The 56465-nt window shown below is 61.6% G+C and carries 48 protein-coding genes, 2 tRNA genes and 1 other annotated feature (2 of these 51 only partly in view); of the genes, 25 read left to right on the top strand and 25 right to left on the bottom strand.

What is annotated here, in order from left to right; all coding sequences use genetic code 11:
- Both gabT and AB5Y80_RS14035 read right to left on the bottom strand, forming a co-directional pair.
- Positions 1–447: the start of a 4-aminobutyrate--2-oxoglutarate transaminase gene (gabT, locus tag AB5Y80_RS14040; protein WP_010673550.1), read on the bottom strand. Its footprint begins 843 nt before the window's first position; 447 of the gene's 1290 nt are visible here — the first part of the coding sequence; the start codon lies at positions 445–447; the stop codon falls past the left edge of the window.
- 231 nt (positions 448–678) lie between these two features.
- Entirely contained in the window at positions 679–2142 is a 1464-nt protein-coding gene (locus AB5Y80_RS14035) for an NAD-dependent succinate-semialdehyde dehydrogenase (protein WP_010673552.1), read from the bottom strand.
- A gap of 309 nt (positions 2143–2451) precedes the next feature.
- Between AB5Y80_RS14035 and puuR the strand changes: the two genes are divergently transcribed.
- Positions 2452–3060 carry an HTH-type transcriptional regulator PuuR gene (gene puuR, locus AB5Y80_RS14030; RefSeq protein WP_029314011.1) on the top strand — a complete coding sequence of 203 codons (609 nt, stop codon included), beginning with the start codon at positions 2452–2454 and terminating at the stop codon, positions 3058–3060.
- 49 nt (positions 3061–3109) lie between these two features.
- Positions 3110–4387, top strand: a complete 1278-nt coding sequence (locus AB5Y80_RS14025) for an FAD-binding oxidoreductase (protein ID WP_103244474.1) — start codon at positions 3110–3112, stop codon at positions 4385–4387.
- Positions 4388–4488: 101 nt separating this feature from the next.
- Here the strand turns inward: AB5Y80_RS14025 and AB5Y80_RS14020 are convergent, their stop codons facing one another.
- The 5 genes from AB5Y80_RS14020 to AB5Y80_RS14000 form a co-directional block, all read right to left on the bottom strand.
- On the bottom strand, positions 4489–5682 hold the full coding sequence (locus AB5Y80_RS14020; RefSeq protein WP_042864210.1) for a transporter: 1194 nt from the start codon (positions 5680–5682) through the stop codon (positions 4489–4491).
- A 63-nt stretch (positions 5683–5745) separates the two neighbouring features.
- Positions 5746–6405, bottom strand: a complete 660-nt coding sequence (locus AB5Y80_RS14015) for a hypothetical protein (RefSeq protein ID WP_048208095.1) — start codon at positions 6403–6405, stop codon at positions 5746–5748.
- Between the two features lie 7 nt (positions 6406–6412).
- Positions 6413–7090, bottom strand: coding sequence for a C39 family peptidase (locus AB5Y80_RS14010; RefSeq protein ID WP_039039335.1), 678 nt, complete (start codon positions 7088–7090; stop codon positions 6413–6415).
- Positions 7091–7142: 52 nt separating this feature from the next.
- Positions 7143–8102 carry a hypothetical protein gene (locus tag AB5Y80_RS14005; protein WP_010673558.1) on the bottom strand — a complete coding sequence of 320 codons (960 nt, stop codon included), beginning with the start codon at positions 8100–8102 and terminating at the stop codon, positions 7143–7145.
- 187 nt (positions 8103–8289) lie between these two features.
- Positions 8290–8868 (bottom strand): hypothetical protein, encoded by a 579-nt coding sequence (locus AB5Y80_RS14000; protein WP_223302574.1) that lies wholly within the window; start codon positions 8866–8868, stop codon positions 8290–8292.
- Between the two features lie 352 nt (positions 8869–9220).
- Between AB5Y80_RS14000 and AB5Y80_RS13995 the strand changes: the two genes are divergently transcribed.
- Positions 9221–10522 (top strand): sigma-54 dependent transcriptional regulator, encoded by a 1302-nt coding sequence (locus AB5Y80_RS13995; protein WP_041213309.1) that lies wholly within the window; start codon positions 9221–9223, stop codon positions 10520–10522.
- Between the two features lie 98 nt (positions 10523–10620).
- Here AB5Y80_RS13995 and ybaL read toward each other — a convergent pair whose 3' ends face one another.
- Together ybaL and ggt are read right to left on the bottom strand one after the other, a co-directional pair.
- The gene (ybaL, locus tag AB5Y80_RS13990; RefSeq protein WP_039039338.1) at positions 10621–12252 is read right to left on the bottom strand and encodes a YbaL family putative K(+) efflux transporter; all 1632 of its coding nucleotides are present in this window, start codon (positions 12250–12252) and stop codon (positions 10621–10623) included.
- A 374-nt stretch (positions 12253–12626) separates the two neighbouring features.
- Positions 12627–14408, bottom strand: a complete 1782-nt coding sequence (ggt, locus tag AB5Y80_RS13985) for a gamma-glutamyltransferase (RefSeq protein ID WP_368173085.1) — start codon at positions 14406–14408, stop codon at positions 12627–12629.
- A gap of 112 nt (positions 14409–14520) precedes the next feature.
- On the opposite strand from ggt, the gene AB5Y80_RS13980 reads away from it, so the two are divergent.
- Positions 14521–15138 (top strand): GDSL-type esterase/lipase family protein, encoded by a 618-nt coding sequence (locus AB5Y80_RS13980; protein WP_368173084.1) that lies wholly within the window; start codon positions 14521–14523, stop codon positions 15136–15138.
- 168 nt (positions 15139–15306) lie between these two features.
- On the opposite strand, the gene rdgC is transcribed toward AB5Y80_RS13980, so the two are convergent.
- On the bottom strand, positions 15307–16218 hold the full coding sequence (gene rdgC / locus AB5Y80_RS13975) for a recombination-associated protein RdgC (RefSeq protein ID WP_010673564.1): 912 nt from the start codon (positions 16216–16218) through the stop codon (positions 15307–15309).
- Positions 16219–16397: 179 nt separating this feature from the next.
- Here rdgC and AB5Y80_RS13970 point away from each other — a divergent pair, with 179 nt between their 5' ends.
- From AB5Y80_RS13970 to AB5Y80_RS13960, 3 genes are all read left to right on the top strand, one after another.
- Positions 16398–16826, top strand: a complete 429-nt coding sequence (locus tag AB5Y80_RS13970) for a GNAT family N-acetyltransferase (RefSeq protein WP_010673565.1) — start codon at positions 16398–16400, stop codon at positions 16824–16826.
- 110 nt (positions 16827–16936) lie between these two features.
- Positions 16937–18163, top strand: a complete 1227-nt coding sequence (locus AB5Y80_RS13965) for an exonuclease SbcCD subunit D C-terminal domain-containing protein (protein WP_368173083.1) — start codon at positions 16937–16939, stop codon at positions 18161–18163.
- Complete coding sequence (locus AB5Y80_RS13960) at positions 18160–21915, top strand: AAA family ATPase (RefSeq protein ID WP_368173082.1); 3756 nt, start codon at positions 18160–18162, stop codon at positions 21913–21915. The genes AB5Y80_RS13965 and AB5Y80_RS13960 overlap by 4 nt, the downstream gene beginning before the upstream one ends.
- An 81-nt stretch (positions 21916–21996) precedes the next feature.
- On the opposite strand, the gene AB5Y80_RS13955 is transcribed toward AB5Y80_RS13960, so the two are convergent.
- From AB5Y80_RS13955 to cysK, 5 genes are all read right to left on the bottom strand, one after another.
- The gene (locus tag AB5Y80_RS13955; protein ID WP_368173081.1) at positions 21997–22542 is read right to left on the bottom strand and encodes a cytochrome b; all 546 of its coding nucleotides are present in this window, start codon (positions 22540–22542) and stop codon (positions 21997–21999) included.
- 255 nt (positions 22543–22797) lie between these two features.
- Positions 22798–23307 (bottom strand): PTS glucose transporter subunit IIA, encoded by a 510-nt coding sequence (crr, locus tag AB5Y80_RS13950; RefSeq protein ID WP_010673569.1) that lies wholly within the window; start codon positions 23305–23307, stop codon positions 22798–22800.
- 43 nt (positions 23308–23350) lie between these two features.
- Complete coding sequence (ptsI, locus tag AB5Y80_RS13945; protein ID WP_041213301.1) at positions 23351–25078, bottom strand: phosphoenolpyruvate-protein phosphotransferase PtsI; 1728 nt, start codon at positions 25076–25078, stop codon at positions 23351–23353.
- A 44-nt stretch (positions 25079–25122) separates the two neighbouring features.
- Positions 25123–25380, bottom strand: coding sequence for an HPr family phosphocarrier protein (locus tag AB5Y80_RS13940; RefSeq protein ID WP_005303128.1), 258 nt, complete (start codon positions 25378–25380; stop codon positions 25123–25125).
- 443 nt (positions 25381–25823) lie between these two features.
- Complete coding sequence (cysK, locus tag AB5Y80_RS13935; RefSeq protein ID WP_041213300.1) at positions 25824–26792, bottom strand: cysteine synthase A; 969 nt, start codon at positions 26790–26792, stop codon at positions 25824–25826.
- 163 nt (positions 26793–26955) lie between these two features.
- On the opposite strand from cysK, the gene AB5Y80_RS13930 reads away from it, so the two are divergent.
- From AB5Y80_RS13930 to AB5Y80_RS13920, 3 genes are read left to right on the top strand one after another with little or no spacing between them, the layout of a single operon-like run.
- On the top strand, positions 26956–27798 hold the full coding sequence (locus AB5Y80_RS13930; protein ID WP_201901391.1) for a MoxR family ATPase: 843 nt from the start codon (positions 26956–26958) through the stop codon (positions 27796–27798).
- Positions 27799–28962, top strand: a complete 1164-nt coding sequence (locus AB5Y80_RS13925; protein ID WP_042878901.1) for a VWA domain-containing protein — start codon at positions 27799–27801, stop codon at positions 28960–28962.
- Between the two features lie 55 nt (positions 28963–29017).
- Positions 29018–30139 carry a beta-ketoacyl-ACP synthase III gene (locus AB5Y80_RS13920; protein WP_039039348.1) on the top strand — a complete coding sequence of 374 codons (1122 nt, stop codon included), beginning with the start codon at positions 29018–29020 and terminating at the stop codon, positions 30137–30139.
- 70 nt (positions 30140–30209) lie between these two features.
- Here the strand turns inward: AB5Y80_RS13920 and tsaA are convergent, their stop codons facing one another.
- Positions 30210–30914, bottom strand: coding sequence for a tRNA (N6-threonylcarbamoyladenosine(37)-N6)-methyltransferase TrmO (gene tsaA / locus AB5Y80_RS13915; protein WP_041214760.1), 705 nt, complete (start codon positions 30912–30914; stop codon positions 30210–30212).
- Positions 30915–31230: 316 nt separating this feature from the next.
- On the opposite strand from tsaA, the gene AB5Y80_RS13910 reads away from it, so the two are divergent.
- Positions 31231–32226 (top strand): NAD-dependent epimerase/dehydratase family protein, encoded by a 996-nt coding sequence (locus AB5Y80_RS13910; protein ID WP_368173080.1) that lies wholly within the window; start codon positions 31231–31233, stop codon positions 32224–32226.
- Between the two features lie 34 nt (positions 32227–32260).
- Here AB5Y80_RS13910 and AB5Y80_RS13905 read toward each other — a convergent pair whose 3' ends face one another.
- The 4 genes from AB5Y80_RS13905 to cydD form a co-directional block, all read right to left on the bottom strand.
- Positions 32261–32647, bottom strand: coding sequence for a DUF488 domain-containing protein (locus AB5Y80_RS13905; RefSeq protein WP_039039351.1), 387 nt, complete (start codon positions 32645–32647; stop codon positions 32261–32263).
- A gap of 8 nt (positions 32648–32655) precedes the next feature.
- On the bottom strand, positions 32656–33027 hold the full coding sequence (rcsF, locus tag AB5Y80_RS13900; protein WP_010673578.1) for an Rcs stress response system protein RcsF: 372 nt from the start codon (positions 33025–33027) through the stop codon (positions 32656–32658).
- Positions 33028–33134: 107 nt separating this feature from the next.
- Positions 33135–34880: a cysteine/glutathione ABC transporter ATP-binding protein/permease CydC gene (gene cydC, locus AB5Y80_RS13895; protein ID WP_042864201.1), complete on the bottom strand. Its 1746-nt coding sequence runs from the start codon at positions 34878–34880 to the stop codon at positions 33135–33137.
- Entirely contained in the window at positions 34873–36648 is a 1776-nt protein-coding gene (gene cydD / locus AB5Y80_RS13890) for a cysteine/glutathione ABC transporter permease/ATP-binding protein CydD (RefSeq protein WP_368173079.1), read from the bottom strand. The genes cydC and cydD overlap by 8 nt, the downstream gene beginning before the upstream one ends.
- Positions 36649–36849: 201 nt before the next feature.
- Here cydD and AB5Y80_RS13885 point away from each other — a divergent pair.
- Both AB5Y80_RS13885 and AB5Y80_RS13880 read left to right on the top strand, forming a co-directional pair.
- A tRNA-Gly gene (locus tag AB5Y80_RS13885) sits at positions 36850–36923 on the top strand.
- Positions 36924–37017: 94 nt separating this feature from the next.
- A tRNA-Gly gene (locus tag AB5Y80_RS13880) sits at positions 37018–37092 on the top strand.
- Between the two features lie 147 nt (positions 37093–37239).
- On the opposite strand, the gene arcA is transcribed toward AB5Y80_RS13880, so the two are convergent.
- Entirely contained in the window at positions 37240–37959 is a 720-nt protein-coding gene (gene arcA, locus AB5Y80_RS13875) for a two-component system response regulator ArcA (protein ID WP_368173078.1), read from the bottom strand.
- Positions 37960–38344: 385 nt separating this feature from the next.
- On the opposite strand from arcA, the gene AB5Y80_RS13870 reads away from it, so the two are divergent.
- Positions 38345–38743 (top strand): DUF3293 domain-containing protein, encoded by a 399-nt coding sequence (locus AB5Y80_RS13870; protein ID WP_201901386.1) that lies wholly within the window; start codon positions 38345–38347, stop codon positions 38741–38743.
- A 107-nt stretch (positions 38744–38850) separates the two neighbouring features.
- The gene (locus tag AB5Y80_RS13865) at positions 38851–39330 is read left to right on the top strand and encodes a putative 4-hydroxy-4-methyl-2-oxoglutarate aldolase (RefSeq protein ID WP_042015815.1); all 480 of its coding nucleotides are present in this window, start codon (positions 38851–38853) and stop codon (positions 39328–39330) included.
- Positions 39331–39333: 3 nt separating this feature from the next.
- Here the strand turns inward: AB5Y80_RS13865 and AB5Y80_RS13860 are convergent, their stop codons facing one another.
- On the bottom strand, positions 39334–39810 hold the full coding sequence (locus AB5Y80_RS13860; RefSeq protein WP_039039355.1) for a hypothetical protein: 477 nt from the start codon (positions 39808–39810) through the stop codon (positions 39334–39336).
- A 166-nt stretch (positions 39811–39976) separates the two neighbouring features.
- Between AB5Y80_RS13860 and AB5Y80_RS13855 the strand changes: the two genes are divergently transcribed.
- Positions 39977–40366, top strand: coding sequence for an META domain-containing protein (locus tag AB5Y80_RS13855; protein ID WP_039039356.1), 390 nt, complete (start codon positions 39977–39979; stop codon positions 40364–40366).
- Between the two features lie 102 nt (positions 40367–40468).
- On the opposite strand, the gene aceK is transcribed toward AB5Y80_RS13855, so the two are convergent.
- Entirely contained in the window at positions 40469–42196 is a 1728-nt protein-coding gene (gene aceK, locus AB5Y80_RS13850; protein WP_041214766.1) for a bifunctional isocitrate dehydrogenase kinase/phosphatase, read from the bottom strand.
- Between the two features lie 195 nt (positions 42197–42391).
- Here aceK and AB5Y80_RS13845 point away from each other — a divergent pair, with 195 nt between their 5' ends.
- From AB5Y80_RS13845 to AB5Y80_RS13820, 6 genes are all read left to right on the top strand, one after another.
- Positions 42392–43099 (top strand): tRNA/rRNA methyltransferase, encoded by a 708-nt coding sequence (locus tag AB5Y80_RS13845; protein ID WP_202016640.1) that lies wholly within the window; start codon positions 42392–42394, stop codon positions 43097–43099.
- Between the two features lie 72 nt (positions 43100–43171).
- Positions 43172–43305 (top strand) — a sequence feature (Thr leader region).
- A 57-nt stretch (positions 43306–43362) separates the two neighbouring features.
- Positions 43363–45822: a bifunctional aspartate kinase/homoserine dehydrogenase I gene (gene thrA / locus AB5Y80_RS13840; protein ID WP_042878884.1), complete on the top strand. Its 2460-nt coding sequence runs from the start codon at positions 43363–43365 to the stop codon at positions 45820–45822.
- 1 nt (position 45823) lies between these two features.
- Positions 45824–46816, top strand: coding sequence for a homoserine kinase (gene thrB / locus AB5Y80_RS13835; RefSeq protein ID WP_029314022.1), 993 nt, complete (start codon positions 45824–45826; stop codon positions 46814–46816).
- A complete protein-coding gene (thrC, locus tag AB5Y80_RS13830; protein ID WP_368173077.1) occupies positions 46813–48087 on the top strand; it encodes a threonine synthase in 1275 nt (424 codons plus the stop codon). The genes thrB and thrC overlap by 4 nt, the downstream gene beginning before the upstream one ends.
- Positions 48088–48212: 125 nt before the next feature.
- A complete protein-coding gene (locus tag AB5Y80_RS13825) occupies positions 48213–48635 on the top strand; it encodes a nuclear transport factor 2 family protein (RefSeq protein WP_368173076.1) in 423 nt (140 codons plus the stop codon).
- A 496-nt stretch (positions 48636–49131) separates the two neighbouring features.
- A complete protein-coding gene (locus AB5Y80_RS13820; protein ID WP_010673592.1) occupies positions 49132–49398 on the top strand; it encodes a hypothetical protein in 267 nt (88 codons plus the stop codon).
- A gap of 357 nt (positions 49399–49755) precedes the next feature.
- On the opposite strand, the gene AB5Y80_RS13815 is transcribed toward AB5Y80_RS13820, so the two are convergent.
- Positions 49756–52257 (bottom strand): SIR2 family protein, encoded by a 2502-nt coding sequence (locus tag AB5Y80_RS13815; RefSeq protein ID WP_266140608.1) that lies wholly within the window; start codon positions 52255–52257, stop codon positions 49756–49758.
- 481 nt (positions 52258–52738) lie between these two features.
- On the opposite strand from AB5Y80_RS13815, the gene AB5Y80_RS13810 reads away from it, so the two are divergent.
- Positions 52739–53119, top strand: coding sequence for a hypothetical protein (locus AB5Y80_RS13810; protein WP_128345253.1), 381 nt, complete (start codon positions 52739–52741; stop codon positions 53117–53119).
- A 159-nt stretch (positions 53120–53278) separates the two neighbouring features.
- Here AB5Y80_RS13810 and AB5Y80_RS13805 read toward each other — a convergent pair whose 3' ends face one another.
- The gene (locus AB5Y80_RS13805; RefSeq protein WP_270822828.1) at positions 53279–55303 is read right to left on the bottom strand and encodes a BCCT family transporter; all 2025 of its coding nucleotides are present in this window, start codon (positions 55301–55303) and stop codon (positions 53279–53281) included.
- 298 nt (positions 55304–55601) lie between these two features.
- On the opposite strand from AB5Y80_RS13805, the gene AB5Y80_RS13800 reads away from it, so the two are divergent.
- Positions 55602–55865, top strand: a complete 264-nt coding sequence (locus tag AB5Y80_RS13800) for a DUF2282 domain-containing protein (RefSeq protein ID WP_010673595.1) — start codon at positions 55602–55604, stop codon at positions 55863–55865.
- A 59-nt stretch (positions 55866–55924) separates the two neighbouring features.
- A protein-coding gene (locus AB5Y80_RS13795; protein ID WP_323882680.1) for a DUF692 domain-containing protein crosses the window boundary here: on the top strand, positions 55925–56465 show its 5' portion. The gene runs 302 nt beyond the window's last position; 541 of the gene's 843 nt are visible here — the first part of the coding sequence; its start codon is at positions 55925–55927; the stop codon falls past the right edge of the window.

Below are 56465 nucleotides of genomic sequence, written 5' to 3'. Positions count from 1 at the left end.
CATGCCCATCATGGTGCGGCCGTGGAAGCCCCCCTTGAAGGCGATGGTGCCGCTGCGACCGGTGTGGGCGCGGGCGATCTTGATGGCGTTCTCCACCGCTTCGGCGCCGGTGGAGAGGAAGAGGGTGCGCTTGGGGGTGGGGCCGGGCACCAGGGCATTCAATTTTTCCGCCAGCTCGATATAGCCGGGGTAGGGGGTGACCTGGAAGCAGGTGTGGCTGAACTTCTCGAGCTGCTCGCGCACCGCCGCCACCACCTTGGGGTGGTTGTGGCCGGTGTTGAGCACGGCGATGCCGGAGGCAAAGTCGATGTAGCGGTTGCCCTCCACGTCCCACAGCTCGGCGTTGTGCGCCCGGTCGATGAAGACCGGCAGCAGGGTGCCGACCCCCTGGACCACGGCCGCTTCGCGGCGGGCCTGCCACTGCTGGTTGTTGCTTGAATGACTCATCTTTCCTCCCTGAGGGGCATGGGCCCCGCTATTCCTGTGCCATCTGGCCATATGTGTGCCGCCAACTGCCCTCGGGCAGGGCGGCCTGTTCGCAAAAGGGGGCCCCGGGCGTGCCCTCAGGGCCCACAAGGCGCTTGGTCGTGACCGGCGACCCCCTCTTTCTATCTGTAAAAACGATGGGCTGCGTCATAACGCATCTGTTTTAACGATGCAATTGCCCCTTCACTCCCCTCAGCGAATGCCGCCAAAGCAGAGGTATTTGGTCTCCAGGTACTCCTCCAGCCCTTCGGCCGCCCCTTCCCGGCCCAGCCCCGACTCCTTGATCCCGCCAAAGGGGGCCAGTTCGGTGGAGATGATCCCCTCGTTGATCCCCACCATGCCGTATTCGAGCCCCTCGGCCACCCGCCACACCCGGGCGATGTCGCGGCCATAGAAGTAGGCGGCCAGGCCATAGGGGGTGTCGTTGGCAAGCGCAATGGCCTCGGCTTCCGTCTCGAAGCGCACCAGGGGGGCGACGGGCCCGAAGATCTCCTCGTCCAGAATGGGGTTGCCCCGGGTGACCCCGGTCAGGATGGTGGGGTGATAGAAGAGGGGACCGGCGGGGTGGGCGTCGCCTCCCACCAGCACCCGGGCACCGGCGGCGACCGATTGCTGCACCAGCTCGGCCACCTTGCTGGCGGCGGCCGGGTTGATGAGGGGCCCGATCTGGACGCCCTCGCCCATGCCGTCCCCCACCTTGAAGGCCTTGACCGCGGCGGCGAGCTTCTCGGCGAAGGCGTCATAGACGCTGGCCTGCACCAGGATGCGGTTGGCGCAGACGCAGGTCTGGCCGGCGTTGCGGTATTTGGACGCCAGGGCCCCGGCCACGGCGGCGTCGAGGTCGGCGTCGTCAAAGACGATGAAGGGGGCGTTGCCGCCCAGCTCCAGGGAGAGGCGCTTCATGGTGTCGGCGCACTGGCGCATCAGCAGTTTGCCGATGCGGGTGGAGCCGGTGAAGGAGAGCTTGCGCACCACGGGGTTGCTGCACAGCTCGTTGCCCACCGCGCTTGCCTGATGGGAGGTGACGATGTTGATGACCCCGGCGGGAATGCCCGCCTGCTCCGCCAGTACCGCCAGCGCCAGGGCGCAGAGGGGCGTTTCGGCGGCGGGCTTGATGACGATGGTGCAACCGGCGGCCAGCGCCGGACCCGCTTTGCGGGTGATCATGGCGATGGGGAAGTTCCAGGGGGTGATGGCGGCCACGACCCCCACCGGCTGCTTGATGGTGGCCAGGCGCCGATCGGCGGAGAAGCCGGGGATGGTGCGGCCATAGGCACGCTTGCCCTCTTCCGCGAACCACTGGATGAAGCTGGCGCCGTAGGCCACCTCTCCTTTGGCTTCCGCCAGCGGCTTGCCCTGCTCGCAGGTCATGATGCGGGCGAGTTCCTCCTGGTTGGCCATGATGCGCTCGAACCAGGCGTAGAGTTTGCTGCTGCGCTCCTTGGCGGTGAGGGCCGCCCAGGCGGGTTGCGCCGCGTGGGCCGCCGCGATGGCGAGGCGGGTGTCCTCCCCGTCCATGTCGGGCACCTGGGTGATGACCTGGCCGGTGGCCGGGTTCAGGACCTCGAACCGGCGCCCGCCCAGGGACTCGCACCAGCGGCCGTCGACATAGGCCAGGGATTTGATCAGGGAGAGAGCAGGTTGTGATGCTGACATATGTAAGGGGCCTCGATAGTGGGTCTGGGTGGCGCGTTTATGTGGGCACCGCCGTATAGAATAATAAGCACGTAACGACCATAAAATGAGCCGAAATGTTTTTCAAGTGTTAAATATATTTGAGTGAACTGGGCGTCACATGCTAGAAATGGGGCTGTTAGCGCGATTGTAGCGGTTTTCATCGCGCAGGGTGTGCAAAATAATGAACGCCCTGGGTTGTGCAGAATAGTGAACGGGGCTGACGTGCCTGACTCACTATATTGACCAGGCTGCACCAGGTATTCGAATGACCATGGAAGGAGATGGGCGATGGAGCAATCCCGTGGCGAGGTCCGGTGGCGGACCATGACGGACAACCCCCTGGCGGAGCACGAGAGAAACATGGGGGAGCGGCTTGCCCGGATCCGCAGGGAGCTCGGGCTCTCCCAGCGCCGGGTGGCGGAGCTGAGCGGCCTGACCCACGGCGCCATCTGCATGATAGAGCAGAACAAGGTGAGCCCCTCGGTGGCCTCCCTGCAAAAGCTGCTGAGCGTCTACGAGCTGCCGTTGTCGCGCTTCTTCGCCGAAGAGGAGGTGGCGAGCACGCCCAGCGTGGTGATCAAGGCGGAGCAGCTCATCGAGCTCGGCAGCCAGGGGGTCTCCATGAAGCTGGTGCACAACGGCAACAATCGGCGCCAGCTCGGCTTCATGCTGGAGACCTATGCCCCCGGCACCGACACCGGCGGCGTGGTGAAGCATCAGGGGGAGGAGGTAGGCACCGTGCTGGAAGGGTCGGTGCTGCTGACCCTGGCCGGCCAGACCTATGAACTGTGCGCTGGGGACAGCTATGTCATCGACACCGGCGAGCCCCACAGTTTCAGCAATCCCTCGGGGCAGGTCTGCCGCATCGTCAGCGCTCACACCCCGGCCAGCTTTTAATGTGAACAACCCGTTGTGTTGGAAACGAACCGGTAAGGAAACAGGGATCATGACCGAACATGTAAAGAGTTACTACGCAGCCAGTGCCAACAAACACGCGCCCTATCCCACGCTCACCGAGCAGCTGGAGTGCGACGTCTGCGTCATCGGGGCGGGGTATACCGGCCTCTCCAGTGCGCTGCATCTGGTGGAGAAGGGGTACAAGGTGGTGGTGCTGGAGGCCGCGCGAGTCGGCTTTGGCGCCAGCGGCCGCAACGGCGGCCAGATCGTCAACTCCTACAGCCGCGACATCGACACCATCGAAGCGAACTGCCCGCCGGATCAGGCCAGGCTGCTCGGCTCCATGCTGTTTGAGGGGGGCCAGATCATCCGCGAGCGGATCAAGCGCTACAACATCCAGTGCGATCTGCAGGAGGGCGGGGTCTTTGCCGCCGAGACCGAGAAGCAGCTGCACGAGCTCAAGGCGCAGAAGGCGCGCTGGGAGAAGTGGGGCAACGACCAGCTGGAGCTGCTCGATGCCGACGGGGTGCGCGAGGTGGTCGCGAGCGATCGTTACGTCGGCGCCCTGCTGGACAAGAGCGGCGGCCATATCCATCCCCTCAACCTGGCGCTGGGGGAGGCGGAAGCGATCCGCATGCAGGGGGGGCTTATCTTCGAGCAGTCCGCCGTCACCAGCATTACTCCGGGTCAGCCGGCGTTGGTCAAGACCGCCAAGGGGGCGGTGAAGGCACGCTTTATCGTGGTGGCCGGCAACGCCTACCTCGGCAACCTGGTGCCCGAGCTCGCCGGCAAGAGCATGCCTTGCGGCACCCAGGTGATCGCCACCGAAGTGCTGGGAGAGGAGCGGGCCCGTTCACTCTTGCCGCAAAACTACTGCCTGGAGGATTGCAACTACCTGCTCGACTACTACCGCACCTCCGGCGATCACCGGCTCATCTATGGCGGCGGCGTGGTCTACGGGGCGCGGGATCCGGCGGACATCGAGCGGCTGATCATCCCCAAGATGCTCAAGACTTTCCCGCAGCTGGCCGACGTCAAGGTGGAGTACACCTGGACCGGCAACTTCCTGCTCACCCTGTCGCGCCTGCCGCAGTTTGGCCGCATCGGTCACAACATCTACTACATGCAGGGCTACAGCGGTCACGGCGTCACCTGTACCCATCTGGCGGGCAAGCTGCTCTCCGAAGTGCTGAGCGGTCAGGCGGAGCGCTTCGATGCGTTCGCCAGGCTGCCGCACTACCCCTTCCCGGGTGGCCGCCTGCTGCGCATCCCCTTCACCGCCGCCGGTGCCGCCTGGTACACCCTGCGCGATCGCCTGGGGGTGTGATGTCACCGATGGCCCGCCAGGCAGGCTGGCGTCAACAAGAAGAGGGAGGCGTTATGCCTCCCTCGTTTTTTTGTCGTCAACCTGCCGGGGTCCTGACGGGGCTAGAAGCGGTAGGGGAAGCGGATCCCGATGGTGTAGTCCGGTGCGTCCGTGGTGAGCCCGGCAGACCAGTTGACCGCCATGGAGAGGTTGTCGGTGATGGCCCAGGTCGACCCCATGCCAAAGCTGGCGGCGTTGGCATCGGAGCCGGTGACCTTCTCCATGGCAAAGCCTTCGGACCCCTGCTCGGACTCCATGGTGACGCGCTGGTTGATGTTGAAGGAGAGGCTGAAGCGTTCGTTGAGGGCGAATGCGACCCCCAGGCCATATTCATACCAGTCCCCCAGCTGGATGCTGCCGGGCTGGTTGCCGGGCTGGTAGGAGATATCGTCAAAGTCCTGCTTGAGGCTGTGACCATAGTTGAGGCTGGCAAACAGGATGGCGGGATCCATGGTCTTGACCAGGGAGAAGCCGGTGGAGAGCTGCCAGAGCCCGTTGCCGGTGGCGAGCTCCTTGGGGGTCACCAGGTTGCCCGATTCCGAGGTGTTGATCTCGATGCCGTAAGGATCCTTGCCGGTCGGCGCCTTGGCCCGGAAGTTCCATACCAGATCCGGCCAATCCTCGCTCTCTGCCATGACCCTGTAGTAGATGGCGAGGCTGAGATCCCCCAGACCGCCATCGCTGACGCTCTGCTCCTCGAAGTCGCGGCTGGAGTTCTCCTTGCCGGTGCTCTGGTAGTTGGTGTTGCGGAACATGTAGGGGAGGGCCAGCTCCAGTTGCCAGCGATCGTTGAGGGTGTAGCGGGTGATGACATCCGCCGTCCACTGATCGGAGCGCACCCGATCCAGGTTGATTTCGCCAAGGAAGATGGCGTCCAGGGCGAGGAAGCCACGCAGGGCGAGATCCTTGCGGTTGTAGTGCTGGTAGGAGAGGCCCACATCGACGGTCAGGGCGCGGTCGAACACGTTGTGCTGTTCGATCATCAGGTCTTCGGTGCTGCGGCCGACTTCCGGCGTGCGCCGTGAGGCGTCCTGCTGGGTGGAGGCGACGGCGGCCCCGGCTCCGGCGGTTGCCGTCGTGGCACCGGCGGCCTTGACGGCCTCCAGGCGGGCCTGGAGCTGATGAAGGGCCTGATTTTGCTGGATCAGTTGCTGGCGCAGGAGATCCAGCTGTTGTTGCAGGGCCTCCTCTTCGGCCGTGGCCCCCCAGCAGGCGAAGGGGGCGAGGGCAATCAACAGCATGCGAGACTGTTTCATCGGGATACGTCCTTGTTGTTTATCATCCTTTCTTATAGTTCAGCCCCGGGAACTCACCTGCTCTCAGCGCGAAAACCAGATGCGGGTCTGATTGAGCGTCTGCAAACCGTCCCCCCTGACCTTGTTGAACTGCAGCAGCCCCCGGCTGAAGTCGGTACCACGCAGGCTCTGCTCCAGCAGGACCCGGCCGTCGGAAGAGTGTAGTTGCAAGCCGGCATAATTCCCCGAGACCCGGTAGGTGGCGGTGCCAAGATCGCCCTGGTGCTCGTAGTTGCCCGCCTGGACCAGGTGTCCCGTCATGGTCGGGGTGGTCAGTTCAATACCGGCCTGGTTGACCGAGCTGTTGCCACTCCCCTCCAGTTGAACGACCTGCACCAGCCCGGCCCCCTGCACCTGGGCCTCCTTGGCGGGCGTGGCCGCGGGCTTGACCTCATCCTTGACGCGCACATCCAGCTTGGGCTTGTTTTGCACAATGCTCAGCGCCAGGTTCATGGCCGCCGTCTGCTGGGCCTGGGCCGTGGTCAGTGACGAGATGAACTCGATGCCGAAGTAGCTGATGCCATGGCTGCTGACATAGCGGCCGCGCAGGTGGGCCAGCTCCCCGTCCGCCAGTTCGGGCGCAAAGTGGTCTGACAGATGGGCCAGCGGGTCCGGTGCTGCCAGCAGCGGAGAGGCGATGCCACCCAGGCTGCAGAGGAGGCATAGGGCGGGTCGGGTATTCATGATGACCTCACATTAGCTCTTTGTGCTGAAAACCGAATTCCAGCAGGGATGTTTCATTGACCGGGGCGAAGAGCCCATCCTTGCCTCTGACAGAGAGCGGGGGAGAGGGGTTGGCAAGGGGGGCATCGGGACGATAGCCCGCGCCGATGACGGCGAGGAGGATGCCGTTCCAGCTCTCCTTGAACTCCTTGAACGTGATCACCCGGTTGCCGAGGGCCGGGTCTGCCAGATAGACGCGATCATGGCGATCGATGGCCCGCAGCACGGCAAAGTGCTGATAGCCGCGAATGTTGAGCAGGACGATGGTGGGCACCCTCACCTGGCGCAGTTTTTCATCGCCCAGTCGATACCCTCTGACCCGCATGCCGAGCATTTGCAGGTACTGCTTCATGTCGAGCATGGAGAAGCCGTAGTGCTTGACCTGCTCCGGGTCTGCCATGGCAAGCATGCCATCCATGACCCAGCGTTCATTGGTTGCATGGCCGTAGGCGTAGCGCAAGATGGTGGCGACGGCGGCGGCCCCGCAACTGAAATCCGTATGTTGGCGCTCGATGTTGGCGTACCGGCGCTCCAGAATGCTCTGCACCGGTTTGTTGAGATCCCCCAGTGCCGGGAGATGCTCCCCCAGTGGCACCGAGCCCGCCCAGACGGCAGGACAGCACAGCAACAGCAACAGCCAGCGCATTCAGACCTCCAGTGTCAGGGAAAAAGGGGGCACTGGGCCCCCTCGCATCGACTTACTTGGCAAACCCTGCGGCCAGCGAGAGATTGTTCGCTTGCAGGTTGTTGGTCCCCGAGGAGACGTTCACCCCGATGTTGCCCACGGCACCGTTGAAGGCGCCGCCATCGATGGTTGCCCGGTTGAAGGTTTCGCGGCTGGTGTAGGTGTTGACCACGGGAATATACCCGACGGCGTACCCACTGAGCTTGATGTCACCCTCTTCCTTGAACTCGAACTTGCCATCATCTTTCGGGTTGTTGTTGCCGTACCTGTCGTTGTCATTGTCGTGGCCATGTCCTTTCTTGACATCATGACCGGTACCGCCCCCTTCGTAATCGCCCCAAGCCTTGAGACCGAGGAACACACCTGCCTTGTCAACCGTCTTGGTTGCACTCAGGCTTTGGTTTTCGGTCATGTTCTTGGAGACGCTCTGGCTGTTGGCCACGGTGGCCACGGCCATGTTGCCGGTGGACACGGAGGCTGCCATGTTGTTGGCCTGGACGTTACCCGAGCCCGAGGTCACGTTGACCCCGATGTTGCCTGCGGCATCCTTGAAGGCCCCATCGCCCACACCGGCCTTGTTCTGATGGCCGTGATTGGTCGTCCAGTTGTTGCTGGCGCTCTGGGTGGAGAAGACCTCGGCATCCGACGATCCGCCAGGGGCGCCGTGTTGTTGTTGACCACGACCCATGATGAACTCGGCATCGACCTCGTCATAGGCGGCCAGGGAAGCGCTGTTGCCCTGTACGTTGGAGTCACCGGCTGCAACGTTGGCGCCGATGTTACCGGATGCACCCTTGAACGAGCCGTCGATCTTGCTCGTGTTCTCCGTTCTTGTATTGGCGGTGCCTATCATGGAACTGGACTGCTGGTTGTCCACGACGGCCATGCCGAGTTTGTTGACGTTGATGTAGCCGCCGACATTGACCCTGCCTTCGTATTCCACATCGACTTCTGCCTTGACCTTCTTGGTCAAGGTTGCCCCTGTCTCATCTCTGTCACCGCGGTAATCGGCGGATGCAGTGCCCGACATGGCCATGATGACCGCGGCGGCTAATGAGCTATAAATAAGTCCACGCATAATGAGTCTCTCCATTGAACTTTCAGCGGAAGATATGCCCATCGGCTGATACCCCCGGGCCTGGCTTCCTATCCCTGCGGCATCATGGGGATGCCGTTACTGCGCCAGCCAGGGGCAGGGAAACCATGTTGACTGACTGGTTTCCCTGTCCCGTGACCTGGTTCACCTGAATGACCCCCTTGCTGCCCGTGAGGGCGGTGTCATCCAGATAGATGCTGGTAGTGGTGTTGGCGGGGGGCTTTCCCCCTGGGGTCTTCGCGACACTGGAGCTGAGATTGATGTCGGTCACGACACCCAGGCCGCTGTCATCGAGGGACAGGGCGAAGGCGTTCAGTTGCTGGTTGCCCTCACCTGCCCCCTGATTGATGCCGACCAGTCCCCGGTTCTGGCTCAGGGCCGAGCCCAGGATGGCGACGCTCTGGCTGCCGTTCAGATTGGTGGTGGATTGATTCAGCTGGCCAAATTGAATGACGGCCGGACCCGAAATGGCGATGGCGGCAAGATTGCCTTGCTGGTTGTTATTACCGGCAACCATATTGACGCCCATGGAACCACGAATATTGCTCAATGCCTGAGCACCGAGATCGACCCGGTTTTGTGCCAATGAGGGGGTGGCAAATGCCAGAAAAGGAAATGTTGCCAATGCAATATATGTCTTCATGTTCTGTCTCCATCTGCCAGGAGGGCTTATTGGAGAGAGCAACGACCATGCCAATTGGCAATGCTTTGATTTTTAACTGTTTTTTATTTGATATGATTGTTTTTATGTCTCAATGTTGAGAGCGACATATTATGTCGCCAAGTAAGCACTTATTTATCAAAGGATTTATTTTTTCTCACCGATATTTTTGCCGTCTCAATATTGTGGTGCCATCAGTCTAAAGGCGGGATGGTTTATAGTTATCATCGTCTGGCCATATTAAACGACGCCATTTGATGATAAAGGGAGTTATCTGGATAAGTCGTCAGCGTCAGACTCCCTCGTGCAGTGGTGATAACAAGGAGTTGTCCCTATGACAGAAACGGCATTGTTGCTCATCAATTCATGTGCCGTACTGGAAAGCCTGCTGGAACAAGGCGAGTGGCAGGTGGAGCAGGCAAGCTCCCTGGTGGTGGCAGAGAAAAAACTGCAGGAAAAGGACTATCCCCTGGTGCTGGTGGTGATCGAGCATCAGCAGCACGAAGCCCTCTACAACCTGATTGCGCAGCACTCCGGCGCCTTGTGGATCGGCCTCATCCAGCGGGACTGTCTCGCCAGCGAAGCCCTTCGCAATTTGCTGGCAGCCTGTTTTCATGATTTTCACACCTTTCCCCTGGACAGAGACAGGCTCTCCCACAGCCTGGGACATGCCCTGGGGATGGCGCGCCTCATCCGGCGACACCGCCCCCGACTGCAACCCCAGCTGCGTTTCATCCAGGGGGAGAGCGCCCCCATCCGCCAGTTGCGCGACCAGATCGTGCGGTTGCAGCATTGCCGCCTGCCCGTACTGGTGACGGGACCGAGCGGCACGGGCAAGGAGCTGGTGGCCCGGGAGCTGCACTACAGCACGTTCGGGGAGGAGAGCCCCTTCGTGGCGGTCAATTGCGGGGCCATGCCCCATCAGCTCATCCAGTCCGAGCTGTTCGGCCACGTCAAGGGGGCCTTCACCGGGGCACAGCACCACAAGATAGGCAAGATAGAGGCCGCCGATGGCGGCACCCTGTTTCTCGACGAGATAGGGGAGTTGCCGCTGGAGGATCAGGCAACCCTGCTGCGCTTCTTGCAGGAGCAGTGCATAGAGGCGGTGGGCAGCCACCTGTCGCGTCGTGTGGATGTGCGGATCATCGCGGCCACCAATATCGATGTGGAGCAGGCGGTGGCCAGCGGCGGCTTTCGCATGGATCTCTACTACCGACTCAACGTGGTGCGCCTGCGCACCCCGGCCTTGTGCGAGCGGGCGGAAGACATCCAGCTCCTTGCCGATGACATTCTGGCGGAAGTACGGGGCGGGCGGGTGCTCAGTTTCACCCGCAAGGCGCGCCAGGCCATGCAGTCCTATGGCTGGCCGGGGAATGTGAGGGAGCTGCGCAACCGGGTGCAGCGGGCGGTGGTCATGTGCAGCGGCCCCTTCATCGAAGCCGATGACATGGAGCTGACCAACATGGACAGCCTGCTGCTCGACGGCTCGCTCAAGGCGGTGCGCGAAGCGGCGGAGCGTCAGGCCTTGCAACGGACGCTGGCCCGCTTCCCCGATCAGCTCGAGGAGGTGGCCCGCACGCTCGACATCTCCCGGGCCACCCTCTATCGCCTGCTGGACAAGCACGATCTGCTGTGAGGGGACGGCAGTATCGCCCCGTCATGCAAGAAGCCCGGGCAGCAGGCCCGGGCTTCTTGTCTGGCCCCGTCGTGGGGGCTCGTGACTTCCGATGAGCTTCAGGCCATCTCCATGGCCAGGTGACAGAGTCGCCGCGCAGCCTCCTCCTCGCTCTTGACCACCTGATGCACGCCGCGCACGCGCAGATGATGCACCTCCTCGTGCTGGTGGGCACAGGCGGCGATGCGCATCAGGGCGCCGTATTCCTGCGCCCTGATGGCTATCTCACCGGCCAGCAGGCTGTCATCCAGGGTGATCAGCAGCCAGCTGGCATTGGGCAGCGCCGCCGTCAGCAGATCCTGCTGGATGGGATGGCCCGCCAGACAGGTGATCCCCATGGCGCGCCAGGGGGCCAGCAGTCGCTCGTCGGTGTCGATCACCACCATCTCCCTGCCTTGTTCATGCAACTGCCAGATGAGGTGCTGACCTATCTCGTCGGCGCCCACTACCACCACATGGCCCTGCAAGGGGCAGAGGTGAGGTGACTCATCGGTGCGTGGCTCGGGATGGCGCCTCAGCCAACGCTCCACCTGGTTGAAGACCAGCGGATTGAGCACGATGGAGAAACAGGCGCCGACCAGCACCAGATCCCGGGCGACCCCGGGGACCAGTTCGAGCATGACCCCGAGACCCATCAGGATGAAGGAGAACTCCCCCACCTGGGCCAGGCTGGCGGAGATGGTCAGCGCCGTGCGCTGGCTGTGGCCAAAGAGTCGCACGATGGCGAAGGCGGCCACCGATTTGCCGATCACGATGACGAACAGGGTGGCCAGCACGGCCAGGGGCTCGCGCAGCAGGATGACGGGGTCGAACAGCATGCCCACGGAGACGAAGAAGAGCACGGCGAAGGCGTCCTGCAGGGGCAGGGTGTCGTTGGCCGCCTTGTGGCTCAGATGGGAGCTGTTCATCACGACGCCGGCGAAGAAGGCGCCGAGGGCAAAGGAGACGCCAAACAGCTTGACGGCGCCAAAAGCGATGCCAAGGGAACAGGAGAGGACGGCCAGGGTGAACAGCTCGCGGGAGCCGGTGGCGGCGGTGCGGGCCAGCAGCCAGGGGATGAGGCGGCGTCCGCCGATGACCATCAGGGCGATGAAGGCTGCCACCTTGGCCAGAGTCAGGCCGATATCCGCCATCACCTGGGCCGGGGTCAGTGCCTCGCCCCCCTGCTGCAGGTTGGCGAGGATGGGGAGCAGTACCAGGGCCAGCACCATCACCAGATCCTCCACGATGAGCCAGCCGATGGCGATGCGTCCCTCGTTGGTGTCGAGCTGGCCGCGGCTCTCCAGGGCGCGCAGCAGCACCACGGTACTGGCGGTGGAGAGGGCCAGGCCAAACACCAGGCCGGCGGTCACGGTCCAGTCGAGCAGTTGGGAGAGGCCAAGGCCGAGCAGGGTCGCAAGGGTTATCTGGACGATGGCTCCCGGGATGGCGATGTGTTTCACCGACAGCAGGTCTTTCACGGAAAAGTGCAGGCCGACACCAAACATCAGCAGGATGACGCCGATTTCGGCCAGCTCGGGGGCGAGCCGCAGGTCGGCGACATAGCCCGGCGTAAAGGGGCCGCATACCACGCCGGCCGCGAGGTAGCCCACCATGGGGGAGATGCGCAGGCGGCTTGCCAGCATGCCGAAGAGGTAGGCCAGCACGAGGCCGCCTACCAGGGTGGTGATAAGGGGGAGTGAGTGGTCCATGTCGTCACCTCGCTAATGGCAGTCAGGGGCTACCAGATCACCCGAAGGCGAAGAGGGCAGCTGTCAATGAGCAGGGGGCGAAAGAGACAGAAGTTGGCCGTATCAAGGGGAAATCTTGAGGGCAACAGATGCCGTTTCTATTGAAAAGTAATGCATTTATATGCCATGAGCAACACTGTTCCAGTTTTTTCATTGATTTTGATGAAAAGCATCTTTAATGCATTGCGATTGGGTGAAAAGAGTGTGCAGTTAAAGAAAAATTGGCAGGAAAAATCAATCGATGATGATATTGGGAGGCAAGGGAGAACACCTATGAGCACACGGCATGGAGGAGGCGGGCCTCCTCCATGGTGAACGAGGGTGCTGAAGGGGCATCACTCTCCCCTGGCGACCCCCTCACGTCTGGGGTCTGCGGCCCCCAGCCAGCCGTCGGCATGGCGCTGGACGCCCTGCAGCCCGGAGGTCTGCTCGTTAAGCAGGACCTCGTGCCCTCTGGCTTTGAGCCCCTGTACCACGGCGTCGGGCGTGCGTCCCTGCTCCAGCTCGGTGGGGCCGTTGCGACTGCCGAAATTGGGCAGGTTGATGGCCTGCTGCAGGTCGAGCCCCCAATCCTGGGTGCCGAGCAGCGCCTTGCCCACGTAGTTGATGATGGCCGAGCCTCCCGGGGAGCCCAGGCTCATCTCGAGCTCGCCGCTTGCCTTGTCAAACACCAGCAGGGGCGACATGGAGGAGCGGGGGCGCTTGCCGGGCTCCACCCGATTGGCCACCGGCAGGCCGGCGGCGTCCACCGAGGTGAAGGAGAAGTCGGTGAGCTGGTTGTTCAGCAGGTAGCCGTTGACCATCAGCCGCGAGCCGAAGCCATCCTCGATGGAGCTGGTCATGGCCACCGCCATGCCGCTCTTGTCCACGATGGAGATGTGGCTGGTGGAGGGCAGCTCCGGGGTGGCGTCCCGGCCCCTGGCCAGCGCCCGGGGCGGGTTGCCGGGCTGGGCGACGCCCATGGAGCGGTTGCCGATAAGGTGTCCCCGCTGCGCCAGATAGCCCTTGTCCAGCAGGCCGGTCACCGGCACGTCGACGACGTCGCCGTCGGCCACGTACTGGTTGCGATCGGCGAAGGCGAGGCGTGCCGCCTCGCTGTAGAGGTGAATGGCCTCGCTGGAGGCGGCCAGTTGGCCCTGCTCCCCCTGTACCGGTTTGAGGGCGGCCATGTCCCGGCTCTCCAGCATGCCGAAAATCTGGCCAAGGGCGATGGTGCCGGAGGAGGGGGTCGGGAAGCCGCAGATCTCGCTCTGGCGATAGTCAAAGCAGAGCCCGTCCCGCAGCTTGGCCCGGTAGCTGGCGAGATCGGCGGCGCTCAGCACCCCGGGGTTGGTCGGGTGGGTGTGCACCTTGGCCACCATGGCCTCGGCCAGCGGGCCGCGATAGAAGGCGTCGGGGCCGTCGCTTGCCAGGGTACGCAGCACCCTGGCCAGGGCCGGGTTGGTGAGCCGGGTACCTGCCATCTTGGGAGTGCCGTCCGCCTGATAGAAATAGGCACGGGCGTCCGGATCCCCGGCCAGATAGGGATCTTTTGCCAGCAGGGTGGCGAGGCGGGGGCTTATCACGAACCCTTGCTCCGCGAGGGTGATGGCGGGTTCGAACAGCGTGGCCCAGGGCAGCTTGCCATAGCGCTCGTGCGCCAGGGCCAGGGCACGCACCGTGCCGGGGGCGCCGACGGAGCGCCCGCCCACCACCCCCTCATAGAAGGCCATGGGTTTGCCCGCCTTCATGAAGAGCTGATCGGTGGCAGCGGCGGGGGCTGTTTCCCGGCCATCCACCGCCGCCACCTGCTTGCCGTCCCACACCAGCATGAGGGAGCCGCCGCCGATACCCGAGGATTGGGGCTCCACCAGGGTCAATACCAGCTGGACGGCGATGGCTGCATCGACGGCGTTGCCCCCCGCCTTGATGATCTGGTAGCCCGCGTCCACCGCCAGCGGGTTGGCCGCCGCCACCATGAAGTCACGGCCCTGCCAGCCCGGTTTGTCAATCCAGCCGCTGGCCGCCTCCGGGGCGATCAGGGTCTGGGGAGGAGGGACATAGTGAAAGCCATCCTGGGAGGCGCAGCCGCCAAGCAGGCCGAGGGCGACCAGCAGGCCGAGGGGTTTGAGGGACATGACAGGCTCCTTGTCGGTTTCTTGTTCACCTGCCGAAATGTGTCACACTTGGAGCTTGATTAAAAGTTTGTCTTAATACTCATATGGTTACAAAACTATCAAGGAGGCGCTCATGACACACCTGGGGACGCTGGCGAAACCTTGCATGGCGGGGCTGCTCTGCCTGTTGCTGGCGGCCTGCGGGGAGCCGACCTTCAGACCGCTGGCCCAGGGGGAGACCCTGCTCGCCTTCGGGGACAGTCTGACCGAGGGGCGCGGGGTGAGCCCGTCCCAAAGCTACCCCAGCGTGCTGGCGAACCTGAGCGGCCATCCCGTGGTCAATGGCGGGGTGTCCGGAGAGCTGAGCCAGGCCGGCAGGGCCCGCCTGCCCGGGTTGCTGGCCCGGCACAGACCCGCTCTGGTCATCCTGCTGGAGGGGGGCAACGACATCCTGCGTGGCAGCGGGGAGGCGGCCCTCAAGGCCAATCTCGCCGCCATGATAGAGGCGGTGCAGGGGAGCGGGGCCCAGCTCCTGCTTGTCGGGGTGCCCCGAAAATCCCTGTTTGCCGATGGCGCTCCCCTCTACGAGGAGCTGGCAGAGCAGTACGGGCTGGTGCTGGACAACGACAGCATCGGTGAGTTGCTGCGAGACCCGGCCCTGAAGTCCGATGCGGTGCATTTCAATGCCGAGGGTTACCGCACCCTGGCGCAGCGACTTCATCGACTGTTGCTGGAAAGGGGGGCGCTCTAGCGAGGTGTCATGCTGCCGGGGCAGTGCGCCATGCTGCCGTAACCTATGGGGGCAGGAGATTGCGCGGCGGCGCTACCCCGGAGGGGGCCAGCCCGCGGCGACGGTGCCGATGGAGATGAAAAAACCGCCGTGAAGGCGGTTTTTTGCAATCAGGCTGAGCCAATTTGCTTAGATGGACTGCTCTTCACCACCCAGGGCAGCAAACAGGGCCGGGATGAACTGGGAGAGTTCGGCGGTGACCAGAGCGAAGTCGGCGTCCAGGCGGGCGGCGGGATCCTCGCTGGTGACGTCGTCGTTCTGCTCGCGCAGCTCTTCGCTGAACTTGAGGCGCTTGATGGAGAGATCGTCCCCCAGCACGAAGCTCAGGGTTTCGCCCCAGTTGAGGGCCAGCTTGGTCACCAGCTTGTCGTTGGCCAGGTGATTCTTGATCTCCTCGCTCATCAGATCCTGCTGCTTGCAGCGGATGATGCCGCCGTGCTCCATGGCGCTGCGCAGCTCGGCTTCGTCCTCCAGGGTGAAGGCGGCGGGCAGGTTGCCCTCGTTGAGCCACTCGGTCATGGTGATCTCGGGCGGGTTCTTGAGGGCCACCGGCACCACCGGCAGGGAGCCGATGGATTTGCGCAGGAGCGCCAGCAGATCGTCCGCTTTCTTGGCGGAGCCTGCATCCACCACCATCAGGTTGTCGGCAGGGTTTATCCAGGCGAAGGTCTGGCTGGTGCGGCTGAAGGCGCGGGGCAGCAGAGTGTGCATGATCTCCTCTTTCAGCGCCTCCTTCTCTTTCTTCTTGAGGGCGCGACCCTGCTCGAATTCAATGGCCTCTACCTTCTCCGCCAGCATCTCCTTGACCACGGTGCCGGGCAGCATCTTCTCTTCCTTGCGAGCGCACAGCAGGATGTGGCCAGAGGCGGCGTGGGTCAGGGTGGAGCCGAATTTGCCAAGGGGCTTGACCCACCCGAACCGGGAGATGTCCTGGCTGCCGCATGGGGTGAAGGCGCAGGCTTCCAGCTGGGTTTCCAGCTGCTCAACGGTCAGGTCGAAGGGGCGGGTAAAGCGGTAAATCTGCAGGTTTTTAAACCACATGGCGTCCTCGGTCTCTAGATTGTCCGGCGGGCATTGTACTAGAGAGGCGCTTTGTGATCAGCCAATCATTCTCGCTAAATAAAGGGCGATCGACCTCACAGGGCCCCACCTTGATCCCCCGGGAGCGGGCCCAACTCCCCTAGACTGCGAGTGTTCACATTGCTGACAAGGAGGCGACCATGTTGAGACAGAGTCGGCCGGAAGACATGGAAGAGATCGTCGAAATCTGGCTCCTGGCCTCCCTGCAGGCCCACGATTTCGTCGATGCCTCCTGCTGGTGGCAGGCTCAGGAGGAGCTGCGTACCCGCTACCTCGATCACGCCCGCATCTGGGTGTTCGAGGAGCGAGGGGACCTGCTCGGCTTCATGGCGCTGGTGGATGATTACCTGGCTGCACTCTTCGTGCGCCCCGATAGGCAGGGGCGGGGGGTGGGGCACGCCCTGTTGCAGGAAGCCAGATCCAGATGTGCCGAGCTGCATACCCGGGTCTTCGTGGAGAACGAGCCGGCGGTGCGTTTCTACCGCCGCCACGGCTTTGAAATCGGTGGGGAGGTGCCCGATCCCCTCACCGGCCATCTTCAGTACCAGATGCATTACCAAGCCGTCTGAATCTGACGTCTGGGGCTGCCCCGGTTGAAAACGGGGGGCTCCATCCTCATCTTGTCTCCATCCCGGGGCGCCCTCGCCCCCGCTCTCTTCTCCTTATCGAGCCGTTTTCCATGAAGATCCTGCACACCGCCGACTGGCACCTCGGTCATCAGCTTCACGGCCACGACCGCCGCTTCGAACACGACGCCTTCCTCGACTGGCTGGCCGACACCATCAAGACCCGCGACATCGATGCCCTGCTGGTGGCGGGCGATCTGTTCGACACCGCCAACCCTCCCGCCAGTGCCTGGCAGCAGCTCTACCGCTTCCTAGCACGTCTGCGGGCCGAGCACCCGGCACTGGAGATGGTGCTCATCGGCGGCAACCACGACTCCCCCTCCAAGCTGGATGCCCCCCACGAGCTGCTGCGCGCCTTCGACCTGCATCTGGTGGGCAGCATCAGTCGGGACGACGAGGGGCACCTCGAGACCGAGCGCCTGCTGGTGCCGCTGCGAGGCAAAAACGGCGAGGTGGCCGCCTGGTGCGCCGCCGTGCCGTTTCTGCGCAGCAGCGATCTGCGCCCGGAAGGGCTCAGCGAGGGGCAGGACAGACTCATCGAAGGGGTGCGCCAGGTCTATGAAGCGGTGCTGAGCGAGGGGCGGGCGCGCTGCAATCCGGATCAGGCCCTCATCGCCATGGGCCACGCCTATCTGGCGGCGGGCCAGCTCTCTGAGCTCTCCGAGCGGCGAGTGCTCGGCGGCAACCAGCATGCCCTGCCTGCCGAACTGTTTGCCGCCGCCGACTACACGGCGCTGGGTCACCTGCACCTGGCCCAGAGTCCGGCCGAGGGGGTGCACTACAGCGGCTCGCCGCTGCCGCTCTCGCTGGCCGAGGCGAACTACAACCATCAGGTGCTGGAGGTGACGTTTGAGGGGGGCAAGCTGGCCCGCCTTGAGCGGATCCCGGTGCCCCGCGCGGTGGAGATGATCCGGCTGCCCCAGAGCGGCCTCGACGAGGCGCTCCAGGCCATCGAGGCGCTGGCGCTGCCCGCTTGCCCGCAGCAGGCGCAGCCCTTCCTCGAGGTGCGGCTGCTGCTGCCCAAACCCGAGGCCCGCATCCGCGAGCGCGTACTGGCCGCCATCGGCGACAAGCCGGTGCGTCTTGCCCGCATCACGACCAGTTATCAGGGCTCGGGCCAGGGGCTGGCGGACGGTGCCGGCCAGCGCCGGCTCGATGAACTCTCCCCCACCGAGGTGTTTCGCCTCTGCTATCAGCGTCAGTTCGACGGGGAGCCGGAGGCCGAGCTGGTGGCGTCGTTTGAAGAGATCCTGGAGCAGGTGAAGGAGTCCAGCCAATGAAAATCTTGTCGCTGTCAGGGGAGAATCTGGCCAGCCTGACCGGTCAATTCACCATCGATTTTGCCGGTGGCGCCCTGGGGGCCGCCGGCCTGTTTGCCATCACCGGCAATACTGGCGCTGGCAAGAGCACCCTGCTCGATGCCATCTGTCTGGCGCTCTACGACGAGATGCCGCGCTTTATCGCCAATCGCAAGAATGTCGCCGAAGTGGGCCGCATGGATGACGAGGAGAAGCTCAAGGCCAACGACGTGCGCGGCATCCTCAGCCGCGGCCACGCCAGCGGTTTTGCCGAGGTGCAGTTTCGCGGCTGTGACGGCCGTGTCTGGCTGGCCCGCTGGGCGGTGCGCCGGGCTCGCAACCGCGCCGAGGGGCGCTTTCAGGCCCAGGAGCGCAGCCTGACCGACGTGGCGTCGGGCCAGGTATTCAGTGGCAGCAAGCGGGAGCTGCAGGATCGCATCGACGAGCTGGTGGGACTCTCCTGGGAGCAGTTTCGCCGCGCCGTCATCCTGCCGCAGGGGGAGTTTGCCGCCTTCCTCAAGTCGAGCGCCGACGAGCGTTCGGCCCTGCTCGAACGGATGACCGGCACCGAGCTCTACTCCGCCATTTCGGTCCAGACCCATGAACGGGCGCGGGAGGAGCAGCAGAAACTTGCAGCCATCAGCCAGCGGCTCGGCGACGTGGCGCTGATGGACGAGGCGACCCGCGAGCAGTGGGTGAGCCAGCAGGTCAGCCTCGCCACCAGCCTCAAGCACGAGCAGCAGCAACAGCAACTGATGCAGGACTTGCGGGATCTCAACGGCCGCATCGCCGCCCAGTTGCAGGGCTGTCAGGAGGGAGAGGCGGCCCTTGCCGCGGCGGAGGTGGCCCACGCTGCGGCCGCCCCCGAGCGGGAGGAGTTCGCCCGCGCCGAGCAGGCCCAGGTGGCCCGCGCCGATCACGACGAGCTGGCCCGCCTCACCCTGGAGGTGCAGCAGCAGGAGAAGGCGCTGGCCGAGCTTGGCCCTGAACTTGGCAAGTTGGAGGAGCAGACCCAGCAGAGCGCCCTCACCGAACAGCAACTGCTGGCGGAGAAGATCGCCGCCGAGCGCGAGTGGGGCGCCCTGCAGCCCGAGCTCAAGCGGGCGCAGGAGCTCGACACCCGCATTCGGGAAAAGCAGCAGCAACTGCAGAAGATCCAGCAGGAGGGGGCGCAGGAGCGGGAGGTGCAGCTCACCCTGGAGCAGGGCTGGCGCCAGCAGCGCCAGCAGGTGGAGCAGCTCCAGGCCCAGCACCTGCAGTGGGGGGCCTGGCTTGAGGAGCACAAGGAGCTGGCGCCGGTGGCCCGCCAGTGGCAGCCCCTGCTCACCGCCATGCAAGATTGGGCCGAGGATGCCGACAGGCTGCAGCAGCTCCTTACCCTGCGCGAACACAAGCTGCGCGCCCTCAGGCAGTTGCAGCACCAGCTGGAGCAGGGGCAGCAGGAGCGCGACTACTGGCTGCGCGAGCAGGAGCGGCTGCAGCAGCAACAGCACGAGCTGCAGGAGCAGCAGTGGGAGGGGCGCCTGGCCAAGGCGCAGGAGCAGTGGCAAGGGCAGACCGAACAACTGGGCCAGCTGCGCCAGCTGCTGGAGCTGGCGGACTATGGCCGCAATCACGGTGAGCAGCATGGTCGCCTGCAGCAGGAGATCGCCCAGCTGGAGCAGGCGCTCGGCAAGCTGGCCATCCTCGGTGACGAGCTGACGCCGGCCCGCGAGCGGCTCGCCCTGCAACGGGACGAGGCACGCCACGCGCTGGAGCAGTCCCGTGCCATCGCCAGTTTCGAGCAGCATCGCCACATCCTGCGCGACGGTGAACCTTGCCCGCTCTGCGGCGCCGAGGAGCACCCCTATCACCAGAGCCAGCCGCAGGTGGCCGGTATTCTCGGCCAGCTGGCGGAGCGCGTCCGCAGCCTGGAGCTCGAGTGGGATCGGCTCAATCACCAATACATTCAGTGCGAGAGCGAACGCCAGGAGCTGGCCCGCCAGCTGGCGGTGCGCCAGCAACATCTGCCTGAGCTGGAGACGCGCGCCGAGCAGCTGACCCAGCGCTGGCAGCAGCTCGGCGGTGCCGAGCTGCTGGGCCATCCGTTGCCGCTGCGTCAGAGCCCGATCGAGTGGAACGAGTTGATGAATACCCTGCTCGGCCGCGGCCAGAGTCTGGAGCAGGGGCTGGCCCGCAGCCAGCAGCAACTGCGCGAGGCCCAGCAGGGCCAGCAGCAGTTGCAGGCCGTGCGCCAGCAGCTGAGCCAGCTGGCCAGCCAGCACCAGCAGTTCGAGCAGCAGTGGCAGGAGGCCGATCGCCAGCGCATCGCTCTGGAAGGGGAGGTGAATGCGATGGGCGAGCAGGAAACGACCCTGCGCCAGCGCCTTGAGCAGGGGGGCAGCCGGCTCGACGAGCAGATGGGAGGCCAGCCCTGGCGTCAGTGGCTGGGCAGCCAGCAGTGGCGCGAGTGGCAGCTGGCCTGCGAGGCCTGGCTGCACGGTCAGAGCGAGTGGGAGCGGCTGGCCGGCGAGATTGCCAGCCTCACCCCGGCCCTGAGCGCTCAGGAGGCGCGTCTGCAGACCCAGCGTGAGCTGCTGCACAAGCTCGAGCGCGACTACAAGGAGCATGAACAGCAACGGCAGGGGCTGGTCACCAGCCGTGCCACCTGCCTGGGGGGCGAGGAGATTGCCCTGGTCGAGAGCCGCTGGCTGCAGCGGCTGCAACAACTGGCCAGCGAGCTGGAGACGATGCAGGGGGCGGCCCGCACCCTGCGCGAGCGCCAGACCGAGCTCAAGACCCGTCTCAGCCATCTGGAGCAGGAGAAGCAGGTGAGCAGCCGGCGGCGACGGGAGGTGCTGGGGCGCTGGGCTGCCCACGCCAGCAGCCTCGGCATCGCCGAATATGATCTGCGCCGCTTGCTGGCCATGAGCCCGGATGAGCTCAAGGGGCGCCGCGCCGCCTTGCAGGCGCTGGAGGATGCCCGCGCCGAGGCGCGTACCCGTTTGACCGAGCGGCAGCGGGCGCTGGCGCTGGAGGAGAGCAAGCGGGATCGTTACCGCGAGCATCACCCCGAGCTGGCCGCGTTGGCGCCCCAGGAACTCGACAGCCGGCTGACGGCGCTGGAGGCGCACTGCCGCGCCCTCGACGAGCAGCTGTTCCAGTGCAAGAGCACGCTGGCACAGGCGGAGGCGGCGGCCCTCAAGGCGGGCACCCTGCAGGAGGAACTTGCCGCCCAGCAGGCGGTGGCGGATCACTGGCAGCGGCTCTGTGACCTTATCGGTTCGGCCAGCGGCGCCAAGCTGCGTACCTTCGCCCAGAGCCTCACGCTGGAGCGGCTGCTGCTGGAGGCCAACGCCCAGCTCGCCGAGCTCTCCCCCCGCTATCGGCTGGAGCGGGTGCCCGGCACCGATCTGGCGCTGCAGGTGGTGGATCTCGACATGGGGGACGAGGTGCGTTCGGTGGACTCCCTCTCCGGTGGCGAGAGCTTCCTGGTGTCGCTGGCGCTGGCGCTGGCCCTCTCCAGCCTGTCGTCGCGCCAGACCCAGGTCGAATCGCTCTTTATCGATGAGGGGTTTGGCACCCTGGATCCCGACAGCCTGGATCTGGCGCTCTCCAGCCTCGACTCCCTGCAGGCGGCCGGTCGCCAGATCGGGGTCATCTCCCACGTGCAGACCCTGGTGGAGCGGATCGGTGTGCAGGTGCGGGTGGAGGCCCTCGGTGGCGGTGAAAGCCGGGTGGTGTTGCCCGGCTGACGACGTGTCGCCCATGACCCTCCATGAGCAAAAAGGCCCCTGTCACAGGGGCCTTTTTGTTGGTGTGCAACCCGTTGCTGGTTATTTGCGCTCGGGCAGCATATTGGTCAGGGTGTTGTCCTTGAGCACATGGTGGTGGTAGATGGCTGCCGCTGCGTGCAGGGCAATCAGAGCATAGCCAATGTTGGCCAGCGTCTCGTGCAACTCCTTGATGGTGCCCTTCAGGCCGTCATCGGGGGCGATGAGGGCGGGGAGCGCCAGGCCGAAGAAGGGAATGGGCTTGCCCCCTGCGCTCAACAGCAGCCAGCCCAGCAGCGGGGTGAGGATCAGTAAGCCATAGAGCGCCAGATGGGCGAGCTTGGCCAGCGTGAGCATCAGGGGGGAGAGCTCGGGCACGATACGCGGTGAAGGGCTACCCACGCGCACCAGCAGGCGCACGACCACCAGCGCCAGGATCAGCAGACCCACCATGAAGTGAAACTCCTTCATCAGGTCGCGTCCGGCCGACCCTTTGGGGAAGATGTCCCTGAACTCCATCAGGCCGTAGACGGCGATCATCAGCAGCAGGGTCAACCAGTGCAGCCCTATGCTCAGGCTGCCATAACGTTGTTCGGAATTTCTCAGCATCGTTGTCTCCTCGCCACTTAAGCGGCTTATCTCTTTTCATCCCGTCTCATATCGAGCCAAAGGACCCGCAGGTATCCCTCTTGAGGGTACTCGGCTTGCTTATGCCCGTGTTGATCTCGATAACATTTCTGCCTGTTTGCCGTCATGCTGACCTGTGCGGGAGCCCATGGAGTATCGGGGGATGGAAGGGGCAAAAAAAAAACCGAAGCACCAGGCTTCGGTTTTTGGCGGTCGCTGGCGTCAGGCCAGGGCGCATTATTTCTTGATGCGGATCACCGGGGTTTCGCCCACGGTCACGGCGCCAGTCATCTTCACCAGCTCTTTGATCTCGTCCATGTTGGAGATGACCACAGGCGTCAGGGTAGACTTGGCTTTGGCTTCCAGAACGGCCAGATCGAACTCGATGATGGTGTCACCGCGCTTGACCTGTTGACCTTCCTGAGCGATACGGGTGAAACCTTCACCCTTCAGCTCGACGGTGTCGATACCGAAGTGAACGAACAGCTCGATACCAGAGTCGGACTCCAGAGAGAACGCGTGGTTGGTCTCGAAGATTTTGCCGATGGTGCCGTCGCACGGAGCAACCATTTTGTTGCCGGCCGGCTTGATGGCGATGCCGTCGCCGACGATCTTCTCGGCGAAGACGACGTCAGGCACATCTTCGATGGGGACGATTTCGCCGGACAGCGGAGCAAAGATTTCGATGCCGCCAGTGTCAGAACTGTCGTCGGAAACCAGTTTCTTCAGTTTGTCGAACAGACCCATAGTAAAAGCTCCTAGAGATGATTGTCGCTGTTTGCAGCCGATCTTAGCAGACTGCCTTCTGCTTAATAAAGTTATCTACGCACGCTTCGATTTCGGCGGCGGTGGCAAAGCTCAGCGCCTGGTCGGCCATGGCCTTCACATCTTCGAAGTTGGTGTTGCGGATAAGCTTCTTGATACGCGGTACAGAGATGGCGCTCATGGAGAACTCATCCAGACCCATACCCAGCAGCAGCAGGGTGGCGCGTTCGTCACCAGCCAGTTCACCGCACATACCGGTCCACTTGCCATTGTCATGGGAAGCGTCGATCACCATCTTGATCAGGGTCAGGACGGAGGGTGACAGCGGGTTGTACATGGCGGAAATCATCTCGTTACCACGGTCGACAGCCAGGGTGTACTGGGTCAGGTCGTTGGTACCGATACTGAAGAAATCCACTTCCTTGGCCAGATGATGAGCCATCACGGCCGCGGCCGGGGTCTCAATCATGATACCCACTTCGATGGATTCATCAAAGGCTTTGCCTTCGGCACGCAGTTCGGCTTTCAGCGTCTCCACGGTAGCCTTCAGGCTGCGGAACTCTTCGACGGAGATGATCATCGGGAACATGATGCGCAGTTTGCCGAAGGCAGACGCACGCAGGATGGCCCGCAGCTGGGCGTGCATGATGTCGGTGCGATCGAAGAAGATACGCACGGCACGCCAGCCCAGGAAGGGGTTCATCTCTTTCGGGAAATTCATGTAGGGCAGTTCTTTGTCGCCGCCGATGTCCATGGTACGGACGATGATCGGTTGATCCGGCATGGCTTCGGCCACTTCTTTGTAAGCCTTGAACTGCTCGTCTTCGGTCGGCAGCGCGTCACGGTCCATGAACAGGAACTCGGTACGGTACAGACCCACGCCTTCGGCGCCGTTGCGAATGGCACCCTCGGTATCCTTGACGGTCCCGATGTTGGCGCACACTTCGACCTGGTGGCCATCCAGGGTGATGGCAGGCAGATCTTTGAGCTTGGCCAGCTCGTCCTTCTCTGCCTGGAACTGGGCCTGGAACTTCTTGGCTTCGTTCAACTGGTCGGCGGTCGGGTTGATGATGACCTGGTTGTTGATCGCATCCAGCACCAGCATGTCACCGTTCTTGACGCGCTCGGTGATGTCGTTGGTGCCCACGACGGCCGGCAGCTCCAGGGAGCGGGCCATGATGGAGGTGTGGGAGGTACGGCCACCGATGTCGGTGACGAAGCCCAGCACGTATTTCAGGTTGATCTGAGCGGTTTCAGACGGGGTCAGGTCTTTGGCGACCAGGATGACCTCTTCGTCGATGGTGCTCAGGTTGACAACGGCGATGCCCAGTACGTTCTTGACCAGACGGGTGCCGATGTCACGGAAGTCGGTGGCGCGCTCACGCAGATAGGGGTCATCCAGATCGGCCATCATCTTGGCGTACTGTTCGATCACCTCGTGAACGGCTCTGTCGGCAGAGGCCTTGTGTTCTTTGATGAAGGATCTGATATCCCCTTCCAGCTCTTCATCTTCGAGCAGCATGATGTGGCCTTCGAAGATGGCCTCTTTTTCTTCACCGAAGGTGCGACCGGCCATCTCTTTGATGGCTTCCAGCTGTGCGGCTGACTTGGTGCGGGCTTCGAGGAAGCGGTTGATCTCGGCATCAATCTGTTCGGCGGGAATCTTGCCCTGATTGATAACGATTTCATCTTCTTTCAGAAGAAGCGCCTTGCCGAATGCGATACCGGGGGACGCAAGAATGCCAGATATCATAATCCTTCCTATTAAAACGACTGTGGGGGAGGAATAAAGCTGGATTACTCCAGCTCGTCCATCAGGGCAACCAGCTTCTCAACGGCTTTCTGAGCGTCCGGGCCGTCAGCCTGGATGGTCACGTTGGTGCCTTTGGTCAGACCCAGGGTCTGGAGCTTGAACAGGCTCTTGGCGCTGGCGGATTTGCCACCGGAGACCACAGTGATCTCGCTTTGGAATTCTTTGGCTTCTTTCACGAACTGAGCTGCAGGACGGGTGTGCAGGCCGTTTTCAGCAGTAATAACAACAGACTTCTCGTACATGGTTTCACCCCATATTATTGATATTGTTTGGAGAGATGGTCGCCAATGAGGCTTCCTGTCTCACCGTGTCAGTATGGATATGTTGTAAAGTAACGAAATCAGACCTGCAATGGTTTAATCCAGGTCAATTTTCTGTGCAGTATTCGGCGTCGTGGCCAGGTATTTTTTCGCTATCAGGCTGCAAGCCGCGTCAGGCCTGGCCTGAAATTATTTTATAACGAAAAATAACACTTTGTTACCTTGTGATACCTTGCCAGCAAACACCTCGTGACGCCGCACAGGATATGAGATTTATCACAGAATGTCTGCTTTTTTTGTCATATCCAAGTTTGTTATTTTACCCAAAAAAATAAGGGGCCGAGTGGCACTGGTGGCTAGATAGTTTAGCGCATAATGAAAACGGCGCTCCGAGGAGCGCCGTCGTTTTGGTGTTGGCTGATCAACTACTGCTGCAATTCCTGCTCGCTGAACACACCGGCGAAGAGGGCGCTGGAGAGGTAACGCTCGGCGGCGCTTGGCAGGATGACGACAATCGTTTTCCCTTCGAACTCCGGCAGCTCGGCCAGACGGTTGGCAGCGACCACGGCAGCGCCGGAGCTGATACCGGCCAGGATCCCTTCCTCTTCCATCAGGCGGCGGGCCATCTCGATGGCTTCGTCACTGCTCACCTGCTCGACGCGGTCCAGCAGGCTCAAATCCAGGTTGCCCGGGATGAAGCCGGCGCCGATGCCCTGGATCTTGTGGGGACCGGGCTTTATCTCTTCACCCGCCAGTTTCTGGCTGATGACGGGGGATTCGCTGGGCTCGACCGCCACGGAGACGATGGCCTTGCCCTTGGTCTTCTTGATGTAGCGGGAGACCCCGGTGATGGTGCCGCCGGTACCGACGCCCGCCACGAACACATCCACTTCGCCATCGGTGGCGTCCCAGATCTCGGGACCAGTGGTCTGCTCGTGGATTTCCGGGTTGGCCGGGTTTTCAAACTGTTGCAGCAGCACGTACTTGCCCGGCTCGGATTCGAGGATCTCGTTGGCCTTGGCAATGGCGCCCTTCATGCCGAGGGGGCCTTCGGTCAGCACCAGGTTGGCACCCAGGGCCTTGAGCAGTTTGCGGCGCTCGAGGCTCATGGTGGCCGGCATGGTCAGGGTGATGGGATAGCCGCGGGCCGCAGCCACGAATGCCAGGGCAATGCCCGTGTTGCCGCTGGTGGGCTCAATGATCTCCTTGCCCTTGGTCAGCACGCCGCGTTTCTCGGCATCCCAGATGAGGTTGGCACCGATCCGGCACTTGACGCTGAAGCTCGGGTTGCGGCTCTCGATCTTGGCCAGCACGCGGCCCTTGGTAACACGGTTGAGACGAACAAGCGGGGTGTTGCCTATGGTCTGGCTGTTGTCCTCAAAAATTTTGCTCATGGTGCTATCCCTGTGTTTGTTAAGGCGATGAAACAAGATTACCCTGTGGTTTCTGAATGAGAAGTGACGAATCGTTATAACAATATGTTATTACAACATATAGAACTTATTCTCTCTTGCCGAGGGGGCTCCCGCTGCCTGGGCATCCAATGGAAGGGATCTCATGGGATTTGCAGGAAGCGATCGCTATCTCGCATCACAGGCACTGAAGATGGCCGTCGATGCCGCCATCGTGCTGGAGAAGCCGCTGCTCATCAAGGGTGAGCCCGGTACGGGCAAGACAGTGCTGGCGGAGGCGGTGGCCGAATCCCTGGGCGCCGAGCTCATCAGCTGGCACATCAAGTCCACCACCAAGGCCCAGCAGGGGCTCTACGAATATGATGCCGTCGCCCGGCTGCGAGACTCCCAGCTCGGCGACCCCAGGGTAGGGGAGATAGGCCACTACATCCGCCGGGGCAAGCTGTGGCAGGCCTTCAGCGCAGAGCAGCGGCCAGTGCTGCTCATCGATGAAATCGACAAGGCGGACATCGAGTTTCCCAACGATCTGCTGCTGGAGCTGGATCGGATGGAGTTTGATGTCTACGAGACCGGCGAGCGCGTGAAGGCGCGCCAGCGCCCCGTGGTCATCATCACCTCCAACAACGAAAAAGAGCTGCCGGACGCCTTCCTGCGCCGCTGTTTCTTCCACTACATCCGCTTCCCCGACAAGGCCGAGATGCAGGCCATCGTCAAGCTCCATTATCCCGACCTCAAGGAGCAGCTGCTCGACGAGGCGATGACGCTCTTCTTCGAGCTGCGTGCGGTAGAGGGGCTGCGCAAGAAGCCGTCCACCTCCGAGCTGCTGGACTGGATCCGGCTGCTGTTGGCCGACGACATCGCCCCCGAGGCCCTGCGCACCCGTGAGCCCGGCAAGCTGGTGCCCGCACTCTACGGTGCCCTGCTCAAGACGGAGCAGGACTTGCACCTCTTCGAGAAGCTCGCCTTCCTGGCGCGCCGCGGCGGCTGAATGCTCATCGACTTCTTCCTTCACCTGCGCCGCCACAAGCTTCCTTGCAGCCTGCGGGAGTTGCTCGACCTGCACGGGGCGCTGGCAGCCAGACTGGCCAGCCTCGACATGGACGAGTTTTACCAGCTATCCCGCTGCCTGCTGGTGAAGGATGAGGCGCACTACGATCGCTTCGATCGCGCCTTCGCCGAGTATTACGAAGGATTGGCCGCCATCCCCCTGTTGCCGGAGAGCCTGCCTGACGACTGGCTGCGCCAGGAGTTCGAGCGACTGTTAAGTCCGGAGGAGAAGGCGTTGCTCCAATCCCTCGGCGGGCTTGACCAGCTGCTGGAGACCCTCAACCAGCGGCTAAGCGAGCAGAAAGCGCGCCACGCCGGCGGCAACAAGTGGGTCGGCACCGGGGGCAGCAGCCCGTTCGGTCACGGCGGCTATCACCCGGAAGGGATCCGCATGGGGGGAGAGGGCCAGCACGGGCGGGCGACCAAGGTGTGGGAGGCGCGCCACTTTCGCAACTTCAGTGACGACTCGCCCCTGGGGCAGCGCGCCATCCAGCTCGCCCTGCGCAAGCTCAGGCGCTGGGTGCGCCGGGGCAATCCCGACGAGCTGGATCTCGACAACACCATCCAAAGCTCGGCCAGGCAAGGCTGGCTCGATGTGAAACTGCGGCCCGAGCGCCACAACGGGGTCAAACTGCTGGTCTTCTTCGACGTGGGGGGCTCCATGGATGCCCACGTGGCCGAGGTGCAGCGCCTCTTCTCGGCCCTGCGCCACGAGTTCAAGCACCTGGTGTTCTTCTATTTTCACAACTGCCTCTACGACTTCGTCTGGCAGGACAATGCCAGGCGCCATGATGATCGGTTCGATACCTTGCGGCTGCTGCGCACCTACGGCAGCGACTACAGGGTGATGGTGGTGGGGGATGCGAAGATGGGCCCCTATGAAATCACCTGGCCAGGTGGCAGCGTAGAGTACTGGAACGAGGAGCCCGGCCAGGTGTGGCTCGGGCGCCTGCAACAACATTTCCCCAAGATGGTGTGGGTCAATCCGCTGCCAAGGCAGGAGTGGCTGTGGCACCCCTCCATCAAGTTGATGAACGAATTGATCGGCGGGCGGATGCACCCGCTGACCCTGGCGGGTCTGGCTGCGGCCATCGACCAGCTGTGACCCTCTGAACCCTAAAAAACAGACAAGCCGGGATTGCACCCGGCCAGGAGCAAAGATGACCTCTATCGTAATCAGTGGCTCAGGCCTCTATACCCCTCCCTTTGCCGTCAGCAATGAAGCGCTGGTGGCGGCCTTCAACCAGTACGTGGATCTCTACAACGAGGAGAACGCCTCCGCCATCGATGCAGGGCAGCTGCCTGCCAAACAGCACTCGAGCTGCGAGTTCATCGAGAAGGCCTCCGGCATCAAGAGCCGCTATCTGGTGAGCAGCGAGGGGGTGCTGGATCCCGACATCATGCAACCGCTCATGGCGGAGCGCCCGGACGATCAGCCCTCCATCATGGTGGAGATGGCGGTGGCGGCCGCCGAGCAGGCGCTGATTGCCGCCGGTCGTGAACCGGGGGAGATCGATCTTGTCATCGTCGCTGCCTCCAACATGCCGCGCCCCTACCCGGCGCTGGCCATCGAATTGCAGCACTATCTCGGCGCCAGCGGCCTGGCATTCGACATGAACGTGGCCTGCTCTTCCGCCACCTTCGGGATCAAGACCGCCGCGGACATGCTGGCGGCAGGCACCGCCCGGCTGGCGCTGGTGGTCAATCCGGAGATCTGCTCGGGTCACCTCAACTTCCGCGATCGGGACAGTCACTTCATCTTCGGTGACGCCTGTACCGCCGTGCTGCTGGAACGGGAGGCCGATTGCCAGGTGGCCAACCCCTGGCAACTGGTGGCCAGCAAGCTGGTGACCCAGTACTCCAACAACATCCGCAACAACTTCGGCTTCCTGAACCGGCTCAGCCCGCGCACCCGCTACGGCGATGACAAGCTGTTTCGCCAGCAGGGGCGCAAGGTGTTCAAGGAGGTGCTGCCCCTGGTGTGCGATCAGATAGCCTCCCAGCTGGCGGAGCAGGGATGGGCGGCCGATGGCTTGAGCCGGCTCTGGCTTCATCAGGCCAACCTCACCATGAACCAGTTCATCGGTCGCAAGTTGCTGGGCCATGACGCCAGCCAGCAGGAGGCACCTGTCATCCTCGACCGCTACGGCAACACCAGCTCGGCGGGTTCCATCATCGCCTTCCACCTCTTCAACCAGGATCTGCCGAGCGGGGCTCGCGGGGTGCTCTGCTCCTTTGGGGCCGGTTACTCCATCGGCAGCCTGCTGCTGCAGCGGCGCTGAGCACCCTGTTTTGCCCATAAAAAAGCCACCCGAGAGGGTGGCTTTTTTCATGCTGCCCGAGAGGCTTTTTTCAAGCGGGTTCGATGGCCAGTACCTGACATTGCGGTTCTTTTATCTGAAATCGCACGTTCACATCGAACAATCTGACACCGTACACCTTGTCATCCGGCTTGCCCTTCTTGTAAGCAGGGCGGGGATCCTGAGCCAGCACCTCCCTCACCAGTTCACGCAGCTCCGGGTGGGCCTTGAGCCAGGGGGCGAGCTGTTGCTCGGCCTGTGCGCTGAAGCTCACCGCCAGAGGCGGGGTGGGGGCATCGGGGGCGAAACCGCCACGGGCGTGGGGCAGGCTGTCGGCATAGGGGACATAGGGCTTGATGTCGACAACGGGGGTGCCGTCGAGCAAGTCCACGGCGCCCAGCTCGAGCCAGAGCTTGCCGCGCTCACGTCCCACCCCGTGCAGTTCGACCACGGAGAGGCCGAGGGGGTTGGGGCGGAAGGTGGAGCGGGTGGCAAAGACCCCGACCCGCTCGTTGCCGCCGAGGCGCGGCGGGCGCACCGTCGGGTGCCAGCCCTGATCCATGGTCTGGTGAAACACGAAGCTGATCCAGAGATGGGAGAATTGCTCGATGCCGCGCAGCACATCGGGCTGATCATAGGGAGGAAGCAGTTCGAGGCGGGCGCGAGCCGCGCTGACCAGACCGGGCTGGCGGGGTATGGCGAACTTCTCCTTGTAGGGAGAGCGGATGATCCCTAGGGTATCGATATCGAACTTCATGGCGGATCCTGGCTGAAAACCCGGGCAATGTAGCACAGGCACGCCGAAAACGCAGGGGGAGCACCAGGACGCGGCCCCTGTGATCCCGATCCCAGACCCGGTGCCTGGGGGCTGTGTCCTGGTGCCAACTTGCGTAGGGTGGGGCGGCAAAAGGGGTGGCGGGGGAGCGGGCAAGGAGCCTGCTGCCCGCACCATGACGATATGCCTGGCGGCATCAGAGCGTGCCTGGGACGTGTGCTCACCATGCCAGGCCATGGACGTTTCGGCTGCCCGTGGAGGGGCTGCAAGGAGAGGGCGCCATAGAGGAGAGACAGGGATGAAATTGTTGATTATCGGCGGCACCGGCTTTCTGGGTCGCCACCTGACCACGCTGGCCCTGGATTGGGGGCACGAGGTGACGCTGTTCAATCGCGGCCACCGCCAGCACCCGGATTGGCGGGAGCTGACCCAGCTTCACGGGGACAGAGACGGGGACCTGGCCCCCTTGCGGGGCGAGGGGCGGCACTGGGATCTGGTCATCGACACCTGCTGCTATCGCCCCGAACAGGCCGAAGGACTCTCTGACGCTCTGCAGGGGCGCTGTGATCGGCTCATCTTCATTTCCACCATCAGTGTCTATCGCGATTTTTCCCAACCCGGCATGGATGAGTCGGCCCCCTTGCACGAGATAGCAGGAGCGCCCACCGACTACGGCCCCCTCAAGGTGCTGTGCGAGTCGGTGTATCGCGCCCGCTGGGGAGATCGCCTGTGCACCCTGCGCCCCGGCGTGCTCTGCGGCCCCTTTGACCCGACCGCTCGTCTTGCCTGGTGGGTGAGGCGGGTGCAGCGGGGCGGGCCCTGGCTCTTGCCGGGGCTGGGGGAGGACAGGCTGCAATACCTGGATGTGCGCGACTGCGCCGAGTTCGTGCTGCGGGCTGCCGAGCAGCGACTCGCTGGGTGCTTCAACCTGATCAAGCCCGGCATCGCACTGAACGACTGGGTGGAGCGTCTTGCTGCCCGGCTGACGCCAGCGACCCCCTTGCAGCTCGAGTGGGCTCCCTGGCGTGACCTGATGGCGGCAGGGGTGGCGCCCTGGCAAAGCTATCCCACGCTGCTGCCAAACGAGCTGCCCGAGTATGCTGGGTATGGCACCATCAGCGCCGAGGCCGCCATCGTCCATGGCCTGAACTTTCGCCCCCTGGAGGAGACGGTTGACGATCTGGTGGTATGGCTTGCCAGCAACCCCCGGGGGCCGCTGCCAGGCATGACCCCGGATGAGGAACAGGCCTTGCGACGACGAGTGGAGGTTTCCTTGTCATCGAATGCGTACTAGCCGGCATCAGTGGGGTGTTCATCCATGACGGGGCTCAGCGCAGCAATGCACCCGCGTCGGCCAGCAGGGTCCTCAGCACACTGCGATGGCAGCGGGACTCCTGTTCGCAGTAGCATCCCACCGAGAAATGGGTGGTGTGGGAGAGGGCGGCCAGCAGGGCCAGATCGTGCTTCGCGGCCGGGGCGGCCATCTCGGCCTTGTACTGCTTGCAGAAAGCGGTCCACCGGGCCGGGGTGTCGGCAGTCTGACCGAGTTTCATGGTCTCGGCGCTGGGGGCCAGATTGGGGAACCAGACGTCGTACCAATCCTGGCTGGCGAACGCCGCTTTGGGCACGCCGCGAGGGGGGCGACGCACGGTGCCGATGCGAAGCCCCTCATCCTCGAGGCGGGGGCTGCCGAGTCGCACGATGGCGATCGCCATGGCAGGACTTACTTCTCTTCGGCCACTTTCAGCGCCTGACCGTAGCAGATCACCTGCTTCAGGCAGCCGGGCACGTCGCTGAACTCGGCGCACTTGTCGAAGCTGACGCCGTTGCCCCCCATGTCCGCCACGCGGCGGCGGGCCAGGGTGCGGGCTTCACCGGCATTGGGCACCGCCTGGTTGGCATCGCTCTGGCAGGATTCCCCCTCGACGGTGCCGAGGTAGAGGTAGTTGAGGTCGGCGAGCTCGCTCTGCTCGTAGATCCGCACGCTCCCCGGCTTGAAGTACTCGTCGAAGTTTTCCTTGTCCAGATTGCTGTTGAAGGCGAAGTCGGCGCAACCGGAGGCAATCAGGGGCATCATCAGGATCAGGCGTTTCATATCGGCATCTTGTTGGGTGGCGAGTGGGCCATTATAGGGGGCAGTCGCCGATGGCGACCAGCCCCATTTTTAGCCATATCAATGGATTGTAGCGAGACAACCCCGGATCAGGCGGGGGCCAGTCGCCGGTGCAGGCTGCGGTAGTGATCATCTTCCAGCAGCTCCTGGTGGGGGGCACACAGACGGATGCGACCCTCTTCCATCAGGGCTACCCTGTCCATCCGTTCCAGCCCCAGCAGGCGGTGGGAGATGAGCAGCAGGGTGCGATCCGCCCCCAGGGTCAGCAGCAGATCCATGATCTCCCGTTCGGTTTGGGTATCGAGCCCTTCGGTGGGCTCGTCCAGCAGCCAGAGCGGTGCATCGTGGAGCAGGGCGCGGGCGATGCCGATGCGGCGGCGCTCCCCGCCGGAGAGCGGACGCCCGCCATCCCCGAGCCAGGCATCCAGCCCCTGTTCTGCCTGCTCACCCTCATCGTGGAGCAGAGTCCCGAGCCCCACCTGGGTGAGCACCTCGATGAGCCGTTCGTCGCTGGCTCCGGGGGCGGCCAGGGTGAGGTTGCCACGCAGGGTATCGGCAAACAGGTGGACCCGCTGGCTCACCACGGAGCAGGAGGCGCGCAGCGCCTCTTCGCTGTAATCGGTGAGGGGCTTGCCATCGAGCAGGATCTCCCCCGATAGGGCCGTCCATTCCCGGGTCAGCAACCCCATCAGGGTGGACTTGCCACAGCCGGTCTGCCCCAGCAGCGCCAGCTTCTCCCCGGCATGCAGTTGCAGGGTGCACCCTTGCAGCACGGGAGCATCCTGGCCTGGATAGGTGAAATGCAGGTCGCTTATCTGCACGGCACCCCGGGCAGCGGGGGCTTGCTGTGCGCCCCACTCCGGCGCCTTGGCCTCTTGCAGGATCTCGTTGAGACGGCGGGCGGAGGTGAGGCTGGTGGAGAGGTGCTGGAAGGCACCGGCCAGCGGCAGCAGCGCCTCGAAGCTCGCCAGGGTAGCGAACACCATGAGTGCCGTGATGGGGTCAGGGGCACTGCCACCGACGCCGTGACCGGCCAGCCAGAGCATCAGGGTCAGAGTCCAGCCGCTCAGCAACTGCACCGAGAAGGCGGCCAGGCCGCTGACGCGGGCCATGCGGGCCTGGGCCCGGATCAGGGCCTGCTCCGCCTGCTGCAATCCGGTGAGCGCCTCGGGAGCGGCGGCGAACATCTGCAGTTCGGCCTGGCCGTCCAGATAGTCCACCATGCGGGTGCGCAGGTTGGACTTCTCGGCGATGAGCTGGCGGCCCGGCGCGCGCCCGGCAAAATAGAAGACCAGGGGCAAGGCCAGCATGCCAAAGAGCAGAATGGCTCCCAGCGTCAGCGCCAGGCGACCATCGAAGAAGGAGAGGAAGAAGACCAGCCCGGCGCAGCTCAGCAGCGCCGCCCCAATGGGGGTGATGAGGCGCAGATAGACGTGATCCATGGCGTCGATGTCGGCCACCAGACGGTTGAGCAGGTCAGCCTGGCGAAAACCGGCAAGGGAGCCGGGGGAGAGAGGGGAGAGCTTTTGCCAGAACCAGACCCGCAGCCGGGTCAGTACCCGGAAGGTGGCGTCGTGGCTCACGACCCGCTCGCCCCAGCGACTGGCGGTACGCACGATGGAGAAGAAACGCACGCCCCCCGCAGGGGTCATGTAGTTGAAGGTGTCTCGGGTGGCGACCGCCAGCCCGGCGACGGCGGCGGCGGAGAGGAACCAGCCGGAGAGGGAGAGCAGGCCCATGCCGGCCACCAGGGTGACCAGGGCCAGCAGCAGGCCGATGGAGAGGCTGAGCCAGTGCTGGCGATAAAGGCGCAGGAACGGCAATAGATCAGTCATCGAGAGAGTCTCCGAAACCTTGGGATTGCGACAGGAGGCGGGCGAAGGGGCCCTGGGCCTCGCCGAGTGCGGCAAAACGTCCCTGCTCCACCAGCTTGCCGTGCGCCAGCACCAGGATGTTGTCCATCTGGCTGAGCTGATCAAGGCGGTGGGTGATCATCAGCAGGGTCTGACCTTGTGCGGCCTGTTCGAGGGCGCTCATGACGGCCCGCTCAGAATGGCGATCCAGGCTGGCAGTGGGTTCATCCAGCACCATCATCTGGGTCGTCTTGAGCAGGGTGCGGGCAAGGGCGATGCGCTGGGCCTGGCCGACGGAGAGGCCGCCCGCCTGATCCCCGACCCGATAGTCCAGCCCCTTCTCATTGACGAACTCCCAGGCCTGGGCGCGCTTGAGCGCGGATTCCAGCTCGGCGTCGCTGGCGGATGGTCTGGCCAGCAGCAGGTTGTCCTGCAGGGAGCTGTGGAAGAGTTGGGGATTCTGGGAGAGCCAGCCAAGCTGCTGGCGCCACTGGCTGATGTCCAGGGTACGAAGCTCCACTCCGTTGACGCACAGGGAACCGCGATAGGGGGCAAAACCGAGCAGGGCATTGACCAGGGAGCTCTTGCCCGCGCCGCTGATGCCGACCAGGGCGGTGCGCGTGCCGGCTTCCAGCGTGAAATCGAGGGGACCGACCAGCACCTTGCCCTCGGCGCTCAGCACTTCCAGGCTGCGGGCTTCTACCTTGACGGGGCCATCCGCATGGAAGGGGAGTGTCCCGGAGGCGGGTTCGCTCACGTCGGCCTCGAGAAATTCCAGCAGTTGTTCGGCGGCGCCAATGGCCTGTGCCTTGGCGTGATAGTGGGCACCGAGTTCCCGCAGCGGCGCGTAGAACTCGGGGGCGAGGAAGAGCACGAACAGGCCGGTAAAGAGGGTGACCTTGACGCCATAGCTGCCAAAGTTGAGGTGATCGATGTAGGAGAAACCGAAGTAGACGGCCACCAGGGCCACCGCGATGGCGGCGAAGAACTCCAGCACGGCCGTGCTCAGGAAGGCGAGGCGCAGCACCTCCATGGTGCGCTCGCGAAAATCTTCCGATGCATCGCGGATGGCCTCCCCTTCCGCCCGGGTGCGCATGAAAAGCTGCAGGGTGCGCAGCCCCTTGAGGCGATCGAGGAAGTGGCCTGAGAGGCGCGCCAGCGACTGGAAGTTGCGGCGGTTGGCATCGGCGGCGCCCACTCCCACCAGGATCATGAAGAGGGGAATGAGGGGGGCCGTGCCGAGCAGAATGAGGCCCGCCGCCCAGTTGACCGGGAACACGGAGACCAGGATCACCAAGGGAATAAAGACGGCGATGGCCATCTGGGGCAGATAGCGGGAGAAGAAGTCCTGCATCTCTTCGATCTGCTCGAGCAGCAGGCTGGCCCAGCTACCGGCGGGGCGACGCTGGATATAGGCAGGGCCGAGCCTGGCGAGGCGGGTGAGCACCAGCTCACGGATGGCCTGGCGCACCGCACTGCCTGCCTTGAAACTCGCCACCTCGCGGCCATAGGCCAGGGCCGCCTTGGTCAGGGTCACCAGCAACAGACTGATGAAGAGGGGGGCGGAGTGCTCCGGCGTGGAGCCTTCGATGATGAAACCGTGCAGCAGGGTCGCCAGCAACCAGGCCTGCATCACCATCAGGACGCCCTGACCCAGCCCGAAGGCGATGGAGATGCCGATCCAGCGCCGACCATGGCCCGATTGTTTGCGCAACCAGCCATAGAGATGTTTCTGTCTGTTCTTGTCCATTACCACCCTCCTCAAACGAGTGGCGCAAGACTATCGTCGCCCCCACGGCTTGGCAACCTTGCAGAACCGGGCGGATGAACATCATTGTGTGAAAAATCGGCTTCATGCTCATTAGTTGGCCGAACAGCTTGATTTATGGCAAAAAATGCGAGGTCGGTGATTGCGCTCGGCGGCAAAATGCATATAGTAGAGGCCACTGACGCGGGTGTAGTTCAATGGTAGAACGGTAGCTTCCCAAGCTGCATACGTGGGTTCGATTCCCATCACCCGCTCCACATTCCAGATGGCGGCACGCGCCGTTGTCCATATCAGCCAGATGGCTGTCTGTCGTGGGGATTCCCCATCACACCGAGCAAGTTTTGATGCCTAGCGGGCATCGTATAATGGCTATTACCTCAGCCTTCCAAGCTGATGATGCGGGTTCGATTCCCGCTGCCCGCTCCAGTCTTCACACAAAAAGCCCACTCCTGCGAGTGGGCTTTTTGTTGTCTGTTTTTTGATGCCGGCGAGAGTGCCAGAGCGGCCAAGCTGAAAGGCGCAGACATGGAAAAGGCGCCACAGGGCGCCTCTTCAACTCGGGAGTGGGGAGGATTACTCCTGCTCCAGCTCGCCGCAGAAGCGATAGCCTTCGCCATGGATGGTGGCGATGATCTCCGGGGTGTCGCCCACGCTCTCGAAGTGCTTGCGAATACGGCGGATGGTCACGTCCACGGTGCGGTCGTGGGGCTTGAGTTCGCGGCCCGTCATCTTCTTGAGCAGCTCGGCACGGGTCTGGATCTGGCCCGGGTTCTCGCAGAAATGCAGCATGGCGCGGAACTCGGAGCGGGGCAGCTTGAACATGTCGCCAACCGGGCTGACCAGGGCGCGGCTGTTGATGTCCAAAGCCCAGCCATTGAACAGATAACGTTCCACCAGCTTCTTCTCTTCGCCACCGGCGGCCACGTTCATGGTGCGGCTCAGCAGGTTGCGGGCACGGATGGTCAGTTCACGGGGATTGAACGGCTTGGTGATGTAGTCATCTGCACCGATCTCCAGCCCCAGGATCTTGTCCACTTCGTTGTCGCGACCGGTCAGGAACATCAGGGCGATGTTGTCATCTTCACGCAGCTCGCGCGCCAGCAGCAGGCCGTTCTTGCCCGGCAGGTTGATGTCCATGATCACCAGGTTGATGGTGTGGCTGGTCAGGGCCTGGTGCATCTCGTCACCGTTGTTGGCTTCCAGCACGATGTAGCCTTCGGCTTCGAAGATGCTCTTGAGGGTGTTGCGGGTGACCAGCTCGTCTTCGACGATCAGAATATGTGGTGTTTGCATGAGTATTCCCAGATTCTTATCAGTTAATTATCGAAATTTTAACACTCTTTGGCGTTATCCGACCGGTCCTGAAAATTTATTACGTCATCCTGGGTATGAATATCAGGTCGAATCATCGCGAATTTGGTAACTATGTCGGCAAGCATCCCTGTGCCGTACATGGGCTCTCAACAAGTCTGAACAAGAGAAGCCCGGAGAGGTAGTCCATTACAAAAGTTGCTGCATTTTATCAGTTAACAGGCGCATAACAACACTCTTTGCCGTCAGATAGCAACTTTTTAACTCAGCTTTGATATAAGTCAATCCCCGAGTTCGCTGCATCATACTTGGGCTGACCCGCTTTTTCGCCCTTAATAAATGTAATGGGATGTAACATGTGGTTGACATGACTTTGTGGGAAAACTACAGAAAAGTGTGCTTCATCGCCCCCTTTGCGCCTCCCAGCTGCCCAGCCTATGCCATTGTCACGGCCTGGAACCCGGCCAGCCGGTGGGTGGGGCTGCGCCGCAATGCCCGTCGCCAGCGAGCCCTTGTCCGGCAAGTGGGCGAGTGTCCCGTCATGGGAGAGGTCTGGGGGAGCGATGAGGATGAGCGCTGGCAGGAGGCGTCGCTGTTGTTGCCGCTTTCGCTGCCAGAGGCGATCCGGCTGGCCGCCCGATTTGGCCAGAATGCCCTCTATTGGGTGCGTGAAGGAGAGCTCTGGCTGGTGCCCGTGTTGCTGGAAGGGCCGCCCTGTCATCTGGGGGCGCTTGCGTCCCGCTGGCGGTTCAGGCCTTCGGGCTGACATGACCCTCCGCCATCCGGACAGGGCACCCGGCCGGTGGATTGTCAGCGCCCCGACATGATGAAAGAATGAGCGGACACATTTCACTCCATGGAAGGATGATGATCATGCTGGACCTGCTGCCCGACCTTTGCGATGAACATGGCGACGCCCTTAGGATCGCTGACCCCCTGTTTCAGGACTATGGCGGCAAGGCGCTGTTTTACGGCGAGGCCGTGACCCTCTCCTGCTTTGAAGACAACAGCCTGGTGCGTGAGCTGGTCAACCGTCCCGGCCATGGCAAGGTGATGGTGATCGACGGGGGCGGCTCCCTGCGTCGGGCGCTGCTCGGGGATCAGCTGGCCATCAAGGCGGTGGAGCAGGGGTGGGAGGGGATCCTCATCAATGGTGCCGTGCGGGATGTGGGGACGCTGGCGACCCTGGCGCTGGGGGTCAAGGCCCTGGCCCCCTGCCCGGTCAAGACCGAAAAACGGGGCCTGGGCACGCTGGACACCGTGGTCTCTTTTGCCGGTGTGACCATAGCGCCCGGCGACTATGTCTACGCCGACCTCAACGGTGTGCTGGTGAGCGGCGCCAGGCTCCTCTGAACCTCAGAAGTTGAAGCCCACGCCCAGAGTGAGAAAGTGTTCCGTGCTGAAGGCACTGAGTCCGTAATTGGCGGTGATGGCCAGGGAGGGTGTCACCAGCAGGCTGCTGTTGAGCTCAACCAGGGTGCTGGCCTTGCTCACCTCCAGTTGCTTGAGCTGGCTGCCGATGTTGAGTGACGGGGAGAGGCGATAGCGCACCCCAGAGCTGATATTGAACCCGGCCTGCCCGCTTTGGGGGCCGATGGCGGGGCCGGCCTCCATGTAGAGGCTGATGTCATCCTGAAGCGGGTATTGATAGCCGGTATTGATGAGCCAGAGGTCGAAGTTGTCGCCAAGATGGCTCTGGTTGCCGAGCAATACGCCGGAATAGCTTTTGACGTAGAGCGGGTTGTCCGATTCGGTCTGGAGAAAACTCCAGTCGGCGGCCTGAGCCGAAAAGACGAGGCTGGATGCCATGGCGATGACGAGAGACTTGACCATTCGTTTCCCCTCCCTGGGTCCGAACAGGACTACAAGCATGGCACATGCCAGCGGGGAGTAAAGGGAACCCCGATCACAATAAAAGAGTTTTGATTGACGCCGCAGTCATGGTACACAGGCCCCTCACTCCGTGTCGTTACGACACGCTCCATCACGAGGTGAACTGATGAACAACAAACTGATCCTGCTGGCCGCTCTGGCCCTGGGAGGCTGCGCCATGACAACGGGTTCCACGCTGGCACAATTGCAGGCATCGACCTGGCAACTGCAAGGGGCGAGCGGTGATACCTTCACCCTGCAGGTCGCCGGTGACAAGGTGGCGGGCAAGGGCGGCTGCAACCGCTACTTTGGCGGCATCACAGAGCAGGGTGACGGCGTGTTGACGCTGGGCGCCATGGGGTCGACGCGCATGATGTGTGCGGGGGATCTGGCCGGCAAGGAGATGAACTACCTGCAGACCCTGGAGAAGGTGGCGAGCTTCCAGATCAGCGGCAAACAGCTGGTGCTAAAGGATGCCGACAAGGCCACCTTGCTGACCTTTGACGCCGTGAAATAAGCCGGGATCTCGTCAAAGGCTGTCGCAGGCGGCCCCTGTGCCAGCGTGCAGAAGAATGTGAAAAGGGACGCCATGGCGTCCCTTTTTGTACCTGATGCCGGGTCATCCCCCTCGCTGGAAGCGAAACCGCTTCTTGCGCCGGTAGGGATAGACATCCTCGAACATCCCCTCCTTGATGTTGCTCTGCAGCATCTTCCAGTAGTTGGCATCGAAGAGCTCCTTGTGCAACTGCATCATGATCTCCCGCACCTGGGGTTTTTGCAGCAGGAAGGTGGCGAACTCCTCCGGGAAGATGTCGTTGGGGGCCACCGAATACCAGGGTTCGGCGCTCCACTCGTCCTCCGGGTAGCGGGGCGGCGGGATCTGGCGGAAGTTGCACTCCGTCATATAGCAGATCTCGTCGTAGTCGTAGAAGACCACCCGGCCGTGGCGAGTCACCCCGAAGTTCTTGAACAGCATGTCGCCGGGGAAGATGTTGGCCGCCGCTAGCTGGCGGATGGCGTTGCCGTACTCCTCCAGGGCGAGGCGGGTCTGCTGTTCGTCCGCCTGATCCAGATAGAGGTTCAGCGGGATCATCTTGCGCTCGGTGTAGAGGTGTTTGATCACCAGCTTGTCGGCGGTGAGGGTAAGCGCAGAAGGCGCCACCGCCTTGAGCTCGGTCAACAGCTCCGGTGAGATGCGATCGAGGGGAAATTCGAAGTTGGTGAACTCCTGGGTATCTGCCATGCGGCCCACTCTATCGTGCTGTTTTACCAGCCGGTATTTCTCCTTCACCTGCTCGTGGCTCACCTCCTTGGGCGGGGTGAACTCGTCTTTTATCACCTTGAACACCACATCGTAGGAGGGGAGGGTGAACACGCTCATCACCATCCCCTTGATGCCGGGCGCAATGACGAACTGCTCCCGGCTCTGGGCCAGGTGCTGCTGATAGTGGCGATAGAGCTCGGTCTTGCCGTGTTTCTGGCAGCCGATGGCGTTGTAGATTTCATAGTCCGGCTTGCGGGGCATGATCTGGCGAAGGAAGGCCACAAAGAGCGCCGGCACCGGGGCATAGACCATGAAGTAGGCGCGGGCGAAGCCGAACACGATGGAAGCCAGCTCCGGCTCGAAGATGACGGTGTCCACATAGATGCTCTGACCGGTGCTGAGCAGGGGCAGGATGAAGGGATAGACTTCGCCCTTCACCCGGATGAGCCCCACCAGATAGGCTCCCTTGTTGCGATAGAACACCTCCCTGAGCAGTTCGATGGCGAAGGGCTCCTCGTGCAGGATGGCCGGGCCGCTCTCTGCCAGATGGCGGTGGATGTCCATGATGTCCCGCTGCTTGTCTTCGAAAGGGAGGGTGAAGCTGTAATCCCCGAGCAACTGGCTCAGGGTCTGGGGCAGGTGGGAGAGATCGGTGCGATAGATACGCAGCAAGGATCCCAGATCAGGATTGTCACCCCGGCTCACGAAGGGGTGGATATAAAGGTTCTCGTCGCGGATGTTGCGATGGCGGAAGATGCGGCGATAGACGGAATTGAAGAAAGACTCCGCCACCTCGAAGTTCTCGCAGCGGGGCAGGAGATCGCTGAAGGCGCCTTTCACCTGCTTGAGCAGGGCCTGGGTCGGCAGCTGCTCCCCCATCATCTGTTTGATCTGCGCCGTGGTGGCGCCGACATGGTGATCATAGAGGCGGATGCGCTCTCGACCGGCGAGCTGCACCCCCAGCCAGTCGCTGTTCTCGAAACGGCTCTTGCTGCCCTGGGTTATCTCGAGAAAGCGGCTGTAAAACGACTCAAAACGTTGCAGGATCGTCTCGGCGACCGCCTGCTCCAATGGCTGCTGCATCTCTCTCTTCCTTGTGATCTGTCGGGCCCATGGCGTCAGTGCCCTGAGGCGGCGGACTCGCGTCCAAGGCCACTATGGCAACATCCAAACATCTGTTCAAGTGGCAATATTTCGGGATAAACGGTAGATTGCGCCCCTGTTTTGCCGACGGTTCGCCGCAGTTCGCGGCGTCGGCCCCATCCTGGAGAGAACCCGATGAAACTCTATTTTGTGCTGGTGTCGCCCGCCCGTGCCGCCAACGTGGGGGCTGCTGCCCGCGCCATGAAGACCATGGGCTTCGATGCCATGCGACTGGTGGGGAGCCGGGTGCACGAAGAGGAGGAGGCGAGCTGGGTTGCCCACGGGGCGCAGGAGATCCTGACGGATGCGCAAGCCTTCGACACCCTGGAAGAGGCCCTGGCGGACATGGATCTGGTGGTCGCCACCACCGCCCGGCAGCGCGGCCGCTACCAGCACTACCTCACCCCGGCGGAAATTCGCGACCAGGTCCGGTCCAAGCCCTCCCTCGAGAAGGTGGCCATCGTGTTTGGCTGCGAGGAGTCCGGACTCTCCAACGAACAGCTCGCCCAGGTGGATCTCATCAGCTACCTGCCTCTCAAGGTCTCATACCCGTCCCTGAACCTGGGTCAGGCGATCATGCTGTATGCCTATGAGCTGAGTCCGCTGCTCGATGACCAGAAAGTGAGCGACGAGCAGGACGTAGCAGAAAATTTCGAGAGTGCCGGGCAGGTTCGCGTGCTGAAATCAAAAACAGCAGAATTGCTTGGTGAGCTCGGGGTTTCGCAGGATGAAAAACTGCATCAATGGGTGATGGACCGAGTGCCCATGCTGCCGCAGCGGGATCTCAATATGCTCCATCTGCTCTGCAAAGACCTTGCCCGCAAGTTTGGCAAGGAGGTTTAGGTTGACAGCCCCTCGCCGGGCGCGGTATTGCTAACAACCAGATTCGTTCAAGAGTGTTCGTCATGCAGCTATTCACCAACATCATCATCACCACCACCATTATTACCGGTACCACCACAGGTGGCACTGGGGCCGGTTGATGCGCTGACGAACAAGCACAGAAATCAGAAAAAGGCCCGTACCCACCCAGTACGGGCCTTTTTTGTTGGATTGTTTTTAGACCAATTAGCAGATCAATTTGCAGGGAATACAGGGAGATAGCGATGAGAGTGTTGAAATTTGGCGGGTCGTCACTGGCCGACGCAGAGCGTTTCTTGCGGGTTGCCGATATCGCGGTGAATACCCACGGCCAATCCCAAGTGGCCCTGGTGCTGTCGGCACCGGCCAAGGTGACCAATCACCTGGTCGCCCTGGTGGAACAGACCAGTCGCGGCATGGATGCAAGCAGTACCCTGTTCGAGATCAACGGCATCTTCTCCCGCCTGCTGGCCGGCTTGAAGGCCGCCTATCCCGCGCTGGATGACAAGGCGCTGCAGGCGCGCCTGACCAGCGAACTGGATCAGGTGGAGCGGCTGATGCAGGGTATCCGTTTGCTGGGGCTGTGCCCGGACAACGTCCAGGCCCGCATCCTGAGCCGTGGCGAGAACCTCTCCATCGCCTTCATGCACGAGCTCTTGCGGGTGCGCGGCATCGAGCTGGATCTCATCGTGCCCGAGCAGTTGCTGGTCACCGATGGCGGCTACCTCGAAGCCCATGTGGATATCGAAGCCTCCCGGGTGCGCTTCGCCGCCAAGGGCCTGCGCTCTGATTGTCTCTACCTGATGCCGGGCTTCACCGGTGGCAGCGACAAGGGCGAGACCGTGCTGCTGGGCCGCAACGGCTCCGACTACTCCGCCGCCGTGCTGGCCGCTTGCGTGGACGCCGAGTGCTGCGAGATCTGGACCGACGTGGAGGGCTGTTACAACTGCGACCCGCGCCTGGTACCGGATGCCTACCTGCTCAAAACCCTCTCCTATAAAGAGGCGATGGAGCTCTCCTACTTCGGTGCCAAGGTGCTGCACCCGAAGACCATCGCCCCCGTGGCCCAGTTCCACATCCCCTGCCTCATCAAGAACAGCTTCAACCCTCAGGGTCCGGGTACCCTCATCGGGGTCGATCAGGGGGATGACGATCTGAAGGTGAAGGCCATCTCGGATCTCTCCGGCATGTGCATGTTCAACGTCTCCGGTCCCGGCATGAAGGGCATGGTGGGAATGGCCGGCCGCATCTTCTCCGCCGTCTCCCGCGCCGGGGTCAGCATCGTGCTGATCACCCAGTCGTCCTCCGAGTACAGCGTCAGCTTCTGTATCCACAGCTACGACAGCGACAAGACCCGCAAGGTGCTGGAGCGCGAGTTCGAGCTGGAGTTCAAAAACCAGTTGCTGGACCCGCTCGAGATCATGACCGATCTCGCCATCATCTCCCTCATCGGTGACGGCATGCGCACCTCCAAGGGGATGGCGGCGCGCTTCTTCACCTCCCTGGCCCAGGCCTCCATCAACATCGTCGCCATCGCACAAGGGTCGAGCGAGCGCTCCATCTCCGCGGTCGTGCGCTCCGGCAAGGTGGCGGAAGCCATCAAGGCGTGCCACCAGAACTTCTTTGGCAGCCAGCAGTTCATCGATCTCTTCGTGGTCGGGGTGGGCGGCGTCGGTGCAGCCCTGGTGGATCAGATTGCCCGCCAGCAGCCGGTACTGGCCGAGCAGGGCACCGGTCTGCGGGTGGTCGGCATCGCCAACAGCCGTCAGATGGCGGTCAACAAGGATGGTCTGGCCCTCGCCAACTGGCGTGAACAGCTGGTGGAAGCACAAGGCAGTTTCAGCCTGGAGGCGGTGAAGAAGCTGGTGGAAGAGAGCCACCTTATCAACCCGGTGATCGTCGACTGCACCTCGAGCGAAGCCGTGGCCGTCCAGTACGCCGATTTCCTCGGGGCCGGCTTCCACGTGGTCACCCCGAACAAGAAGGCCAACACCGGGTCGCTGGATTACTACAAGGCGCTGCGCCGCACCGCCCGCCAGACCCGTCGCAAGTTCCTGTACGAGACCAACGTGGGCGCGGGCCTGCCGGTCATCGAGAACCTGCAAAACCTCATCAAGGCCGGTGACAAGCTGCGCGCCTTCGACGGCATCCTGTCCGGGTCGCTCTCCTTCATCTTCGGCAAGCTGGACGAGGGGATGGCTTTCTCCGAGGCCACCCAGATCGCCCGCGGCAACGGCTTCACCGAGCCGGATCCCCGTGACGATCTCAACGGCATGGACGTGGCTCGCAAGCTCCTGATCCTGGCCCGCGAGGCCGGCATGGCGCTGGAGCTCTCCGATGTGGAGGTGGAGCAGGCATTGCCGCCGGGCTTTGACGTGAGCGGCGACGTGGAAGCCTTCATGGCCCGCCTGCCCGAGGCCGACGGCTGGTTCCGCGACCAGTTCGCGGCGGCCCAGCGTGAAGGCAAGGTGCTGCGTTACGTCGGCTCCATCGAGGGTGGCAAGTGCAAGGTAGCCATCAAGGCGGTGGGTGGCGACGAGCCCCTGTTCAAGGTAAAAGACGGGGAGAACGCGCTCGCCTTCTTCTCCACCTATTACCAGCCCATCCCCCTGGTACTGCGCGGCTATGGCGCAGGGACCGAAGTGACCGCCGCCGGTGTCTTCGCCGACGTGCTGCGCACCCAGAACTGGAAGCAGGAGCTGTAACATGAGTTCAGAGATGAACCCGAATGTAGAAATCGGCGGCAGCGTAGTGGCCTATGCCCCGGCCTCCAGCGCCAACCTGAGCGTGGGCTTTGACGTCCTGGGGGCGGCGCTCGCCCCCGTGGATGGCTCCCTGCTGGGTGACCGCGTCCAGGTCAAATCGGCAGAGGTGCCTTTCGCTCTCTCTTCCGTGGGCCGTTACGCCCACAAGTTGCCGGACGACCCGAAAAAGAACATCCTCCACGACTGCTGGGTCGCCTATGGCGAGGCGCTTGAGAAGCGCGGCCTGGGTCTCAAGCCACTGGAAATGGTGCTGGAGAAGAACCTGCCGGTGGGCTCGGGTCTGGGATCGAGCGCCTGCAGCGTGGTGGCGGCGCTGGAAGGGCTCAACGCCTTCCACGGTGCGCCCCTGAATGAACACGACCTGCTGCTGTTGATGGGGGAGATGGAAGGGAAGATCTCCGGCTCCGTCCATTACGACAACGTGGCGCCCTGTTATCTGGGCGGCATGCAGCTGGTGCTGGAGGAGGGGGGCGTCATCAGCCAGGGCATCCCGGTGTTTGACGAGTGGTACTGGGTGGTCTGCTATCCGGGCACCGTGGTCTCCACCGCCGCCGCCCGCGCCATCCTGCCGGCCCAGTATCGCCGCCAGGACTGCCTCACCTATGGCCGCCGGCTGGCCGCCTTCGTGCATGCCAGCTACAGCCGCCAGGAAGGGCTGGCCGCCAGCGTCCTGAAAGACGTCATCGCCGAGCCTTATCGCGCGGCCCTGATTGAAGGTTTCAACGAGGTGCGGGCCCAGGGGGCCCAGAACGGGGCGCTGGCCACCGGCATCTCGGGGTCCGGTCCCACCGTGTTCGTGGTGATGAAGGATCTGGCCCAGGCCGAACGCATGAAAGAGTGGATGGAAGCGCACTTCGTGCGCAATGAAGATGGATTTGCCCGGGTCTGCAAACTGGACATGGCCGGGGCACGGGTAACAGGAAGCGAGCTATGAATCTTTACAACATCAAGGACAAGAGTGAACAGGTGAGCTTCGCGCAGGCGGTGCGTCAGGGGCTGGGCCGCGAGCAGGGGTTGTTCTTCCCAGAGACCCTGGAGCCGCTGGCCGACGTGGATGCCCTGCTGGATCTGCCGCTGGCCGAGCGCTCGGCCCGCATCCTGAGCCACCTGCTGGGTGACGAAGTACCGGCTGCCAAGGTGAGCGAGCTTATCGACGCCGCTTTCACCTTCCCGGCGCCCCTGGTGAAGCTCAAAGATGGCACCTATGCCCTCGAGCTGTTCCACGGCCCGACCCTGGCATTCAAGGATTTCGGCGGCCGCTTCATGGCCCAGTGTCTGGCTGCGTTCAGAACCAATGACAAGATCACCATCCTCACCGCTACCTCCGGCGACACCGGCGCCGCCGTGGCCCACGCCTTCTACGGCCTGGAGGGGATTGAAGTGGTGATCCTCTACCCCAAGGGCAAGATAAGCCCCTTGCAGGAGGCGCTTTTCTGCACCCTCGGCGGCAACATCCGTACCCTCGCCATCGACGGTGACTTCGATGCCTGCCAGGCGCTGGTCAAAGATGCCTTCGACGATGAAGGGCTCAAGACCGCGATTGGCCTCAACTCCGCCAACTCCATCAACATCAGCCGCCTGCTGGCCCAGGTTTGCTACTACTTCGAGGCGATGGCCCAGCTGCCGAAAGCCGATCGCGCCAAGGCGGTCATCAGCGTGCCGTCCGGCAACTTCGGCAACCTCACCGCGGGTCTCATCGCCAAGGCGCTGGGGCTGCCGGTGAAGCGCTTTATCGCCGCCACCAACGCCAACGACACCGTGCCGCGCTACCTGAAAACCGGCCAGTGGGAGCCGCACCAGACGGTCGCGACCCTGTCGAACGCCATGGACGTGAGCCGCCCCAACAACTGGCCGCGGGTGGAAGAACTGTGCCGTCGCAAGGGCTGGGCGCTGGAAACCTTGGGCTCAGGGATGCGTGATGATGCCCAGACCCGGGATGCGTTGCAGCGCCTGCATCAGCTGGATTACCTGTGCGAGCCCCACGGGGCGATTGCCTGGGATCTGCTGAACGAGCAGCTTGGGCAAGACGAGGTCGGTGTGTTCCTCTGCACCGCCCATCCGGCCAAGTTCAAGGAGTCGGTGGACGAGATCCTGAATCTGGATGTGCCGCTGCCGGGCCCGCTCGCCAAGCACGCCGCGCTGCCGCTCCTGTCTCACGATCTGCCCGCTGACTTTGGCCGCCTCAAGGCCTTCCTGCTCGGTTAAGCCGTCATGAGACGCTGACGATCCCCCGCTTTTTCACGAGAGCGGGGGATTTTTTTATGTCCGGTATTGATGTCCGGTATAGGTTGGGGGAACCCGCCCTATACCCCTGAAACAAGGAGCACGGCATGAGCCCGCATCCCCTTCGCACCCTGATCGAGACCTGTGACGCCGCCATCTCCCGGCGCGACTTCGACGCCCTGATGACCTTCTACGCCGAGGACGCCGCCCTGGTGGTCAAACCCGGCATGGTGGTGCGCGGCATTCCCGCCATCCGCCGCGCCTTCAGTGCCATCTCCGATTACTTTGACGGTCAGCTTGAGGTGACCCAGGGCGCCATGGAGGTGATCGAGGGGGCCGACAACGCCCTGGTGATCATGGAGACCCGGCTGCGCTACCCGGTCGGGGAGGGGTGGATCGACGAGACCCGCCGCGCTACCTATGTGTTTCGCAAAGAGCCAGGCGGGCAGTGGCGCTGCACGGTGGACAACTCCTACGGCACCACGCTGCTGGGGGCGCAGCAGCCCGGCGAGCGGCCTGCAACCGACTAGCGCAGTCACACTGGCTCGGTGCAGCCAGAGTGCGTGTATAGCGTGCGTAATCAAGGCTCACCATCAAGGCCGTGCAGCCAGACCGGTTAGTCAGATTGAGTAGCCAGATTGAGTAGCAAGAGCCAAGCCATCCAGGCCGGGGAACCCGAGCCGCACGCAGGGCACCGCTCTGCCTGGGAGGGGGCATCACAGCGCAGCCCAAGGCGCAACTCCCCGTTTTGGTTGTGCCTCACAACCTGCTGGCAGTAAGTGCGCTGACAGTGATTGCTGCGACATTTTTACGAATCTGGTTTGCACTCTCGTTGTTATGTTCGCCCCTGGCAGCACAAACCTGTCTGTGGGTCATTTCCGGCCCCCCGTGGCCCGTTGACCCGGTCTGCCGTGGCTGCTAATCAGGGGACTGCTTGACACCCTTCATGGACGAGCAGAGCCGCAGATGCCTCGACGGCGCGGCTTATCGACAACAACAACACCACAGTGCAGGGAGCAAACCATCATGTGGCCGTACCGAAAAATAGTGACCCAGTCCCTCAAGACCCCCCTGATGATCGCCAGGATCATGTTTTACCTGGCCCTGTTATTGGTATTCCCCCTGCCAATGATCATGCTATCGGACTCTCCAGCGGCAGAGATCGGGCGTTTCTCTTACATCCTGGTGACGTTTCCCATCGCCATGGGACTGATGCTGATATCGAGCCTGATGGCTATCCTGATCGCCATGGTGGAGTCGCGCAACCAGCAGCCACCCCAGGGGCGGTGGTAAGAGGGCCCTCGCTTTGCGAGCCATCCAATAAAAAACCATCCCGGGCGGGATGGTTTTTGGACTTCCAAATTGGGACACCCACCTTTTTGTTGAATCTTTAATCCCACGCCATATCAAATTTCGGCATCTTATCCGATGCCAGACTGGGCCGCGCCTGAACAAGAGGCCAGTTATGCCTCGATGGCCTGCTTGACGATTTTTTTGGCCCTGTTCCCTCGACCCGCCATCCGTCAGAGCGGTGATAACCAGTCTGACTATGGCTTGCTCAGAAAGATGGGTGTCCTAGATTTCGGGATAAAAAATAGAGCCAGCCGGTAATGGTTGGCTCAGAAAGGTGGATGGCCCAGATTTCTCTTTTCAATCATTAGCTTTTAAATTTCCAATCATCTCTTTGGTGAATAATCTAAGCCACTCGCTTTGATACGAATCTAGTTTGGAACGACCACTTTCATCAAAGGTTAGTTTTCTCGATGATTGTGCATCTCCCATCCAGCGCTTCCATGCAATATTTATATTTGACAACTCGTCTCTAAATATGTTCCGTTGAGCAGCTTTCAATGAATAGGTGAAAAATGTAATATAAGGGTGTTCCCATTCATATCCATTTCTTAATGCCATTCTTCTCGATATATCAAGGGACTCAACACCTTCCCAATATCGATCTACTGCAGTTTGATCTTTTCTTTCACAAGCTATAGTCAAGCAGACTTTTCCTAATGTAGTGTATGGAAATGCATCCTTGTTGTGCACCGATATTGCTTTTTTTGCGAAAGAATATGCAGTGTATTCATCTGGTTTCTTCAAATTTAGGAGAGCGCGTTGCTCCCAGTATCTAGCATTCCATCCAAATAAAATCTCTGTTTTCTCGAACCATTCTTCAGCCCTACTCCCGAGATCGCGATGAATACTTTCATTATCCATTATTTGCCTAAGTATTATATATGGAAGTGTTCTTGCTTTAATCGATTGTTTGACAACTAAAGGGGAAAGCATTGAAGCCATGCTATATAATATATTAAAACGTTCATCTCGAGTTATCAACTTGTTCCATATATTAGTAGATAGAGCCGCGCTACGAAGTCTCATTCCTTTATCATCAAGGAAAGAAAAATCTTTAAGGATACCATTATCAGATGTAAGTGCCTCAGGAGATAGTTCTGTATCTTTGATTGGGTACTGTAGCTCATTTATTATAAAAAAAGGCAAAGATAAACCAAATCGATGTGTTGCTGCGGTATAGGATACTAGATGTTTAATATAATCCTTACCACCTATTTTACTGCTTGTAATCTCAGCTATGATATCTTGAAAACTTCTTGCATTTTCTAGACTTTCCAGCCATTCCAAGAAGTGGAAATTATATTTTCTTTGGAACTCCTTCCATATGTCCTGATCACCGTCATTAGAATTTCTACCCAGGCGCCCCTTATCACGTCTCTTGGCAACAATTTTCAAGAAATCTTTTCTGACTAGTGGTTCCGTACTCAAAGAAACAACCATCTCACTATCACAAAAATCGATTTGAACTGCACGTAAATTTTTCTTATGGCAAGTTAATAGTATTTTCGCAGCCATATTATTTTCATGGCATTTTTTTGAAAGAGATGCAATTGAGCTTGAATGTTCGGCGCAGTCGTCAAAAAACAAAAGTGATTTAGGATGTATTTTTAGATAATGGATTATTGCATCCTCATCAAACCTTGCTTCCGCTCTAAATTGCTGAACGTTATAGCCATTTTGAAGCATTTCATTACATACTCTATATGCACTAGCTGTTTTTCCACTAACATTATCTCCATATATAATGATATTTTGGGGTTTGTTTTTGGCTTCTTTGGCAAACAAGTTGATAGTTTTTTGCACTATGTCTAAGTGAGCATCTAAGTCACTGATAATGTGTTCCCATTGGGTTTCGGTTGATGAGTAAAAATCTATTACTTTCCGTCTTAGACTTTGCAAATTTAGAGTTTTAAATTTTTGTGCAACCTCTATACGTGCTGCTTGGCTTTCACCTTCATCAATATGGGTTTTCTTCCAGTGCTCATATTGCTCTGAGAGATATGCGAAGAAATCCTCACCGGTTGCTTGAATAACAATAAAGCCATAGCGCTCCAGGCGGGTACGCTGACTCGCCGTTATGTCTTTTAAAACAACGACTGAAGGGCATCCGCCACGCTCTCTAGAATGGTTTCCATAGTTAAGAATTGTGGCTAAATCATATTCTTTATCCAATGAGGCACCACAAATTATAAATGGTTTCCTTGCTAACTCTGAGCGTAGTTCAGAATGCCATCCAGGAGTAATCTCTGGTTTTGATGCATAATCAGAAATTGAAAATATTAACTCGTTATCATTGCTGCCAATATGTGATGCTCTACCGTGCAAATGAACCACTTGAAGAAATTCGTTGTTAACAAGACTCCTGATTTCAAGAGGACTATTCCAGGAAAACGTTCTTATTTTTATCGGTACTTTTTTAGCGCATGAGTCAATAATATCATCAATGTTGAGTGTCCAAATTCTTTTCCACTTAAATTTAAGGAGTATGCATTGCCAACTAGGATTGCAATTAGAAAATCTTCTTTTGAAAAAATCTAATAATAGCGGCCTTTTTTGCTGGTCAGAAAATATGTCCCCATATACTAATGCAAGATCTTTAGCTTCATGTTTATCATGTTCAGTAGAGAAGTGACGACACAATTCTGCTGATAGTTGTTCAGCACCTTGAAGTTCATTACCATCGCCACCAATAGCACCAATACTGGCTCCAGCCCCTAAAAATAAGTTCATTCCTGCATCATGTAAAGATTGAAATATATCCTGTAAATCACTTTCTTTTAAATATTTAGTCATGGTCATTATTTCTTCTTTAATATGGGTTTGATATAAGAATTCATTTTTTACGGAAGCTTCGTCCAAGGAATAAATTTGAGTTTTCTTGACTGCTGAGCATTACAAAAAACTATAACGTATATCACGTCCCACTAGGGAGTACGCTACCGCCCCTGGATTACAGCTTCCAATATGCTCCATCGACCAGCGGGCGGGGCCCGGATGGTGCTGTAGGCGCCGAATGGCCAGCATATCCTCAAGCCTCATACGCAAACCAGTCAAAAGTTGACGCAACCGCAAGGAAGCGCTGGATTTTTGCGCCAGCTCAACAATTGAAGCGAAGGCGCCGCGTGGCCGGAGCGGGGGCAAGGAGGGGGTTGTCGAGAAGGAAGGGGCATTTTGTTGTCACTGGGCAGGGGGACTATAGTGCAGCGAGGCAAGGGTGCCTCGTTTGGCCACGTGTTAGTGGGGGCCGACCACAATGGATAGAACAATGGGAGTGTGACATATGAAGCGGATCCTGATGGTGTTGAGTCTGTGTGTGACGGTCATGGGCATGGGAATGGGGGTGGCCCAGAGCGCGACCTCTGGCGCGCAGCAAGAGTGCGAGGCCCAGGCGGCGGTGAAGAAGCTGGCGGGCGCCGCCAAGACCAGCTTTGTGGGCAAGTGCGTCAAAGATGCCTCTGCCAGTGCCAAGGCGAGTCAGTGTGAAAAGGCGGCCGCCGACAAGAAGCTGGCCGGGGCTGCCAAGAACAGCTTCGTGCAAAAGTGTCTGAAGACGGACGCAGCCGCCGACAAGGCGACCCAGTGCGAGAAGGCGGCAGCGGACAAGAAGCTCGCCGGGGCGGCCAAGAACAGCTTTATCCAGAAGTGCGTGAAAACCGCCTGAGCCGGTGAGGATCTGACACCAACGCCGGTTGAGGCAGTGACGAGAAAGGGGCCCAGGGGCCCCTTTCTCTGTTGTGATGGGGGGTGGGGGTAGCCCTCGCCGCCAGTGTGGCCGGCCATAAGCTCCGGGCGCGGAGCTGACTTGATCCCTGCCTGGTCATCACTCTCCCTGGGTTGGCTGGGTATGTTCGGGGGCGCTGCTCAGCAGATCCTGCCCCTCGTCCTGGCTCAGCACCAGATAGCGCTCGTACTGGCGCAAGACGTCGGCACTCAGCTCGTCCCGGGTCAGGTACTGGATGTCGTAACCGGCGCGGCCATCGGCAAAATAGGTGATGGGCTCGAAGATGCGGGCCTCGGGATCGTGGTTGTGGGCTGCCTCCAGGGGGTTGAAGGCGGGGGCGGGGCGGGCCTCGATGCGCACCCCGTAGCAGAAGTCCCGGCGACCCTGCTGGGGCACCAGCAGATGGCACTGATCCGGCCCATCCTCTTCGACCCGGCTGGTGATGCCCCGGGCAGCGAACTCCTGACTCAGGGCCGTCAGGGCGGGTAGGGCGACCTTGTCCACAAAGGCGCGGGCTTCCTGCTCGGTGGAGGGGCGCAGCAGGTGATCCATCCGGGTGCGCCACTGCTTGCCGTTCCAGAAGTCAGTGGCGGGGGAGAGGCGCCTGGCCGAGTGCTCCTTGTCCGCGACAAGGCCGCGGCAGAGTCCGAGGCAGAGCAGCACCATGATGAAGGCAAACGGCAGGGCGGCGATGAGGGTCATGGACTGGAGTGCCGCCAGCCCCCCTGTGCTCATCAGGGTACCCGCGGTGACCCCGAGCAGCAGAGCCCAGAACAGGCGCTGCCAGACCGGTGAGCCCTCCTTGCCCTGGGTAGCGATGTTGTCGATGACGAAGGCTCCCGAGTCGGCGGAGGTGACGAAGAAGACGCTGATGAGGATCACCGCGAGGGCCGAGGTGATGTCCGCTCCCGGCAAGAGGTCAAAGAAGTTGAACAGCAGGGTGTCGATGTTGCCGACCGAGTCGATGAGGCTTGTGCCCCCCTCATGCTGGCTGGCCCAGATGGCGGCGTTGCCGAACACCGTCATCCAGAGCAGGTTGAAGGCGGTGGGCACGAACAGGACGCCGAGGATGAATTCGCGCAGGGTGCGTCCGCGGGAGATGCGGGCGATGAAGAGACCGACGAAGGGGGACCAGGAGATCCACCAGGCCCAGTAGAGCAGGGTCCAGTTGCCAAACCAGCCCGCCTGGCGGGTCTCGCTGTAGGTGAAGGTGCGGAAGGTGAGCTGGCTTAAAGAGGAGACATAGTTGCCAATGTTCTCCGAGAGGGCTCCCAGCAGGTACTGGGTGGGGCCGGCCACCAGCACGAACAGCAGGAGCACGATGGCGAGAAAGAGGTTGAGCTCGGAGAGGCGCTTCACCCCCTTGTCGAGACCGGTGACCGCCGAGATGCCGGCGAGGGTGATGACGACCCCGATGAGGCCGAAGCGAAACAGCTCCCCCGAGGTGTCCATGCCGGTGAGGCGGGTGATCCCCGCCGAGAGTTGCATCACGCCATAGCCCAGGGTGGTGGCGATGCCGAAGATGGTGCCCACCAGGGCGAAGACGTCCACCGCGTGGCCGAGCGGCCCGTGGATCTTCTCCTTGAAGATGGGATAGAGGCCGGAGCGGATGGTCAGGGGCAGGTTGTAGCGAAAGCCGAAGTAGGCCAGCACCAGGCCGACGATGGCGTAGATGGCCCAGGCGTGAAAGCCCCAGTGGAAGAAGGTGGTGACCATGGCCTCGCGAGCGGCCACCTGGGTCAGGGGCGTCGCTTGGGGCGGGGAGACGAAGTGACTCATGGGCTCGCCCACCCCGAAATACATGAGCCCTATCCCCATCCCGGCGGCGAACAGCATGGCGAGCCAGGAGGTGAAGCTGAACTCCGGGCGGGCATCGTCCGGCCCGAGGCGAATGTTGCCAAAGTGGCTGAAGGCGATCACCAGCAGCAGGATCAGGAACATGCCGACCACCAGCACATAGAACCAGCTGAAGTGCTGGGCTATCCAGCTCTGGCCGCTGCCAAAGAAGCGGGCGGCGGCCTCCGGGGCCAGGGAGCAGATGGCCAGCAGCGCCAGGATGAAGAGCAGACCCGGGATGAAGATGGGCAGCGACAGGGTGCATCTGGGAGGGCGAGGAGCGTTCATGGGACACCTTTGGGTGGAAGGACTCAAGACACTATAGGCCCCTCGGGTGCAAAGCAGACAAGGGGTGGACGGCGAGTGACGGGGTCAACGGCCATGATCACCGTGGGGGAGGCACTCGTCGTCCTGTTTTTTTCATCGTATTTTATGCCTTTAAATCAGATGGTTACCGCTTTCTTGTTTGTTAATAGCGAGTTGATGCCGTTTTTTGGGAAATCTTTTCCCCCCTCGTCCGGCTCTATTGAACGTAGCCGGATGAGATGCGCCGGAGACATCACTCTCGACAACAAGGAATAGAGACATGAACGTGAAAAAAAGTACTGCCATCGCCTCTGCCATGACGGGTCTGCTGGCCCTGGGTGCCCAGTTCATCGCCGCGCCGGCCATGGCTGCGGATGACAAGGAGAAGTGCTATGGCGTGGTCAAGGCGGGCAAGAACGACTGCGCCACCAAGGGTGGATCCTGCGCCGGCACCGCCAAGATGGATGCCCAGGGGGATGCCTTCGTGGTAGTGCCCAAGGGGCTGTGCGAGAAGCTCGCTGGCGGGTCCCTGCAACCCAAGTAAGCCACATGCCATGGTGTGGCGCCCGCCACATCATGGCCCTATCTATTGAGAGCCCAGCCATGAACCCCTTGATCGGTATCGGTTTACGCCCCCCGCACTACGACGAGATCCGCCACACCCTACCCGGAGTGGGCTGGCTTGAGGTACACAGCGAAAACTACTTCGAGCGCCACAGCCAGGGCTTCGAGGTGCTGGCGGATCTTGCGAGGCACTACCCCGTGAGCCTTCACGGAGTCGGCATGTCGCTGGGCTCCGCCGATCCTCTCGATGCCGGGCACCTGCGCCAACTGGCGGCTCTGGTGGCGGCCATCTCGCCGGTGCGGGTGTCGGAGCACCTGAGCTGGGGCAGCATCGGCGGGCGCTATTTCAACGATCTGCTGCCCATGCCCTACACCCGGGCCGCTCTTTTGCACATGAGCGACAAGATAGATCGGGTGCAGCAGACACTGGGCAGACAACTGCTGATCGAGAATCCCTCCTCCTACCTGCAACTGGCGGGGGAGATGGGGGAGGCCGAGTTTCTGGCCGAGCTGGCTGGGCGCAGCGGCTGCGGCGTCCTGCTCGATCTCAACAACCTCCATGTGAGTGCGGTCAATCACG

Origin of the sequence: Aeromonas sp. R2-1, assembly GCF_040908425.1 — a bacterium.
GTDB lineage: Bacteria > Pseudomonadota > Gammaproteobacteria > Enterobacterales > Aeromonadaceae > Aeromonas > Aeromonas caviae.
Note: the sequence above shows the minus strand (reverse complement) of the source record. Positions and strands in the feature narration are given on the sequence as shown.

What these genes read in the sequence shown, in the direction of transcription:
- AB5Y80_RS13995 (WP_041213309.1), top strand. Translation starts at nt 9,221, where the DNA reads ATGACAGAAACGGCATTGTTGCTCATCAATTCATGTGCCGTACTGGAA.
- AB5Y80_RS14035 (WP_010673552.1), bottom strand. Translation starts at nt 2,142, where the DNA reads ATGTCAGCATCACAACCTGCTCTCTCCCTGATCAAATCCCTGGCCTAT.
- AB5Y80_RS13820 (WP_010673592.1), top strand. Translation starts at nt 49,132, where the DNA reads ATGTGGCCGTACCGAAAAATAGTGACCCAGTCCCTCAAGACCCCCCTG.
- rdgC (WP_010673564.1), bottom strand. Translation starts at nt 16,218, where the DNA reads ATGTGGTTTAAAAACCTGCAGATTTACCGCTTTACCCGCCCCTTCGAC.
- AB5Y80_RS13870 (WP_201901386.1), top strand. Translation starts at nt 38,345, where the DNA reads ATGACTTTGTGGGAAAACTACAGAAAAGTGTGCTTCATCGCCCCCTTT.
- AB5Y80_RS13930 (WP_201901391.1), top strand. Translation starts at nt 26,956, where the DNA reads ATGGGATTTGCAGGAAGCGATCGCTATCTCGCATCACAGGCACTGAAG.
- AB5Y80_RS14025 (WP_103244474.1), top strand. Translation starts at nt 3,110, where the DNA reads ATGACCGAACATGTAAAGAGTTACTACGCAGCCAGTGCCAACAAACAC.
- AB5Y80_RS14000 (WP_223302574.1), bottom strand. Translation starts at nt 8,868, where the DNA reads ATGAAGACATATATTGCATTGGCAACATTTCCTTTTCTGGCATTTGCC.
- thrA (WP_042878884.1), top strand. Translation starts at nt 43,363, where the DNA reads ATGAGAGTGTTGAAATTTGGCGGGTCGTCACTGGCCGACGCAGAGCGT.
- arcA (WP_368173078.1), bottom strand. Translation starts at nt 37,959, where the DNA reads ATGCAAACACCACATATTCTGATCGTCGAAGACGAGCTGGTCACCCGC.
- thrB (WP_029314022.1), top strand. Translation starts at nt 45,824, where the DNA reads ATGAGTTCAGAGATGAACCCGAATGTAGAAATCGGCGGCAGCGTAGTG.
- AB5Y80_RS13980 (WP_368173084.1), top strand. Translation starts at nt 14,521, where the DNA reads ATGACACACCTGGGGACGCTGGCGAAACCTTGCATGGCGGGGCTGCTC.
- AB5Y80_RS13845 (WP_202016640.1), top strand. Translation starts at nt 42,392, where the DNA reads ATGAAACTCTATTTTGTGCTGGTGTCGCCCGCCCGTGCCGCCAACGTG.
- tsaA (WP_041214760.1), bottom strand. Translation starts at nt 30,914, where the DNA reads ATGAAGTTCGATATCGATACCCTAGGGATCATCCGCTCTCCCTACAAG.
- AB5Y80_RS13805 (WP_270822828.1), bottom strand. Translation starts at nt 55,303, where the DNA reads ATGAACGCTCCTCGCCCTCCCAGATGCACCCTGTCGCTGCCCATCTTC.
- AB5Y80_RS14015 (WP_048208095.1), bottom strand. Translation starts at nt 6,405, where the DNA reads ATGAATACCCGACCCGCCCTATGCCTCCTCTGCAGCCTGGGTGGCATC.
- thrC (WP_368173077.1), top strand. Translation starts at nt 46,813, where the DNA reads ATGAATCTTTACAACATCAAGGACAAGAGTGAACAGGTGAGCTTCGCG.
- AB5Y80_RS13970 (WP_010673565.1), top strand. Translation starts at nt 16,398, where the DNA reads ATGTTGAGACAGAGTCGGCCGGAAGACATGGAAGAGATCGTCGAAATC.
- AB5Y80_RS13865 (WP_042015815.1), top strand. Translation starts at nt 38,851, where the DNA reads ATGCTGGACCTGCTGCCCGACCTTTGCGATGAACATGGCGACGCCCTT.
- AB5Y80_RS13815 (WP_266140608.1), bottom strand. Translation starts at nt 52,257, where the DNA reads ATGACCATGACTAAATATTTAAAAGAAAGTGATTTACAGGATATATTT.
- AB5Y80_RS14020 (WP_042864210.1), bottom strand. Translation starts at nt 5,682, where the DNA reads ATGAAACAGTCTCGCATGCTGTTGATTGCCCTCGCCCCCTTCGCCTGC.
- AB5Y80_RS13960 (WP_368173082.1), top strand. Translation starts at nt 18,160, where the DNA reads ATGAAAATCTTGTCGCTGTCAGGGGAGAATCTGGCCAGCCTGACCGGT.
- AB5Y80_RS13810 (WP_128345253.1), top strand. Translation starts at nt 52,739, where the DNA reads ATGAAGCGGATCCTGATGGTGTTGAGTCTGTGTGTGACGGTCATGGGC.
- ggt (WP_368173085.1), bottom strand. Translation starts at nt 14,408, where the DNA reads ATGTCCCTCAAACCCCTCGGCCTGCTGGTCGCCCTCGGCCTGCTTGGC.
- AB5Y80_RS13965 (WP_368173083.1), top strand. Translation starts at nt 16,937, where the DNA reads ATGAAGATCCTGCACACCGCCGACTGGCACCTCGGTCATCAGCTTCAC.
- cydD (WP_368173079.1), bottom strand. Translation starts at nt 36,648, where the DNA reads ATGGACAAGAACAGACAGAAACATCTCTATGGCTGGTTGCGCAAACAA.
- cydC (WP_042864201.1), bottom strand. Translation starts at nt 34,880, where the DNA reads ATGACTGATCTATTGCCGTTCCTGCGCCTTTATCGCCAGCACTGGCTC.
- ybaL (WP_039039338.1), bottom strand. Translation starts at nt 12,252, where the DNA reads ATGGACCACTCACTCCCCCTTATCACCACCCTGGTAGGCGGCCTCGTG.
- AB5Y80_RS13800 (WP_010673595.1), top strand. Translation starts at nt 55,602, where the DNA reads ATGAACGTGAAAAAAAGTACTGCCATCGCCTCTGCCATGACGGGTCTG.
- AB5Y80_RS13855 (WP_039039356.1), top strand. Translation starts at nt 39,977, where the DNA reads ATGAACAACAAACTGATCCTGCTGGCCGCTCTGGCCCTGGGAGGCTGC.
- AB5Y80_RS13940 (WP_005303128.1), bottom strand. Translation starts at nt 25,380, where the DNA reads ATGTACGAGAAGTCTGTTGTTATTACTGCTGAAAACGGCCTGCACACC.
- ptsI (WP_041213301.1), bottom strand. Translation starts at nt 25,078, where the DNA reads ATGATATCTGGCATTCTTGCGTCCCCCGGTATCGCATTCGGCAAGGCG.
- AB5Y80_RS13860 (WP_039039355.1), bottom strand. Translation starts at nt 39,810, where the DNA reads ATGGTCAAGTCTCTCGTCATCGCCATGGCATCCAGCCTCGTCTTTTCG.
- crr (WP_010673569.1), bottom strand. Translation starts at nt 23,307, where the DNA reads ATGGGTCTGTTCGACAAACTGAAGAAACTGGTTTCCGACGACAGTTCT.
- puuR (WP_029314011.1), top strand. Translation starts at nt 2,452, where the DNA reads ATGGAGCAATCCCGTGGCGAGGTCCGGTGGCGGACCATGACGGACAAC.
- AB5Y80_RS13910 (WP_368173080.1), top strand. Translation starts at nt 31,231, where the DNA reads ATGAAATTGTTGATTATCGGCGGCACCGGCTTTCTGGGTCGCCACCTG.
- cysK (WP_041213300.1), bottom strand. Translation starts at nt 26,792, where the DNA reads ATGAGCAAAATTTTTGAGGACAACAGCCAGACCATAGGCAACACCCCG.
- AB5Y80_RS13925 (WP_042878901.1), top strand. Translation starts at nt 27,799, where the DNA reads ATGCTCATCGACTTCTTCCTTCACCTGCGCCGCCACAAGCTTCCTTGC.
- aceK (WP_041214766.1), bottom strand. Translation starts at nt 42,196, where the DNA reads ATGCAGCAGCCATTGGAGCAGGCGGTCGCCGAGACGATCCTGCAACGT.
- AB5Y80_RS13920 (WP_039039348.1), top strand. Translation starts at nt 29,018, where the DNA reads ATGACCTCTATCGTAATCAGTGGCTCAGGCCTCTATACCCCTCCCTTT.
- AB5Y80_RS14010 (WP_039039335.1), bottom strand. Translation starts at nt 7,090, where the DNA reads ATGCGCTGGCTGTTGCTGTTGCTGTGCTGTCCTGCCGTCTGGGCGGGC.
- AB5Y80_RS13955 (WP_368173081.1), bottom strand. Translation starts at nt 22,542, where the DNA reads ATGCTGAGAAATTCCGAACAACGTTATGGCAGCCTGAGCATAGGGCTG.
- AB5Y80_RS13905 (WP_039039351.1), bottom strand. Translation starts at nt 32,647, where the DNA reads ATGGCGATCGCCATCGTGCGACTCGGCAGCCCCCGCCTCGAGGATGAG.
- AB5Y80_RS13825 (WP_368173076.1), top strand. Translation starts at nt 48,213, where the DNA reads ATGAGCCCGCATCCCCTTCGCACCCTGATCGAGACCTGTGACGCCGCC.
- rcsF (WP_010673578.1), bottom strand. Translation starts at nt 33,027, where the DNA reads ATGAAACGCCTGATCCTGATGATGCCCCTGATTGCCTCCGGTTGCGCC.